This window comes from Streptomyces scabichelini, assembly GCF_011045015.1.
GTDB lineage: Bacteria > Actinomycetota > Actinomycetes > Streptomycetales > Streptomycetaceae > Streptomyces > Streptomyces scabichelini.
In genome coordinates, this window is record NZ_JAAKZY010000029.1 from 1 (window position 1) to 56740 (window position 56740).

Annotated in this window: 54 protein-coding genes and 7 pseudogenes (1 of these 61 cut by a window edge); 33 read left to right on the plus strand and 28 right to left on the minus strand. The window is 68.7% G+C overall.

Features of this window, described 5'->3' with window-relative positions:
- From G5C60_RS11935 to G5C60_RS11975, 9 genes and pseudogenes are all read left to right on the plus strand, one after another.
- A pseudogene (locus G5C60_RS11935) lies at positions 1–237 on the plus strand (IS630 family transposase); the annotation flags it as partial.
- A gap of 52 nt (positions 238–289) precedes the next feature.
- Positions 290–1479: pseudogene (locus G5C60_RS11940) on the plus strand (IS701 family transposase).
- Between the two features lie 157 nt (positions 1480–1636).
- Positions 1637–2092, plus strand: coding sequence for a MarR family transcriptional regulator (locus tag G5C60_RS11945; RefSeq protein WP_165257964.1), 456 nt, complete (start codon positions 1637–1639; stop codon positions 2090–2092).
- Positions 2093–2193: 101 nt separating this feature from the next.
- Positions 2194–2649, plus strand: a complete 456-nt coding sequence (locus G5C60_RS11950; protein ID WP_165257966.1) for a MarR family transcriptional regulator — start codon at positions 2194–2196, stop codon at positions 2647–2649.
- 31 nt (positions 2650–2680) lie between these two features.
- Positions 2681–2863 (plus strand): annotated as a pseudogene (locus G5C60_RS54065) (AsnC family protein); the annotation flags it as partial.
- Between the two features lie 309 nt (positions 2864–3172).
- Positions 3173–3877, plus strand: coding sequence for a response regulator transcription factor (locus G5C60_RS11960; RefSeq protein WP_165257970.1), 705 nt, complete (start codon positions 3173–3175; stop codon positions 3875–3877).
- A 23-nt stretch (positions 3878–3900) separates the two neighbouring features.
- Entirely contained in the window at positions 3901–5040 is a 1140-nt protein-coding gene (locus G5C60_RS11965) for a sensor histidine kinase (protein WP_241266715.1), read from the plus strand.
- Positions 5041–5372: 332 nt separating this feature from the next.
- Complete coding sequence (locus tag G5C60_RS11970; RefSeq protein ID WP_165257972.1) at positions 5373–5561, plus strand: hypothetical protein; 189 nt, start codon at positions 5373–5375, stop codon at positions 5559–5561.
- A gap of 149 nt (positions 5562–5710) precedes the next feature.
- Complete coding sequence (locus tag G5C60_RS11975) at positions 5711–6775, plus strand: alcohol dehydrogenase catalytic domain-containing protein (RefSeq protein WP_165257974.1); 1065 nt, start codon at positions 5711–5713, stop codon at positions 6773–6775.
- Positions 6776–6866: 91 nt separating this feature from the next.
- Here G5C60_RS11975 and G5C60_RS54070 read toward each other — a convergent pair.
- The 3 genes and pseudogenes from G5C60_RS54070 to G5C60_RS11990 all read right to left on the minus strand — a co-directional run.
- Positions 6867–7007, minus strand: a pseudogene (locus tag G5C60_RS54070) (transposase); the annotation flags it as partial.
- A gap of 3 nt (positions 7008–7010) precedes the next feature.
- Entirely contained in the window at positions 7011–7382 is a 372-nt protein-coding gene (locus tag G5C60_RS11985) for an antibiotic biosynthesis monooxygenase family protein (RefSeq protein ID WP_165257978.1), read from the minus strand.
- Positions 7383–7577: 195 nt separating this feature from the next.
- Positions 7578–8372: an alpha/beta fold hydrolase gene (locus G5C60_RS11990; protein WP_165257980.1), complete on the minus strand. Its 795-nt coding sequence runs from the start codon at positions 8370–8372 to the stop codon at positions 7578–7580.
- Positions 8373–8519: 147 nt separating this feature from the next.
- On the opposite strand from G5C60_RS11990, the gene G5C60_RS11995 reads away from it, so the two are divergent.
- The 6 genes from G5C60_RS11995 to G5C60_RS12020 all read left to right on the plus strand — a co-directional run bounded on the left by G5C60_RS11995 (position 8520) and on the right by G5C60_RS12020 (position 15267).
- On the plus strand, positions 8520–9119 hold the full coding sequence (locus tag G5C60_RS11995) for a TetR/AcrR family transcriptional regulator (protein ID WP_165257982.1): 600 nt from the start codon (positions 8520–8522) through the stop codon (positions 9117–9119).
- A 686-nt stretch (positions 9120–9805) separates the two neighbouring features.
- Entirely contained in the window at positions 9806–10990 is a 1185-nt protein-coding gene (locus G5C60_RS12000; RefSeq protein WP_206439394.1) for an amidohydrolase family protein, read from the plus strand.
- Positions 10991–11444: 454 nt separating this feature from the next.
- Positions 11445–12383 (plus strand): ABC transporter ATP-binding protein, encoded by a 939-nt coding sequence (locus G5C60_RS12005; protein ID WP_338145789.1) that lies wholly within the window; start codon positions 11445–11447, stop codon positions 12381–12383.
- Positions 12380–13225 carry an ABC transporter permease gene (locus tag G5C60_RS12010; RefSeq protein ID WP_165257986.1) on the plus strand — a complete coding sequence of 282 codons (846 nt, stop codon included), beginning with the start codon at positions 12380–12382 and terminating at the stop codon, positions 13223–13225. Before G5C60_RS12005 ends, G5C60_RS12010 begins: the two co-directional genes overlap by 4 nt.
- 108 nt (positions 13226–13333) lie before the next feature.
- On the plus strand, positions 13334–14605 hold the full coding sequence (locus G5C60_RS53640) for a histidine kinase (RefSeq protein WP_165257988.1): 1272 nt from the start codon (positions 13334–13336) through the stop codon (positions 14603–14605).
- Positions 14602–15267 carry a response regulator gene (locus G5C60_RS12020; protein ID WP_165257990.1) on the plus strand — a complete coding sequence of 222 codons (666 nt, stop codon included), beginning with the start codon at positions 14602–14604 and terminating at the stop codon, positions 15265–15267. Before G5C60_RS53640 ends, G5C60_RS12020 begins: the two co-directional genes overlap by 4 nt.
- 21 nt (positions 15268–15288) lie before the next feature.
- Here G5C60_RS12020 and G5C60_RS12025 read toward each other — a convergent pair whose 3' ends face one another.
- The 5 genes from G5C60_RS12025 to G5C60_RS12045 all read right to left on the minus strand — a co-directional run bounded on the left by G5C60_RS12025 (position 15289) and on the right by G5C60_RS12045 (position 20629).
- A complete protein-coding gene (locus G5C60_RS12025; protein WP_165257992.1) occupies positions 15289–16425 on the minus strand; it encodes an XdhC family protein in 1137 nt (378 codons plus the stop codon).
- A gap of 152 nt (positions 16426–16577) precedes the next feature.
- Complete coding sequence (locus tag G5C60_RS12030) at positions 16578–18764, minus strand: xanthine dehydrogenase family protein molybdopterin-binding subunit (RefSeq protein WP_165257994.1); 2187 nt, start codon at positions 18762–18764, stop codon at positions 16578–16580.
- Positions 18761–19741, minus strand: coding sequence for an FAD binding domain-containing protein (locus tag G5C60_RS12035; RefSeq protein ID WP_165257996.1), 981 nt, complete (start codon positions 19739–19741; stop codon positions 18761–18763). Before G5C60_RS12035 ends, G5C60_RS12030 begins: the two co-directional genes overlap by 4 nt.
- A 12-nt stretch (positions 19742–19753) precedes the next feature.
- Positions 19754–20395, minus strand: coding sequence for a (2Fe-2S)-binding protein (locus G5C60_RS12040; RefSeq protein ID WP_165257998.1), 642 nt, complete (start codon positions 20393–20395; stop codon positions 19754–19756).
- Between the two features lie 87 nt (positions 20396–20482).
- Complete coding sequence (locus G5C60_RS12045; protein ID WP_165258000.1) at positions 20483–20629, minus strand: hypothetical protein; 147 nt, start codon at positions 20627–20629, stop codon at positions 20483–20485.
- Positions 20630–20725: 96 nt separating this feature from the next.
- Between G5C60_RS12045 and G5C60_RS12050 the strand changes: the two genes are divergently transcribed.
- Complete coding sequence (locus tag G5C60_RS12050; RefSeq protein ID WP_165258002.1) at positions 20726–20878, plus strand: hypothetical protein; 153 nt, start codon at positions 20726–20728, stop codon at positions 20876–20878.
- A gap of 45 nt (positions 20879–20923) precedes the next feature.
- On the opposite strand, the gene G5C60_RS12055 is transcribed toward G5C60_RS12050, so the two are convergent.
- Positions 20924–21409, minus strand: coding sequence for a MarR family winged helix-turn-helix transcriptional regulator (locus G5C60_RS12055; RefSeq protein WP_165258004.1), 486 nt, complete (start codon positions 21407–21409; stop codon positions 20924–20926).
- 82 nt (positions 21410–21491) lie between these two features.
- Between G5C60_RS12055 and G5C60_RS12060 the strand changes: the two genes are divergently transcribed.
- Together G5C60_RS12060 and G5C60_RS12065 are read left to right on the plus strand one after the other, a co-directional pair.
- Complete coding sequence (locus tag G5C60_RS12060; protein ID WP_241266716.1) at positions 21492–22544, plus strand: ABC transporter permease; 1053 nt, start codon at positions 21492–21494, stop codon at positions 22542–22544.
- A 146-nt stretch (positions 22545–22690) separates the two neighbouring features.
- Positions 22691–23152, plus strand: coding sequence for a MarR family transcriptional regulator (locus G5C60_RS12065; protein ID WP_165258006.1), 462 nt, complete (start codon positions 22691–22693; stop codon positions 23150–23152).
- Positions 23153–23710: 558 nt separating this feature from the next.
- On the opposite strand, the gene G5C60_RS12070 is transcribed toward G5C60_RS12065, so the two are convergent.
- The 9 genes and pseudogenes from G5C60_RS12070 to G5C60_RS12110 form a co-directional block, all read right to left on the minus strand.
- Positions 23711–27295, minus strand: coding sequence for an alpha-L-rhamnosidase (locus tag G5C60_RS12070; protein ID WP_206439396.1), 3585 nt, complete (start codon positions 27293–27295; stop codon positions 23711–23713).
- Between the two features lie 262 nt (positions 27296–27557).
- Positions 27558–27817: pseudogene (locus tag G5C60_RS51880) on the minus strand (transposase); the annotation flags it as partial.
- Between the two features lie 11 nt (positions 27818–27828).
- Positions 27829–28716, minus strand: a complete 888-nt coding sequence (locus G5C60_RS12080; protein WP_165258008.1) for an NAD(P)H-binding protein — start codon at positions 28714–28716, stop codon at positions 27829–27831.
- Positions 28717–28786: 70 nt separating this feature from the next.
- Positions 28787–29887: a zinc-dependent alcohol dehydrogenase gene (locus tag G5C60_RS12085; RefSeq protein ID WP_165258010.1), complete on the minus strand. Its 1101-nt coding sequence runs from the start codon at positions 29885–29887 to the stop codon at positions 28787–28789.
- Positions 29884–30876, minus strand: a complete 993-nt coding sequence (locus G5C60_RS12090) for a hypothetical protein (RefSeq protein WP_165258012.1) — start codon at positions 30874–30876, stop codon at positions 29884–29886. Before G5C60_RS12090 ends, G5C60_RS12085 begins: the two co-directional genes overlap by 4 nt.
- 224 nt (positions 30877–31100) lie before the next feature.
- Positions 31101–31844: a methyltransferase domain-containing protein gene (locus G5C60_RS53645; protein WP_338145790.1), complete on the minus strand. Its 744-nt coding sequence runs from the start codon at positions 31842–31844 to the stop codon at positions 31101–31103.
- 108 nt (positions 31845–31952) lie between these two features.
- The gene (locus G5C60_RS12100) at positions 31953–32798 is read right to left on the minus strand and encodes a fumarylacetoacetate hydrolase family protein (RefSeq protein WP_165258016.1); all 846 of its coding nucleotides are present in this window, start codon (positions 32796–32798) and stop codon (positions 31953–31955) included.
- Positions 32795–33439, minus strand: a complete 645-nt coding sequence (locus G5C60_RS12105) for a VOC family protein (RefSeq protein WP_165258018.1) — start codon at positions 33437–33439, stop codon at positions 32795–32797. The genes G5C60_RS12100 and G5C60_RS12105 overlap by 4 nt, the downstream gene beginning before the upstream one ends.
- A gap of 20 nt (positions 33440–33459) precedes the next feature.
- Positions 33460–33897 (minus strand): nuclear transport factor 2 family protein, encoded by a 438-nt coding sequence (locus G5C60_RS12110; RefSeq protein WP_165258020.1) that lies wholly within the window; start codon positions 33895–33897, stop codon positions 33460–33462.
- Positions 33898–34069: 172 nt separating this feature from the next.
- On the opposite strand from G5C60_RS12110, the gene G5C60_RS12115 reads away from it, so the two are divergent.
- A complete protein-coding gene (locus G5C60_RS12115; RefSeq protein ID WP_206439397.1) occupies positions 34070–35770 on the plus strand; it encodes an FAD-dependent monooxygenase in 1701 nt (566 codons plus the stop codon).
- 35 nt (positions 35771–35805) lie between these two features.
- On the opposite strand, the gene G5C60_RS12120 is transcribed toward G5C60_RS12115, so the two are convergent.
- From G5C60_RS12120 to G5C60_RS53110, 3 genes are all read right to left on the minus strand, one after another.
- A complete protein-coding gene (locus G5C60_RS12120; RefSeq protein ID WP_165258022.1) occupies positions 35806–36384 on the minus strand; it encodes a TetR/AcrR family transcriptional regulator in 579 nt (192 codons plus the stop codon).
- Positions 36353–36760: an MDR/zinc-dependent alcohol dehydrogenase-like family protein gene (locus tag G5C60_RS51890; protein ID WP_241266717.1), complete on the minus strand. Its 408-nt coding sequence runs from the start codon at positions 36758–36760 to the stop codon at positions 36353–36355. Before G5C60_RS51890 ends, G5C60_RS12120 begins: the two co-directional genes overlap by 32 nt.
- A gap of 153 nt (positions 36761–36913) precedes the next feature.
- On the minus strand, positions 36914–37114 hold the full coding sequence (locus G5C60_RS53110) for an alcohol dehydrogenase catalytic domain-containing protein (protein WP_338145791.1): 201 nt from the start codon (positions 37112–37114) through the stop codon (positions 36914–36916).
- Positions 37115–37645: 531 nt separating this feature from the next.
- On the opposite strand from G5C60_RS53110, the gene G5C60_RS12130 reads away from it, so the two are divergent.
- The 5 genes from G5C60_RS12130 (at position 37646) to G5C60_RS51900 (ending at position 40813) form a co-directional block, all read left to right on the plus strand.
- Positions 37646–38245: a flavodoxin family protein gene (locus G5C60_RS12130; protein WP_165258024.1), complete on the plus strand. Its 600-nt coding sequence runs from the start codon at positions 37646–37648 to the stop codon at positions 38243–38245.
- Between the two features lie 59 nt (positions 38246–38304).
- Entirely contained in the window at positions 38305–38697 is a 393-nt protein-coding gene (locus tag G5C60_RS12135) for a nuclear transport factor 2 family protein (RefSeq protein WP_165258026.1), read from the plus strand.
- A gap of 22 nt (positions 38698–38719) precedes the next feature.
- Positions 38720–39418, plus strand: coding sequence for a type 1 glutamine amidotransferase domain-containing protein (locus G5C60_RS12140; RefSeq protein WP_165258028.1), 699 nt, complete (start codon positions 38720–38722; stop codon positions 39416–39418).
- A gap of 195 nt (positions 39419–39613) precedes the next feature.
- Positions 39614–40483 carry a helix-turn-helix domain-containing protein gene (locus tag G5C60_RS12145; RefSeq protein ID WP_165258030.1) on the plus strand — a complete coding sequence of 290 codons (870 nt, stop codon included), beginning with the start codon at positions 39614–39616 and terminating at the stop codon, positions 40481–40483.
- A 210-nt stretch (positions 40484–40693) separates the two neighbouring features.
- Positions 40694–40813, plus strand: coding sequence for a zinc-binding dehydrogenase (locus G5C60_RS51900; RefSeq protein WP_165258032.1), 120 nt, complete (start codon positions 40694–40696; stop codon positions 40811–40813).
- A 115-nt stretch (positions 40814–40928) separates the two neighbouring features.
- Here the strand turns inward: G5C60_RS51900 and G5C60_RS51065 are convergent, their stop codons facing one another.
- The 3 genes from G5C60_RS51065 to G5C60_RS12165 all read right to left on the minus strand — a co-directional run bounded on the left by G5C60_RS51065 (position 40929) and on the right by G5C60_RS12165 (position 46423).
- On the minus strand, positions 40929–41651 hold the full coding sequence (locus G5C60_RS51065) for a DUF6234 family protein (RefSeq protein WP_206439398.1): 723 nt from the start codon (positions 41649–41651) through the stop codon (positions 40929–40931).
- Positions 41652–41723: 72 nt separating this feature from the next.
- Positions 41724–42245, minus strand: coding sequence for a hypothetical protein (locus tag G5C60_RS12160; protein ID WP_165258034.1), 522 nt, complete (start codon positions 42243–42245; stop codon positions 41724–41726).
- Between the two features lie 71 nt (positions 42246–42316).
- A complete protein-coding gene (locus tag G5C60_RS12165) occupies positions 42317–46423 on the minus strand; it encodes an SGNH/GDSL hydrolase family protein (protein WP_241266718.1) in 4107 nt (1368 codons plus the stop codon).
- Positions 46424–46869: 446 nt separating this feature from the next.
- On the opposite strand from G5C60_RS12165, the gene G5C60_RS12170 reads away from it, so the two are divergent.
- Both G5C60_RS12170 and G5C60_RS12175 read left to right on the plus strand, forming a co-directional pair.
- Positions 46870–47469 carry a hypothetical protein gene (locus G5C60_RS12170; RefSeq protein ID WP_241266719.1) on the plus strand — a complete coding sequence of 200 codons (600 nt, stop codon included), beginning with the start codon at positions 46870–46872 and terminating at the stop codon, positions 47467–47469.
- A gap of 152 nt (positions 47470–47621) precedes the next feature.
- On the plus strand, positions 47622–48023 hold the full coding sequence (locus tag G5C60_RS12175) for a hypothetical protein (RefSeq protein WP_165258036.1): 402 nt from the start codon (positions 47622–47624) through the stop codon (positions 48021–48023).
- Positions 48024–48185: 162 nt separating this feature from the next.
- Here G5C60_RS12175 and G5C60_RS51905 read toward each other — a convergent pair.
- Positions 48186–48341, minus strand: a pseudogene (locus G5C60_RS51905) (RNA-guided endonuclease TnpB family protein); the annotation flags it as partial.
- 114 nt (positions 48342–48455) lie between these two features.
- On the opposite strand from G5C60_RS51905, the gene G5C60_RS12185 reads away from it, so the two are divergent.
- On the plus strand, positions 48456–48635 hold the full coding sequence (locus G5C60_RS12185; RefSeq protein ID WP_165258038.1) for a hypothetical protein: 180 nt from the start codon (positions 48456–48458) through the stop codon (positions 48633–48635).
- A gap of 62 nt (positions 48636–48697) precedes the next feature.
- On the opposite strand, the pseudogene G5C60_RS12190 reads toward G5C60_RS12185, so the two are convergent.
- Positions 48698–49105 (minus strand): annotated as a pseudogene (locus G5C60_RS12190) (MmyB family transcriptional regulator); the annotation flags it as partial.
- Positions 49106–49475: 370 nt separating this feature from the next.
- Between G5C60_RS12190 and G5C60_RS12195 the strand changes: the two are divergent.
- The 5 genes from G5C60_RS12195 (at position 49476) to G5C60_RS12210 (ending at position 53932) form a co-directional block, all read left to right on the plus strand.
- Positions 49476–50492: a zinc-dependent alcohol dehydrogenase family protein gene (locus G5C60_RS12195; protein WP_165258040.1), complete on the plus strand. Its 1017-nt coding sequence runs from the start codon at positions 49476–49478 to the stop codon at positions 50490–50492.
- Positions 50493–50677: 185 nt separating this feature from the next.
- Positions 50678–50830 (plus strand): hypothetical protein, encoded by a 153-nt coding sequence (locus tag G5C60_RS51070; protein ID WP_206439399.1) that lies wholly within the window; start codon positions 50678–50680, stop codon positions 50828–50830.
- A 28-nt stretch (positions 50831–50858) separates the two neighbouring features.
- Positions 50859–51230, plus strand: a complete 372-nt coding sequence (locus tag G5C60_RS12200; RefSeq protein WP_165258042.1) for a DUF2255 family protein — start codon at positions 50859–50861, stop codon at positions 51228–51230.
- Positions 51231–51297: 67 nt separating this feature from the next.
- A complete protein-coding gene (locus G5C60_RS12205; protein ID WP_165258044.1) occupies positions 51298–52884 on the plus strand; it encodes a Na+/H+ antiporter in 1587 nt (528 codons plus the stop codon).
- 79 nt (positions 52885–52963) lie between these two features.
- Complete coding sequence (locus G5C60_RS12210; protein WP_165258046.1) at positions 52964–53932, plus strand: amidohydrolase family protein; 969 nt, start codon at positions 52964–52966, stop codon at positions 53930–53932.
- Between the two features lie 5 nt (positions 53933–53937).
- Here the strand turns inward: G5C60_RS12210 and G5C60_RS12215 are convergent, their stop codons facing one another.
- On the minus strand, positions 53938–54816 hold the full coding sequence (locus tag G5C60_RS12215; protein WP_420907364.1) for a helix-turn-helix domain-containing protein: 879 nt from the start codon (positions 54814–54816) through the stop codon (positions 53938–53940).
- Between the two features lie 126 nt (positions 54817–54942).
- On the opposite strand from G5C60_RS12215, the gene G5C60_RS12220 reads away from it, so the two are divergent.
- Positions 54943–55929 carry an aldo/keto reductase gene (locus G5C60_RS12220; protein WP_165258050.1) on the plus strand — a complete coding sequence of 329 codons (987 nt, stop codon included), beginning with the start codon at positions 54943–54945 and terminating at the stop codon, positions 55927–55929.
- A gap of 444 nt (positions 55930–56373) precedes the next feature.
- Here the strand turns inward: G5C60_RS12220 and G5C60_RS12225 are convergent, their stop codons facing one another.
- Positions 56374–56740, minus strand: the 3' end of a protein-coding gene (locus tag G5C60_RS12225; protein ID WP_338145792.1) for a FadR/GntR family transcriptional regulator. The gene runs 401 nt beyond the window's last position; only the last 367 of its 768 coding nucleotides appear in the window; the start codon falls outside the window, past its right edge; it ends in the stop codon at positions 56374–56376.

Genomic DNA, 56740 nt, shown 5'->3' on the forward strand with positions numbered 1-56740 from the left:
TTCACCCCGACCGGTTCTTCCTGGATTAACCAGGTCGAGCGGTGGTTCGGCTACCTCGCCCACCAGATGATCCGCCGCGGCGCACACAAGAACATCCAGGCCCTCGAAGCCGACATCCGCGCCTGGGTCAAGGACTGGAACGAAGACCCCAAGCCCTTCATCTGGACCAAGACAGCCGAAGAAATCCTCGACTCCCTCGCCCGCTTCTGCCGACGAATCTCTGGCGCAGGACACTAGTAGGGCTCCGTTAGGTGTGCGTATCAGTCCTGTTTGGGGGCACGTGGGGGATGTGGACGCACATGAAGTGGAGCGGGCTCGGGCGAAGTTGGCGTTATTCGTAGCTGATGTGTTCGCGTCGGTGCCTCGCAAGGATCAGCGGGCCAAGGGTGACTGCTATCTGCGGGGGCTGATGCTGGACGGGCGGCGGAAGTCGATCCAGCCGATGGCGGAACGGCTGCCGGACGGCAACGATCGGCCCGGCGGCATGGGCGGTTGATGACGTGTCGTTCCCCAAGGACGGGAAGATGTCGGTGGCGGTCGCGCGCCAGTACTGCGGCGCTTTGGGCAAGCGGGCCAACTGCCAGGTCGCGGTGAGTGTGCACGCGGTCTCCGACACAGCCTCGTGTCCGCTGCAGTGGCGGTTGTTCGTGCCCAAGGAGTGGGCGCACGATGCCGGACGGCGGCAGAGCCGGGGTACCGCAGGAGGTCGGGCACCGGGAGAAGTGGCGCCTGGCCCTGGACGCCTTCGATGAGCTGGCCGGGTGGGGTCTGGTACCGCCGGTGGTGGTAGCAGACGCCGGCTACGGGCAGAACGCCGACTTCCGCGACGGCCTGAGCGAGCGGGGCATCAGCTATGTCGTGGCCATCCGCTCGGACGTGAGCGTCCACCCGCACGACGCGCAGCCGACCGCGCCGCCCTGGTCGGGCAACGGCCGCAAGCCGCAGCCCCGCTACCGGGGCAAACCGTCCTCCGTGTCCGTGTTAGCCGCTGGCCACGGACGACAGGCATTCGCCGAGGTGACCTGGCGGGAAGGCTCCCGCGGGCCGATGCGCTCACGCTTTTTGGCACTGCGGGTGCGGCCGGCCGAGGTCAGGGCCCGCCGCCTGGCCCGGGCCGCCGCCACCGCCGAACACGGCCACTGGGACGGCGTCCTGCCCGAAGTGACGCTGCTGGTCGAATGGCCCGAGGGCGCCGAAGCACCCACCGATTACTGGCTGTCCAGCCTGCCCGACGGCACCCCGCCGGCCGAACTGGTCCGCCTGGCCAAGATCCGCTGGCGCATCGAACACTACTATCGCGAACTCAAGCACGGCCTCGGCCTGGACCACTTCGAAGGACGCTCCTGGACCGGCTGGCACCACCACGTCACCCTGGTCACCGCCGCCCACGCGTTCCTCACCGAACAGCGCCTGGCCCCAAAAGCCGATACAGCGGACTCACCCTCTACCAGATCCTCGACACCATCCAGGACCTGCTGAACTGCTGGACCGGCACCTGCACCACCTGCCACCGCCCACTACCCAGAACATCCACCAACCTCCAGACCTCGAAAGCGAAAGCCAGAGCAACCTAACGGAGCCCTACTAGGCAAGCATCAAGCGCTTGACGACCATGAAGTGCCGTATCCTTCTCGGCGTGATACGGAATGATGAAGAGCCCGTCGGGCTCGACGCACTTGACCGGGTGGCCTGGGCGCTGCGCCGCACGGAACTGGCGGTGCAGACACTCAAAGAGCAGCGGCTGCGCCCCCTGGGCATGGCGGCGGCGCACTACACGCTCCTGATCTCGGTGCATGTCGAGCCGGGGCTGACCGGCGCCGAGCTGGCCCGCCGCCTCAACGTGACCCCACAGGCCATCGCCTCGTTGGTGGCGCGCCTTGAGAACCGCGGGCAGTTGGAGAGGCGCGACCATCCGCGCCACCGGCACGTGCAGGAGCTGCACCTCACTGACGCCGGGAGGGAGGCACTGCACACGGCCGACAAAGTGATCGCCGACATCGAGACGCAGATCACCGATGGTCTCGGCCCGGACGAGGCCGCGCAGCTGCGGAGTCTGCTCAACCGGGTGGCCGATACGGTTCGCGAGATCTGAGCCCGCGGTCCCGTCGACTGAGTTGTTCATTCACTTGGCTATTCACTCACTTGAACACAATCAAGTACTTGACCAGCACCTATGTGTCGTATTCTCGCCGCGTGACACAGGATGACGAACGGCCGATCGCTGCCGACGCGCTGGACCGGGTGACCTGGGCGCTGCGGCGGGCGGAGTGGGCTGTGCAGGCCCGGAAGGATCAGCGGCTACGACCTCAGGGCATCGCGGCCGCGCAGTACGCCCTGCTGATCTCCGTCCATACCCATCCCGGCCTGACCGGCGCGGAACTGGCCCGCCACCTGAACGTCACCCCGCAGGCAGTGGCCTCCCAGGTGGCCCGCCTGGAGGGCCGGGGCCAACTGGAACGCCGGCCGCACCCACGCCACCGCCACGTGCAGGAGCTTCACCTCACGGACGCCGGCCGCGACTCCCTGCGCGATGCGGATGCCGTGATCGTGGAGATCGAAGAGCGGATCGCCGAGAAGTTGGGGGCCGAGAAAGCCGCACAGCTGAGGGCACTGCTCGACGAGGTGGCCGACGTGGTCCGGGAGGCGTAAGACGGTAGGCTCGCCGGCCCTCGATTCCCTCGACCTCCAGATGCTGCGAGCGCTGCAGCTCGACGGGCGCGCCCCGTTCAGCCGTATCGCCGCCGTCCTCGGAGTCTCCGACCGAGCCTTCAGCCTGGCTCGGGCCCGCCCCAGGAAGTGGGCGCCAGTCCGGAGAGAACGGCTTCATGGAAGCTTCATATGCCGAGTGGTAGGTGCCTCATGAGGCGGCTGTTGCCTGGCAGACATGCAGGCCTTTCTCGTACCGCCGTCGGCTTCGGCCGCCGTTGATCACCATGCTCTGCGGCACCTGACGACGGCCGCTCACACCGCGCTGTCCGGTTCCGTCGTGCTCGAGTCGACGACCCGGCGGCCCGGCGCCGGATGGGCGAGGCCGACCGGGAGGTCGTCGCAGGCCACGACATCCGCCGTACGCTGACCGCATCTCGAGGCCCGCTACCTCCACGCCGCCGGTCATCCCGCGACCCTGACGGGCCCTTCCTGTTACCCCCCTTGGCGATGGAAAGCGAGCACGATGAGTACGCAGCGCGTTCTGGTCGTCGATGACGAACCCAAGATCCGCATGACCGTGCGCGGTTATCTGGAGGCGGACGGGTTCCATGTCATCGAAGCCGCGGACGGACCGTCTGCCCTGCAGGCGGTCACCCGCGACCGGCCGGACCTCGTGGTACTCGATGTGATGCTCCCCGGGCTGGACGGATTCCAGGTCCTGCGCCGCATCCGGGAGGCGAGCCGGATCCCGGTGATCATGCTCACCGCCCGGGACGAGGAGGTCGACCGGCTGATCGGCTTCACCACCGGCAGCGACGACTACGTCACCAAGCCGTTCAGCCCCCGCGAACTGGCACTGCGCGTGCGCGCGATCCTGCGGCGCACCGACCACCGCCCCGAGGCGGCCCACGAGGACGATGTGCTGCGCTTCGACGGACTGAGTGTCGATCCCGGGACACGGACCGTCCTCCTGGACGCCGACCGGACGGTGGAACTGTCCGCCCTCGACTTCGACCTGCTGCTTGCGATGGCCCGGGCACCGGGACGCGTCTTCACCCGGCGCGGCCTGCTGACTCAGGTATGGGGCGAGGACTTCTTCGGCGACGAGCGCGTCGTGGACGTACACATCCGCACCCTGCGGCGCGCGCTGGGCGACGACGCAAACGCACCCCGGTTCGTGGGCACCGTCCGCACCATCGGCTACCGGTTCACCGGACGCCCCGCCTGACGGCCAGGAAGGACACCCCGCCCATGCCGCCCTCCCGCTTCCCGGCCCACCACAGGCATCGTGCGCGGCTGCGCCGAATCCAGCAGCGGCTGTCGCTGCGCAACCGGCTGGTGCTCTCACACGTCATGGTGCTCCTCCTGGCACTGCTGGCCATGGCGGCGATCAGCGCGCTGATCGAGGTATGGCTCGGGCTCGACGACGTCGAAGGCGACGTGGTCCTGCAGGTCGGCCTCTGGTTCGGAGTGGCCGCGGCCTTCCCGGCGTCCGTGGCCCTGTCCCGGTTTCTGCTGCGTCCGCTCGACCGGGTGCGCGCCGCCACGGCCCGGCTCGCCGAGGGACACTACGACGACATCCTCGAACTCCCCAGCGAGCCGGGCCTGGCAGCGCTGGTCGAAGACGTCAACACGCTGGCGGCAGCCCTCGCCGACACCGAACGCCGCCGCGCCCGGCTGATCTCCGAGGTCGCCCACGAGATGCGCACCCCCATCACCCTCCTGCGCGCCCAGATCGAGGGCATGGCCGACGGCATCTTCCTCCCCGACGAGGCGATGTTCGCCTCCCTCGCCGACGACCTTCACCGGCTGCAGCGCCTGGCAGGCGACCTCTCCAGCCTGTCCCGGTCGGAGGAGGGCGCCATCGATCTCCACCACAAGCCCACCGACATGGCCACACTGGCACGGACCACAGCCGAGCGACTGAGCCCCCAATACGACGACCAGAGGGTGACCCTCGTCGTGGACGCAGGCACCCCCGTCGTCGCCCTGTGCGACCCGGACCGGATCACCCAGGTCCTGGTGAACCTGCTCGGCAACGCACTGGCCGCATCCGATCCACACGGGCACGTGACAGTGTCCGCGCACACCGAACCGTCGCCCGGCGATTGTGTGCACCACGTGCTCGTCCGCGTCATGGACGACGGCATCGGCATCGCCGCACACGACCTCGAGCGCATCTTCCACCGCTTCGAACGCCTCGAGCATCCCCACCGGCCCGCTGCCGCCGGCGGCAGCGGCATCGGCCTGACCATCGCCCGGGGCATCGCCCGAGCCCACGGCGGAGACATCACCGCGGAATCCGCCGGCCTGGGCAAGGGAGCAACATTCACCCTGCGCCTACCGCAAGAACCCGCCCCAGGAGGCGGCATGCCTCCGGCCTCCCGCTGACTCCATAGGCCCATAGGCCCATAGGCCCCGGAGAATCTGAGAAGTCTGGCTTCGGGCGCCGCTGCAGGAACGGGCGCCGGCGTGGCGAACCCGGCTTCATGGAAGCTTCATACGCCGAGTGGTACGTGCCTCATGAGGCGGCTGTTGCCTGGCGGTCATGCAGGCACTCCTCGTCCCGCCATCGACCGCCGTTGATCACCATGCTTCGCGGCACCTGACAACCCCGCCTCACACCGCGCTGTCCGGTTCCGTCGTGCTCGGCATGTTCCTCCGTCCGGAGCCGAGCGGACACGTGGATCCGGTTGGGCACACGCTCAGCGAGTACGCGCTGCATGAAAGAACCGCCGGCCTGTCCACGGGCCTGCGCGGACGCCGCGACGGCGGGGCCGGCGGCGTTGAGCGTCGGGTGCGCCGGACTCCTGCTCAGCCGTAGACCTGCTCGCGAACCCGACGCCGTCGTCCGACCCGGACACGGCGGGCGGATCTTCGAGCTGACGCTCACCCGCCCCAAGACCAAGTGACCGGTCGTCGGACCGTTCAGTTCCTGATCCACCTCTGGTAAGCCGCCGGGTCGACGTCCGCTCGCACACGGTCTCACCGGGGCGGGCGAGGCGCAGGCGGCTCCATGGATCCCCGGATGAACCGCGTAACGATCTGAAGGAACGTGAGAGTGGAACAGAACATGATGGCGGTCCGCCTGTTCGAACATGGCGGGCCCGAGGTGCTCAAGTACATAGAGGCGCCGATTCCCGAGGTCGGCCCCGACGACATCTTGATGCGGGTGCACGCCACGGCCGTCAACAGCTGGGATCTCCGGTATCGCGCGGGCAACTTGCCGCAGCCTCTCCCGGGACGGCCGCCATGGCCTCTGCCGTTCCAGCTCGGCCGGGACGCGGCCGGTGAAATCGTCGCCACCGGCGAGAACGTCACCCGGTGGCGCCCCGGCGACAGGGCGGTGCAGCTTCCGCACCCGCCGTGCCGCAACTGCGCCCTGTGCGTACGCGGGCTCGAAAACCTGTGTATCGACACCGCCTACCCCGGACACCAGGTCTTCGGCGGATACGCCGAGTACGTCGTGCGTCGCCAGGACGCGATCCTGCCCATCCCCGACGGCGTCGGCTTCGAGACGGCCGCAGCCACGATGTGGACCTACACCACCCCGCTCAACTGTGCGCGGCAAGCACCTGTCGGACCCGGCGACACGGTGGTCATCACCGGCGCCAGCGGCGGGATGGCGATCGCCTGCGCACAACTGGCGAAGCTGAGCGGAGCCACCGTCATCGGCACCACCACCAAGGCGGACCGCCACGAAGCGCTCAGGAAGCTCGGCTACGACCACATCCTGCACTCCACCGATCCCCGGCTGCCGGCACAGGTCAGGGAGCTGACCCGCGGTCTGGGCGCGGACGCCGTCTGGGACTGTGTCGGCGGCAACGACTTCTTCCAGCTCTCCCTTTCCTGCATACGGCTCGGCGGCGCGGTCATCGTCCTGGGCACACCGGTCGGCCAGGGCTCCCGGCTCGAGCTGGACGCACTCGCGCTCATCGGCGGGCAGGTGAGGATCGCCAGTGTGCGCGGCGCGACCCTGCGGGACCAGCAGCTGTGCGTGGAGCTGCTGGCGGCCGGAAGGATCAACCCGATCATCGACCGGGCCTACCCCCTGGCAGAGGCGGCCGAAGCCCACTCGTACCTGGAAAGCCAACGGCAGATCGGCAAAGTGCTCCTCCTGCCCTGACGCCATGTTCCGGGTGAGGTCTTTGATCCACGTCGCGGCTGACGGGCTGACCGCCCACCGGAGCCTTCTTCCTCCGGTGGGCGGCCTGGTCTTTCAGCAGTGCCTCGACGACACCGGCGTCACGCCACCGTCGGAAGCGGTTGTGGACGGTCGACCAGACGCCGAACTCCTCAGGCGTCTCCCGCCGCTGTCCACCGGTCTTGAACCGCCAGATCACACCCTCGAGCTGCTGCCATTACTCCCCTTCGCAGATGCCCTCGACAGCGGCCTTCTGGTACAGGTGCGGGTAGGCGACGGTGCCGGCGGGGTAGCTCTCCAGGTGCGAGGCGAACTCCGGCGTGCCGAGCGCTGCACGGAGGTGCTCGGTGGATTTCCAGACCGCGACGTTGGTGAAGAGCCGACTGCCGCCGATGCCCCGGTACAGCTGCACCGAAAGAAGGCTCCCCGACTTCTTCATGTACTCCGCGTCGTCCGCCCAGGCGGCCAGCACCTCGTCCTCCTTGCCTTCCGGGGCGACAAACGTGTTGATGATGGTGACCGGACCGGCCTTTTCCTTCTGCTGGTCGCGGAATTGGGTGGACTCGTCGAGGTGGCCGAACTTGAGCATGATTCCTCCATGAACTTGAGAAGGTGAGGGGAAGTGGGTCTACGAACCCACAGAGATTCAAGTGATCCGGGGCCGGGAGGCGGCCAATTTCCACCACCAGCGCCCACTGGGGCGCGCAGTGAGTCGTGATCAACGCGCGGTCCGGGTGAGGGGCTGCGCCGCCGTTCGCTGCGTGGCCCCGCCCGTGGTGCGCCCTCAGGCGTGGTGCTTGCCGAGGAAGTCGGTGATGAGCTGCAGCCACTCCTCGGTCCGCTCCAGCATCGGCAGGTGGCCGGTGGCGATTTCCGCGAGCTGGGCGCCGGGGATGGTCTCGGCGAGCTGACGGTGCAGGGCGGTGGAGGTGAGCCGGTCGTCGGTGGTCGAAACGACCAGGGTGGGGACCTTGATGCCGGCGAGGTCGTCCCGGACGTCGACCTGGCCGACAAGGTCGGTCTGCTCGGAGCTCCCGTCGGCCGCGGTGGCGGCGACGTAGCCGAGGGTCTGCCGCAGTTGCTCGGACGGCATCGACTCCAGCGCCTGGGTGCCGAGGGCCATCAGGAGCTGGAATTCGGCGAGCAGGTCGCGGTCGCCGGACGCGGCGATCTTGCTCCAGACCGAGGAGGCGAGAGCGAGGCGGTTGTCGCGGTGTGGGAAAGAAGCGGTGAGGACGAGTGCGGTGACGCGCTCGGGGTGGCGGGCGGCAGCTCGGATGGCGACCGGGCCGCCGAGGGAGAAGCCGGACACGGCGAAGCGGTCGAGGCCCTCTGCGTCGGCGGCGGCGACGAGCTGGTCGGCGAGGTCGTCGACGGCCAGCGGGGTGGTGGAGCGGGAGGTGTCGCCGCTGCCGGGGTAGTCGATGCCGACGACGGTGTGCCGGGCGGCGAGAGCCTCCAGGACGGGGCCGTAGGTGCCGGCCAGGCTGCTGCCGGCGCCGTGGGCCAGGAGCAGGCCGGGGCCGGAACCGAGGCGCGTACGGGCGAACGTCGGTTCGATCAGGTTCCGAGATGACATGACCATCTACCTTTCACAGGCGCCAACACGCAAGAATCATCCAGTGCGTGTGATTACCCTCCAAGGTCTATCACACACCACGTATGATTTGGCTCCAAGTGTGACGTCAATCACACTTGCTGTATGATGTGCCGGTAGGGTGGCGGCATGAAGCAGCCCCTCCATCGCCGCCGGCCGACCCCGGGCAACCCGCGCGTGCAGCGCACCCGCAACCGTGTGCTGGCCGTCGCGCGAGAACTGCTGCCTCAGGTCGGACCCTCCGGGCTGACGTACGCCCTGCTGGCCGAGCGGGCGGACGTCACCCGCCAGACCCTCTACCGGCACTGGCCCACCCGAGCCGCACTGCTCTTCGACCTCGTCCTCGAAGGCCCCGACCTCGGCACCTACCCCGAACCGGGGAGCGACGTGCGTGACGTGGCCACCGCCTGGCTGAAGAGCCTGCGCGCCGGCGTCAGCGTGCCGGCCGTGGGCACCGCGGCTCTGGCCGTCGCCGCCCAGGCCGACCACGACCCCGACAGTGCCCGGGCACTCGTCCGCATCGGCGAAGACCGCTACGCCGGCTTCAACAGGCTGCTGGAGCCTTCGGGCACCCAGATCAGCGAAGACGAGTTCACTTTGCTGTACGGGCCCGTCCTCGCCCGCCTCTTCCTCGACCGCGGCCAGGTCACCGACGCCTTCATCGACGCCGTCGTGACCCAGTGGCTCACCATGCTGCAGCGCGCCGACGCACCGCAGGACTCCCAGTAGTAGTCACCGGGAGCTCTTGGCAGAGGCCAACCGGAACAACCGCGTTCAGGCAGCGAAACCGGACTTGTGCAGGCCAGCATCCGCACTGTGGGATCGCCGCTTCACGTGCACCCGGTCACGGCGGACTCACCCAAGAGCTGACCACCTACTCCGACGGAGACCGCTTCGGGAAGTGGGCGTCAGTGCGGCGATTGGCTTCATGGAAGCTTCATTGGCTGAGTGGTACGTGCTTTATGAGGCGGCTGTTGTCTGGCGGTCATGCACGTACTCCTCGTCCCGCCGGTGGACAGCGCTGATCACCCTGCTGTGCGGCACCTGAAACGGCGGTTGACACCGCACTGTCCGGGTCCGTTGTGATCGCCGCGTTCCTTCCTCAGGGGTCGGCGGCGTTGCTCGCGGGTCCGCTCCGCAGCGGACTGCCGGCCGGCGCGGCTCCGTCGGCGCCTTGGGGTTCCCACGTATGAGCGCCGGATCGACCTGCTGGCGGCAACTGGCCCGGCGTGGGCGCGACTTGGCCGCTGGCGCTCCCCGATCGGCCTGGACCGCGCGCACGCCGACGCGTGGAGGCAGCGGTGTCCATTACGGCGGGGACCATCGCCGCCCTGCCCGGCCTGGTGACGGTGGCGTGACGCACGCGCATACGACCTGACTCGCACACAGAATCAGAATGAAGAGGGAAACTGGAAATGAACCTGCGACGGAACATCTCGCGTCGAAGGATGATCGAAGGGGCATCGGCCGCGGCGCTTGTCACGGCGGCGGCGGCCACGGTGCCTGCGGCCATGGCCAGTCCGGAGGCAGCATCGTCCGGTCCGGGGCTGCCGAAGGGCAACTGGCGTATCGACACCCATGCGCACTACTCGCCCGACGTGTACAACGACTACCTGAAGCGCTATGGCCTGCTCGGCGCCATCACCGGGGCGTACGGTCCGTGGTCGGTCGAGCGGCACCTGGCCTTCATGGACCAGTACCGGATCCAGGCCAGCGTGCTGTCGTTCGGCGACCTCCAGGTCACCGTCGGCCCGGTCGACGACCGGCGCGCCACCGCCCGCGCGGTCAATGACTACGCCTACGACCTCGTGCAGAGCCGTGGTGACCGGTTCGGGATCTTCGCGGTCACCCCGATGCCCGACCTCGACGGCTCGGTGGCCGAGGTGGACCGCGCGCTCGGCGAACTGGATCTCGACGGCATCTGCCTGCTCACCAACTACAAGGGCACCTACCTGGGAGACCCTTCCCTCAAGCCGCTGTACGAGATCCTCAACGACCGCGGCGCCTACGTCTACGTCCACCCGACGGGTCCGGAGAACAACCCGGCTCCCAAGCTCTGCTTCGGCCCCGACATCCCGGCCGGCAACAACGTCTTCGAGTACACCTTCGACGCGACCCGGGCGATGACGAGCCTGATCTACAACGGCGTCCTGCGGGACTACCCGAACATCCGCTGGCACTTCACCCACAGCGGCGGGGCACTGCCGTTCCTGGCCTACCGGCTCGCCACCCGGCACTCGGCCTTCCCGCCGTTCAACGAGGTGCTCCCGGAAGGCCCCCTCACCTACCTCAAGCGGATGTACTTCGACGACGCACAGGCGTTCACCGCCGCGCAGTTGCAGCCGCTGTCCTCCCTGGTACCCGACAGCCACATCATGTTCGGCAGCGACTGGCCGGCCACCCGCCACCTCTACGCGGCCGACAACGCCGAGACGATGCCCTTCCTCAAGGGCAGCCTGCCGAACCTCAACGCAGGCGACCCCGAACCGACCGTCGAGGAGATCTACAACCGGCGCCAGCGGATCGCTCTGGAGCGGACCAACGCCCTGCAGCAGTTCCCGAAGCTGAAGGCCCGTATCCGCCGCGCCGGCTCGCGCTGAGCCACCACCGCACGCCAAGCCCGCCGCCCGCTGCCCCGCCGACGGGGCGCGGGCGGCGCTCTGGGTAAGGTCAGCGCCGGCCGACAGAGGGGCCACCGACGGAAATCGACGTCGGCAGCCGGGCGAACGCGGCCCGCAGAATGGCGCAGCCGGTTCGCACAGGTCCGCTTCGCACGTGGCGGGTCGTCGCTCCTGCCGCAGCGAGACCACCGTGGCAATCCAAGCCCGGCTCCTGCGGGCGGAGGCGGGCTCGACGGATCCGCAGGTCACGATCATCTCGAGTCGACGGTCAGCCTCGTTCGACCACAGCGAGCGGCGACGAGCGTCACCCCGAGGTCGCTGTCGCCGGCTGCGGTGTACCACGGTCGCGGTACAGGCAGTGACCGCCGTAGGGCGACGCAAAAGTCGGCCCCTTGCAAGAACCTTGAGGCCTAAAACAACCCGGAGGTGGATTGTGATCGAGGTGAACGGCCTCAGTAAGAGGTACGGCGACAAGCTCGCGGTCGACGCGCTGAGCTTCACCGTGCGTCCTGGCGTGGTGACGGGATTCCTCGGGCCCAACGGGGCGGGCAAGTCGACGACGATGCGGATGGTCATGGGTCTTGACCGCCCGTCGTCCGGAACCGTCCGCGTCAACGGCCGCCCCTACGAGCAGCACAAGGCCCCGCTGCAGGAGATCGGGGCGCTGCTGGAGGCGAAGTCGATCCACCCCGGGCGCTCGGCATATCAGCACCTGCTCGTGTTGGCCGCGAGCAACGGCATCGGCAAGCGGCGGGTGCTGGAGGTGATCGACATGGTCGGCCTGACGGAGGTGGCGCGCAAGCGGGCGGGCGGCTTCTCGCTGGGCATGGGGCAGCGGCTGGGCATCGCCTCGGCACTGCTCGGCGACCCTCACATCGTCATGCTGGACGAGCCGGTCAACGGCCTCGACCCCGAAGGCGTGCTGTGGATCCGCAACCTCCTGAAGGACCTGGCGGACCAGGGGCGGACCGTCTTCGTCTCCTCCCACCTGATGAGCGAGATGGCGTTGATCGCCGAGGACCTCATCGTGATCGGGCGCGGCCGGCTGCTGTCCGCGGGCCCGCTCGCCGACTTCATCGCCCAGTCCGCCGGCCGGAGCGTACGGGTGCAGTCGCCGCAGGCCGCGTCCCTGCGCGACCTGCTGCTGGGTGACGGCGTCTCCGTCAGCAGCAGCCGGCCCGGCGTGCTGGACGTCCAGGGGCTGGAGGCCGCCGAGATCGGCGAACGCGCCGCGGCCGCCGGGCTGGTGCTGCACGAGTTGTTCGTTCAAGAGGCGTCATTGGAGGAGGCGTTCATGGAGCTGACCCGCGACTCCGTCGAATACCACGCCACCACCACCGAGTTCGCCACCGCCGGAAGGACGAGCCGATGAGCACCACCGCCCTCGACACCCAGGACACGCAGAAGACGACCGGGCCCGCCGGTCGGCAGGCGGGCGGTCAGCGGGTGACCTTTCCGCGGGTCGTCCACATGGAATGGATCAAGCTGCGGTCGCTGCGCTCGACGCTCTACACGCTGGCGATCACCGTGGCCCTGGTCATCGGCTTCGGGCTGCTGTTCAGCAGTGTGGTCGGCTCGGGAGACGGCCCGGGCGAGGACGATTTCGGTGACCCGACCTCGATCAGCCTGGGCGGAGTGACACTCGCCGCGCTGGCCGTCGCGGTGCTCGGGGTACTGATGAGTGCCGGCGAGTACGCCACCGGGTCCATCCGCGCCACGCTGGCCGCGGTCCCGTCACGGCTGCCGGTGTTGTGGGGCAAGGTGGTCGTCTTCGCCGTGGTGAGCTTCGTGCTCATGTTCGTCGCGGCTCTGGGGGCCTTCCTGGCCGGTCAGTCGGTCCTGTCCTCCCGCGGTCTGGACACCACCGCGCTGTCCGATTCAGGGGTGTTCCGCGCGCTTGTCGGGGCGGCGGTCTACCTGACCGGTGCAGGCCTGATCGGCCTGGCGGTCGGCGTCCTGCTGCGCAACACCGCCGGAGCGATCACCCTCGTGGTGGGCGCGCTGTTCGTGGTGCCCGGCCTGATCCAGCTGCTGCCGAGCAGCTGGAACGACGCCATCGGCCCGTACCTGCCGTCGAACGCGGCGAATGCGGTCATGACCGTGCAGACGGCCGGCGACTCGCTGTCACCCGGGTCCGGGCTCGCGGTGTTCGCCGGTTACATCGTCGTGCTCCTGGCCGGGGCGGCCGTCCTGCTCAAGCGGCGCGACGCGTGACACCGGTTGCCGCGGGCACACCGACAACCCGCTCGTACGCCTTCATGCGTGCGGACGGGCGGCCATATCCGCCCGAACGAAGGCTCCGTACGAAGGAACGGTGAAACCGTGATCGGACCGGCGTCGCTGCGACAGGTGACCGGCGCTCACCCGCGCCTGCTGGATGCCGCCCTCGCCACCCTCGTGGGCGGTATCGGCCTGCTGCCCCTGCTGTTCGGACGGTGGCCCGACGGCGTACAACCGTCGGGCGCCGACGCCGTCGCCGCGGCGGCCGCGTTCCTGCTTCTGCTGGCCCGCCGCCAGGCACCGCTGCCCGTCCTGGCACTGACCGTGCTCGGGGAGGCGGCCTTCACCGTCCTCGCGTCGTATCCGTCGCGCGTGCTGAAGGTCGCCGCGTTGATCGCGATCTATACCGTGGCTCGAACGGTCCGCCGGCGGATCGCGGTGATCGCCACCGCGGGCACGGCCCTCGCCCTGTATGCCGTCGTCACCTATGCGACGGATTCGGCCTCCAGCCCGGAGGGTGGCGCCGTGTTCGCCTGGACCGGGATGTTCGCCGCCGTCGGGGGCACCGTACGCACCTGGCACGACTACGTCGCCGCGATGGAGGAGCGAGCGCTGCGGGCGGAGGCGAGCAAGGAAGAGGAGGCCCGCCGCCGGGTCGCCGAGGAGCGACTGCGCATCGCCCGTGAACTCCACGACATGATCGCCCATCACATCGCCCTGATCACCATTCAGGCGGGCGTCGCCGGGCACTTCCTGCGTGACCGGCCCGATCAGGCCGACGTGGCGCTCGGCCACATCCGCGACGGCGGCCGCACCGTCCTGGACGAACTGGGCTCGCTGCTGCACGTACTACGACAATCCGGCGACGAATCGGACGAAACCCAGCCGGCCGAACCCGTCCCCGGCCTGTCCCGCCTCGGACAGCTTCTCGAATCGCTGACCGCCGCCGGGCTGAGCGTCCGCCACCGGCAGGCCGGCCACCCTCGCCCGCTGCCGACCGCCATCGGCCTGGCCGCCTACCGCGTCATCCAGGAGGGGCTGACCAACGCCCACAAACACGGCGCCACCGCCGAGGCGGACCTGCTCGTCGACTACGGGCCCGACGAGCTGCGCATCCGCATCACCAACCTGCTGCACATCGGCCCATCCCCGGCACTGGCCGCGATGGGCACCGGACACGGGCTGACGGGCATGCGCGAGCGCGCCCATGCGGTCGGCGGCAGCTTCCATGCCGGAGCAGACGCTGACGGTCGTTTTCACCTCGATGTGCGTCTGCCGCTGCCCGAAGCCGGACCACCGACCGATACGCACACCTCGGACTGGTCCGGCACGGCGGCCCTGCGCACGACCGCCGCTCAGGGGAGGCAGGGATGACCATCCGCGTTCTGCTCGCCGACGACCAGGCCCTCGTCCGCACCAGCTTCCGCATGATCATCGAGTCGGAGCCGGACCTGGAAGTCGTCGGAGAGGCGGCGACGGGCGAGGAGGCGGTCCGACTGGCCCGCAGCACCCGTGCCGACATCGTGCTGATGGACATCCGGATGCCCGACATGGACGGCCTCGCCGCCACCCGCGCCATCTCGGCGGACGAAGACCTCGCGGGCGTACGGGTGCTGATTCTGACAACCTTCGAAGCCGACGAGCACGTCTTCCAGGCGCTGCGTGCCGGGGCCAGCGGCTTCCTCGGGAAAGGCGTGGAGCTCTCCTACCTCCTCGACGCCGTCCGGCTGGTCGCCCGCGGAGACACGCTGCTGTCACCCAAGGCGACCAAGGCACTCATCGCCCATTACCTTGCCACGCCCGACAGGACGAGCACTCCGGCCCCGGAGCTGACGAGCCTGACCGAACGCGAGCGCCAAGTGCTCGTCCTCGTGGCCGCAGGTCTGTCCAACGACGCCATCGCCGAACAACTCCACGTCTCGCCCTGGACCGCCAAGACTCACGTGAACCGCATCATGACCAAGCTCGGCGTTCGCGACCGCGCCCAACTCGTCGTGATCGCCTACCAGACCGGCCACGCCCACCCCGGCGCATGACCGACCACGTCCAGGTGGGAGTCATGGCGCCGTCGCCAGGCCGGGCAGAGGCTGCGCGGGACGGTGGATGGGGCCGGTGCCGTGCGACAGGGGCAGGCCCGTGCCGCGGTTGGCGTGGGCGATGATCTCCGACGTGATGGAGATGGCGGTCTCCTCGGGAGTACGGGCACCGAGGTCCAGGCCGATCGGTGAGTGCAGACAGGCCAATTGGTCCTGGGAGACACCGACTTCCCGGAGCAGGTCGATGCGGTGCTCGTGGGTGCGTCGCGAGCCCATGGCGCCGACGTAGCCGACGGGAAGGGTCAGTGCCAGGCGCAGCAGAGGGATGTCGAACTTGGCGTCGTGGGTCAGGACGCAGACGGCGGTGCGGGCGTCGGTCTCGGTGGCCGCGAGGTAGCGGTGGGGCCAGTCGGTGACGACCTCGTCGGCGTGCGGGAAACGCGCCGCGGTGGTGAAGACGGGGCGGGCGTCGCAGACGGTGACCCGGTAGCCCAGGAAGCGGCCTGCCTGGCTGAGGGCGGCGGCGAATTCGACGGCGCCGAAGATCAGCATGCGGGGGCGGAGTGCGTGGGCGTGGACGAGGACGGTCAGCTGCCGGGGGCAGGTGTCGGCGTCCCCACCGACCTCGATGCGGGCTGTGCGGCCCACCCGCAGGAGTGCGCGGGCGTGCGCCACGACCTGCCGGTCCTCACTCCCGGAACCGAGGGTGCCGTCGTGGGGCCCCTCGCCAGGGACGTGAAGCGTGCGGCCGAGGAGTTCCTCGGGGCCGTCGACGACGTGGGCCACGGCCGTGTGGTACCCCGCGAGCATGGATTCGAGGGCGGTGACGAGATGGGGCTCGGCGAGCTCCACGCGCTGTACCAGGACCTCGATCTCGCCACCGCAGGTCAGGCCGACGGCGAAGGAGTCGTCGTCGGAGTAGCCAAAGGCGGCGCGGGCGGGCGGTCCGCCCTCTGCAAGGACGCGTTGGCACAGCTCGTAGACGGCCGCTTCGACACAGCCGCCGGAGATGCTGCCGACCGCGATGCCGTCCGTGTCGACGGCGAGGGCCGTGCCGACGGGCAGGGGTGCACTGCCGCTGACATGGACGACGGTGGCGAGCGCGAAGGGGCGGGCCTCGCGGCACCAGCGGTGCAGTGTGTCCGCGATGTTCAGCATGACGGGCTTTCCGTGAGGTGGGTGACTTGGCGGGCCGCCGCCGCGCCCTGGGAGAGGATGTCGCGGCGACGGCCCTGGTGCCCGGCGGTGTGGCGTCATGATCCGCCGGACGGACCGGGTGGCCGGGTGGGGCACTCCGGCCACCCGGGGGTTCAGAGGAGGGCCTCGGGCTTGATCGGCAGTTCGCGGATCCGGCGGCCGGTGGCGTTGAAGACCGCGTTGGCGATGGCGGGCGCCACTCCCACGATGACGATCTCACCGAGTCCCTTGACACCGATCGGGTCGGCTTCGTAGTCCTCACCCTCGATGTAGACCGCCTTCAGGTCGGGCATGTCGGCGTGGGTCGGCACGAGGTAGTCGGCGAGGTTGGCGTTGACGATCCGGCCGTCGCGGTGGTCGGTGACCGTGTGCTCCAGGATGGCCTGGCCGATACCGCCGGTCATGGCCCCGATGGCCTGGCTGTCGGCGAGTCTCGGGTTGATGATCCGGCCGGCGTCGTACACGCCGACCATGCGCCGCAGGCGTACGAGGCCGAGGCGGGCGTCGACGGCGACTTCGGCGAAGGTCGCGGCGTAGGCGTAGAAGGAGAACTTCTCCGTTTCCGGCGCCCCGGCGTAGGAGCCCATCGCTTCGAGGTGGGTCCGGTCGTTGCGGGCCAGGAGCCGCTGGTACGTCTCCCCGCGTGCGGGGTCGTCCTTCACGTACAGCCGACCGCCTCGTACGACGATGTCGGCGGCGTCGGCTCCGTGCAGCGGTGATCCTTCGTCGCTGACCGCGAGCGTGATCGCTTGCTTGCGCAGTTTGTCGCCGCCGTCCTGGACGGCGGATCCGACACTGGCCATGGTCTGCGAGCCGGCGTGGACGGGGGCCGGGGGCATGAGGGAGTCGCCCAGCCGGAAGGTCACCTGACGCATGGTCAGGCCGAGGGCGTCGGCGGCGACCTGACTCATGGACGTGGCCGTGCCGGGACCCATGTCGCTTGTGGAGGACTGCACCAGGGCGGTGCCGTCGGCATCCAGCCTGACCGAGGCCTGGGCCTCGCTGCGCTGGGTGTCGTAGACACCGGCGGCCATCCCCATACCGATGAGCCAGTCGCCGTCACGCGTCGAGCGGGGCTTAGGGCTGCGGCGGTGCCAGCCGAACTCGCGGGCCCCCACGCGGTAGCAGTCGCGCAGGCGGCGGGTGGAGAACGGCAGATCGGTGGACTCGTCGTCGGCGGGTTCGTTGCGCAGCCGCACCTCGATCGGGTCCAGGCCCAGTTCGTGGGCGAGCTCGTCCATCGCCGTCTCGACGCAGTATGCGCCGCTGGAGTAGCCGGGACCACGCATGAACCACGGCGTGCTCACGTCCAGCGGGACGTGACGATACGCCTGACGGACGTTGGGCGTGCTGTAGAGCATCTGGCCGGGACCGAGAACGTGTTCGTTGTGCCTTTCGTAGCTGGAGCTCTCGGTGCGAACGTCGTGCACCGACGCGGTCAGCCGGCCTTGCCGGTTGCCGCCGAGGCGCAGTTCGTACTCGTATGCGGGCCGGTATCCCACGCCGAAGTACAGCTGTCTGCGGGTGAGCACGAGTTTCACGGGGCGTTTCACTTCGCGGGCGGCCAGGGCCGCGATGACGACGTGCACCCAAGCGCGGGCGGCGCTGCCGAAGGCGCCGCCGACGAAAGGCGAGATGACGCGGACGTTGCTCGGCGGGATGCCGAACTCACCGGACAGAGTGAACACGGCGCCCTGCACGTACTGGGTCTTGTCCCAGACGGTCAGCCGGTCACCGTCCCAGCGGGCGACGGTGCCGGCCGGTTCTATCGGGTTGTGGTGGTTGCGGGCCATCCGGTACGTCAGGTCCAGCCGGACGGGGGCGGATTCCAGGGCCCCGTCGGCGTCGCCGCGCGCATAGGTCTCCGGTTCGTCGGCGGGTTCGGCGACGCTGATGTCGGTCGAGACAGGCTCGGCGTCGTAGGAGACCTCCACCAGGCTCGCGGCGTGCTGTGCCACCTCCAGCGTGGTCGCCACCACGACCGCGACGGGCTGTCCGAAGAACCGGACCCGGTCGTCCTGGAAGGCGCGCAGCGGCTCCCCCGGAGGGAATCCCCCTTGGACGGGCGGCAGCTTGGGCGCGTTGAGGTGACTGATCACCTTCAGCACGCCGGGCTGGGCTTCGGCGGTGCGGGCGTCGACGCCGGTGACACGGCCGCGGCCGACGCTGCTGTCGACGATGACCGCGTGCACGACCCCGTCGGGGCTGTTGTCGGCGGCGTACTTCGCTTTCCCGGTCACTCTCAGCCGTGCGTCGATCCGGGGCGCCGCCGCACCGACTGCTGCCTGCGGCTGGCTCATTTGCTGCCTCCTACGGTGCTCAGCTGGCGTGCGACGGTGCGTTTGAGCAGCTCGGCCTTGAACCGGTTGTGCGTGAGGGGGCGGGCCCCGTCGGCGGCTCGCTCCGCGGCGGCCGCCCACAACGACTCCGAGGGACGCTCACCCACGAGGTGCAGCTCGACGGCGGGGAGCTTCCACGGCACCGTGCCCACTCCCCCGGCGGCCACCTTCGCCTCCTGGATCACGCCACCGCGCACATGCAGCGCGACGGCGGCCGACGTGAGCGCGAACTCGTACGACTGCCGGTCGCGCACCTTCAGATAGCCGGACTTCAGAGGGCGCGGAAGCGCCGGGATCTCGACCGCCGTGATCAACTCACCCTGTCTGACGGCCTGTTCGCGCTGCGGGGTGCTGCCTGGCCGCAGCAGGAAATCGGCGAAGGGGACTCGACGCTCCCCGTCCGGGCCCAGCAGGTGCACGGTCGCCTCCAGTGCCGCGAAGGCCACGGCGACGTCGGAGGGGTGGGTCGCCACGCAGTGGTCGGAGGTGCCGAGGATCGCGTGGCTGCGGTTGTAGCCGTGCAGCGCGGCGCAACCCGAGCCGGGGTCGCGCTTGTTGCAGTCGGCGGTCACGTCTCGGAAGTACGTGCACCGGGTGCGCTGCATGATGTTGCCGCCGATGGTGGCCATGTTCCGCAGCTGAGCCGATGCGCTCAGCTCCAGCGCCTCGGAGATGACGGGATACAGGGCGCGCACTTTGGGGTGAGCGGCGGCCTCGGCCATGCGGACCAGGGCGCCGACGCGCAGGCCCCCGCGCTCGGTGACGGTGACCTCGTCCAGCGGCAGGGTGCTGATGTCGACCAGCGAGCCGGGGCGTTCGACGGTCTCGCGCATCAGGTCGACGAGCGTGGTGCCGCCGGCGATGTAACGCCCGCCGCGCCGACCGGCGTCGAGGGCCTCACGCGTGTCCGTGGCCTTGGTGTAGGTGAAGGGGTGCATGGGGATCGGTCCTCACTTCCGGCCGGCGGCCTGCTCGACCGCGCGCTCGATCTTCACGTAACAGCCGCAGCGGCAGAGGTTGCCGCTCATCCACTCCCGGATCTCCTCCGCGGAGCCGGTGTGGCCCTCCTGGATGCACGCGGCACCGGACACGATCTGGCCGGGGGTGCAGAAGCCGCACTGGAAGGCGTCCTGGTCGATGAACGCCTGCTGCAGCGGGTGGAGCCGCTCGCCCTTTGCCAGGCCCTCGATCGTGGTGACCTCGGCGCCCTCCAGTCGCACGGCCAGCGTCAGACAGGAGTTGACCCGGCGTCCGTCGACCAGGACCGTACAGGCGCCGCAGGCACCGGCGTTGCAGCCCTTCTTCGAACCGGTCAGGTCGAGATGCTCGCGCAGCAGGTCAAGGAGCGAGGTGCGGTTGTCGACCGTGACGGTGCGCCGGATGCCGTTGACCGTCAAGGAGACGCTGCTGCCGGGCGGCCCCGCGGCGGCCACCGCTTCCTCGGCAGCGAGCGCGGGCGGCCCCGCGACCAGGCCGCCGACCACGGCGGCTCCTCCTACAGCGGTGGTCGTGGCGATGAAGGTACGGCGGGTGGGCGCGGATGGGGACTCGACGGGAGGAGTCTCTGCTTGGGCGGGACGTTCGGTGGACATGTCCACTCTCCCTCGATGGGGTGCGGGTGGTTGCCAGGGGCGTATCGATGGCCGAGCCGCTCTGCGAAGGTGTGCCGTGCCCGTTGCTCAGGCAGGCTGCTGTTCCCGGTGACGTAACGGCAGTAGAAGGTTGGGGGCCACCGGACGGCAGACGGATTCGGTGTCCAGCAGTGCGGCACAGGCGGCACCGCTGACCGAGGTGTCGCCGGTGATCAGGGCCCGGGATCGGGACACACGGCCAGCATTCACCTCCTGATCGACATCAAGCAAGCCTAGTTGCATCAAGCACCTTTACATGTTTCTGCTTTTCCATTCCCCTCGGTGCCCTCGATGACGCAGACCGTCACGGGTAGTGAGGTCGCCCGCGGGCACAGGGTGGTCGGCGAACTCCGGGTCCTCGCCTGCGACATGCATCAAGGTGCCGAACAGTTCCCCGGCGGCGCCCCCGTGGTGGAGCAGTCCGGTCGCGTCCCCAGGTCGTAGTAGCGGTGGTCGTAGGTGGCGCCGGGCGCGGTAAGACCGCCGAAATCACGCCGTCCCGGAGCCCGTGTCACGCCGATCCAACGACGGCAAGGCATCAGGGTTGAGCGCGGCAAGCACGCGGAGCAGCAGGGAATGAATGACTGCCCGCTCAGCGGGGGCGAGGACCGCGAGCGCTTCCCTGTCGAGTCGTTCCACCACCTCCCGGGCCCGCTCGGCGAGCTGAGCTCCGCTGTCGGTGATGGCCAGTTGGACTGTTCTGCGGTTCGAAGGGTGGTCGTGGCGAGCCAGAAGGCCTCGGTCCACCAGCGCGTTGACAGCGGCGCCCATGGACTGGGGAGTGAAGCCGGTCCGACGCGCGACCTCCGCCGCAGAGATCTCCGGCGTCCAGAGGACGTGCTGCAGCGCGTTGTGCTGCGCCGCCGTGAGGTCGAGCGAACGCAGCGCTTTCTCAAGACGCGTTCCCATCACATGCGCCATCTGCCACGCCAGGTAACCCATACGTGTGGACGGATCCGCGTGAGTGCGGCTCATAAGGATCTCCGATAGTAAGGCACCTGATAATTCCGTGATAGAACTATAAGGCACCTTCCAATCGGAATGGAGACCCTCTCCCATGTCCACACCACCCACCACTGCCGTCGAGCCGCGCCACGCGCACCATCACCACGCGATGGACACCGCTCCAGCGCCGCAGGGTGCCACCGGATTGAAGGGAGTTCTGCTGCCGGTCGTGATCGTGCTGGCCATCGGCTCGATCTTCGTCAGCGTGTTCCTGGCCGCCTTTCACGCCCCGCGGCCGCACGACCTTCCGATCGCCGTCGTCGGGACGACCCAACGGCTCGAACAGATCGCCGGAGGGCTGGAGCTGGGGCTGCCCGGCGGATTCGAGGTGAAGCGCTACCCCGCCGAGAATGCGGCCCGCCACGCGCTGCAGGACCGAAAGGTGTACGCCGCCTACGTCACCGGCCCCGGAAGGACCGCCGAGTTGCTCTATGCCGGAGCCAACGGCCCCTCCGTGACCTCGACGGTCACCGGCGCCTTCTCCGGTGTCGCCGAGGCGAACGGTGACCGGCTGACCGTGCGGGACGTCGTGCCGGCTTCGGCGGGCGACACCCGTGGTATGTCGGTGTTCTACGCCGGGTTCGGCGTCGTGCTGGCCGGGTTCCTGTTCGGCATGATGACCTACCAGATGGCTCCCCGACTGCAGTACCGGTGGAGGTTGGCCAGTCTGGCCGCCTTCAGCATCCTCGCCGGCGTCCTGGTGGCGGTGATAGCCGGGAGCCTGGGCTTCTCGGCACTGCCGGGACCCTTCCTGGGCATCGCGGGGGTCATCGCGCTGATGGCCGCGGCCGTCGGCAGCGCGACCATGGCGTTCATGCGCGTCTTCGGCCGGGCCGGTATGTCGCTGGCCGCCGTGGTCCTGTTCACCTTCGGCAACAGCACGAGTGGTGGCACGCTGCCCACCGCCTACCTGCCGGACTGGCTCCATCCGTTCTCGGAGATCCTCCCGGTGGGAGTCGGCGTACGAGCCGTCCAGGGCTTGTCCCACTTCAACAACGACGGTCTCACCGCCGGCGTCGTCGTCCTGGTGACGTGGATCCTGGTCGCCGCCGGGGTGCTCTTCTGGCGTGATGCCCGCGGGTCAGGCCGTGCAGGCGTCGGCTGACCCGGCTCCCTGGCGAGCGCCGTTCCCCCGGTCTGCCTGTGTGACGGAAGGCGGCATCGGCCCACGGTCCATGGCACAGAGGCGCAGCTCCCCCCGACCAGTAACTCGCCCGAAAGCGGCACACCGCGCTCTCGTAGACTGCCGCAGTGACCGACGCGGCGTTCCCCACCACCGGATATCTCGCCTGGCAGTTCTCCCAGATCATCGCTGGACGACTGGAGCGGGCGCTGCGTGCGGAGGACCTCACGTTGGCTCAGCACAACGCTCTGCAACAGGTCCTCTGGACGCCGGGCGTGTCCGCCGCGGAGATCGCGCGCCGCTCCGGCATCACGGCCCAGTCCATGGGGGCCGCGGTGAGCCGGCTCGTCGAGCGAGGACTCCTGCGACGTGAGCCGCATCCGACCAGCCGGCGCAGCATGCGCCTGTTCGCGACCCCCGAGGGAGACGCGGCGGCCGCTCGTGCCGCGTCGATCGCCCGGCGGATCGAACGGGAGACGACCTCGCCGCTCTCTCCAGATGACAAGGACACCATTCACCGTCTGCTCCACCGTTTGGTCGAGGAACTGAATCCCGACGCCCTTGCCATCGACAGTCGATCCTTGAACTAGCCCTGGCTGTCCGACGGTTGTCCCTTCCGGCTCCGGCGCGTGGATGTGAGCAAGAGACATGGAAACGCTGAGCGGCACACAGGTCACCAGGCACGGGTGAGCGCTGCGCAGCGAGGCCGTGGAACAGGCCATCCTCGAGGCGATGACGAAGCTCCTGGAAGACGGCTTTCGATGGCCGAAGTCTCCCGTCAGCTCCCCGAGCACTTGACCAGGATGGGCCGCCTGCCAGGGCATCACGTCGCCGCGCGCGACCGCGAAGCGGTCAAGCCGCTCCCAGTCCTGCGCGCGCCAGTGGAGTCATGCCTGTCCTTCAGCGGAGACCGGTGCGTGGCGGACGCGAAACCGCCGGCCGGGTACTTCTTTCAGGGCCGCTCCGAGGTTTCCTGAAGTCACACTCTCCTGCCGGCCGGGACGAGAGCCGGCAGAAGAGTGCTGTCAGCGGCAGCAGCCGCGGGTACGGCCGGTGATCGTGACCGGAATCGTGGGGCCGGGAAGCCGCTCATCGAGGGAGAGCTGCGATGGTGATTCAGCGATCGCTCATGTGCGAGGCGGACACATTCACAGGCCCTTTTCGACGCGATCGATGAGCGCTTGCACCGCCGCTCCCTGGGAGGCTGTCAGCGTTCCCTTGTCCACCTGCTGAGCGGTCCAGTCACCGATGTCGCCCAGACGTGCCCGGGCCCGGTCCACGTGTTCGCCGGTGCTCTGCGCACCACCCGCTGCCACGTAGGTGGTCCAAGCGGCATCGACGGAGGTCAGGACCTGGCGGGCCTGCTCGCTTGCCGTCGGCGCGCCCGTAGCCTCCAGGTCCGCCACCAGATCACGCAGCTCTCCTGCTGCCTCCTTGGACTCGCCGAGGCCGCCGAGGCCGGTGTCGACGCCGAAGCTGTAGGACCCCGACCCGACCTCGAACACGGCTGCCCCGCCCTCCATCCGGAGGAACCGAACCCCCTTGGCGGCGTCGGAAGGCCGGCCGCTCTCGGTGACCGCCCAACGGGTCTTCGACGGCACGTGGACCTCCGCGACGGTGTTGACCGGCACCGTCACCTTCAGGTCGAAAGCGCCGTTGTGGGTGTTCCACCGCGAGGACAGGAGGCCGTAGACGGTCTTGAGGCTTCCTGATCCCTCCGTCAGGTTTTCGCCGGGCACCGGAGCGATCCGGGAGCGCTTGTAGCCGGGGTCGATCGCGGAGAGGCCGCCGATGTTCTGGAACATCCAGTCGCCCACGGCGCCGTAGGCATAGTGGTTGAAGGAGTTCATGTCGACCGGGCCGAAGCTGCCGTCGGGCATGATCGAGTTCCAGCGCTCCCACACCGTGGTGGCACCGCTGACGACCTCGTAGCCCCAGGACGGGTAGTCCTTGTGGAGCAGCATCTTGTAGGCCAGGTCGTCTCGGCCGATCTTGCTCAGGGCGGGCAGCAGCAGCGGCGTACCGATGAAGCCGGTCCGCAGGTGGTAGTCGGTGAGCGCCAGTTTCGCCACGAACTTCTCACCGACCTTCTCGACCAGTGCCGGATCCGTGACCAGGTTCATGGCGAGGGCCATCGCGTAACCGGTCTGCGAGTTGCGCATGACGGTGCCGTCAGGTGCTACGTAGGCCTTGGTGAAGGCGGTGCGGATGTCGGCGGAGAGCTTGCTGTACTCGGAGGCCGCCGCGTCGTCGCCGAGGGCCTTGGCCACCTCGGCCATCATGCGGGCGTTCTCGGCGTAGTAGGCCGTGCCCAGGATGCCCTGCTCGGTGGGGTCGTCCAGGTGCAGCCAGTCGTTGGTGAAGAAGGTGGTGCGGCCGGGCTCGAGAAGGTCCGGTCCGGCGCTGTCGCGCACGAACTGGAAGAACTTCTGCATGGCGGGGTAGTTCTCCCGCAGGATGCGGGTGTCGTCGTAGGAGCGCCACACGGAGTACGGCACGGTGATCATCACGTCCGACCATCCGACGCCGCTCTCGCCGAACTGGCCCTGAGGGGTCGGTACGACCGCCGGCAGGTCACCGTTGGCGTACTGGGAGTTGCGCACGTCCGCCATCCAGTGGGACAGGAACGCGCGGGTGTCGACCAGGTAGTTGGCCGTCGGCGCGAACAGGCTGATGTCTCCCGTCCATCCCAGGCGTTCGTCGCGGGCGGGGGTGTCGGTGGGGATGGAGAGGAAGTTGCCCCGCTGGCTCCAGGAGATGTTGTCGACCAGTTGGTTGAGCATGCTGTCCGAGGTCGTCAGTGTGCCGGTGGTGGGGAGGTCGGAGCCCCACACGACGCCCTTGACGTCGGCGAGCGCGGGGGGTTCGGTCATCCCGGTGATCTCGATGTAGCGGAATCCGTGCTGGGTGAAGGTGGGCTCGTAGGTCACCGTTCCGTTCTCGGTGAAGGTGTAGCGGTCGGTGACCTTGGCACTGCGGAAGTTGTCGGTGTAGAGGGTGCCGTTCTTGTTGAGCACCTCCGCGTAGCGGATCCTGGCTGTCTGGTCGGCGGAGCCGGTCAGCGTCAGCCGCGGCACGCCGACCACGTTCTGACCGAGGTCGTAGACGTAGGTCCCGGCGGTGGGTTCGGTCATCTTCCGGGCCTTGAGCACCTGCGTCCGGCGCACGGGCTCGTCGCTCTGCGGGACCAGGAGGGCGGTGCGGGAGTCCAGGCTCGCGGCGGGTTCCCACTTCGCGTCGTCGAACCCGGGCCGGCTCCAGCCCGCCGGCTCCAGACGGGCATCGTAGGTCTCGCCGTCCTGCAGGTCGGCCTTGACGTAGGGGCCGTCGCCCGCCTTCCACGAACCGTCCGTGGCGATCCACTGGATGGAGCCGTCGGTGTAGGTGATGCGCATCTTCGCCACGAGAGCGGGGGCGTCCCCATACTGACGGCTCCAGCCGATCCCGACCTTGCCGGCCCACCAGCCGTCCGCCAAGGACGCGCCGATCACGTTGTCGCCGCTTGCCAGCAGCTTTGTCACGTCGTAGGTCTGGGACTGGATGCGCTTGTGGTAGTTCGTCCAGCCCGGGGCGAGTACCTGGTCGCCGACCGGCTTGCCGTTGAGTTCCAGCTCGTAGAGGCCCAGTGCGGACGCGTAGACGCGCGCGGAGGCGACCTTCTTGCCGTTCTTGGTGGCGAAGTCCTTGCGCAGCAGCGGCTGCGGTCGAGCCGCGGGTTGGTAGAGGGCGTCGGTGGTGCCGGACACCGTGAGGGCGGAGTCGACGATCTCACCGCCGGTGAACGGGTTCCGTCCTGACGCGAAGTCGGTGTCGAGCAGAGTGCTGCCGTCGGTGCGGGTCACGACGGCGTCGTAGACCGTTCCCCGTTCGCTGCAACAGGCGTGGGTGCGGAAACCGATGTAGCCCTTCGTGAACGTGGAGTCCGTGAAGGTGTTGACCAGCTTGCCGTCGAGGGTCGTCTTGATGGTGGTGCCCACCACGTCGTAGCGGACAGTGTGCCGGCCAGCGAGGAGACCGGGGTTGGTGAAGCCGTAGGGCGCGAGATCGATCTCTTGAATGACGGAGTAGTTGCCCTTGACCTGCTTGTGCAGTCGCAGCATCGGGGTCGGACCCGTGGCGCTGAACTGCCACATGTACCCGTTGCTCACGTCGGAGGCGCGCAGGAACATGCCGAGGGCGGCGCTGTCGAGCTCGAAGTCGACCGTAGCGGTGTAGTCGGTCCACTTGTCCAGCTCGCTCGGAGCCGCAGGGCGAGTGATCCACTGGGCCCCGTCCCAGTCGCCGGGATCCAGCAGACCTGTCTCGAAGTACGCGTCCGCGCTCCACCGGCTCGCAACTCCCTTGTCGTCCCAGGCGCGGACACGCCAGTAGTAACGCGTGGCCGCCTCCAGGTCAGGACCGCCGTACCGTACGCCGACCTGGCGGTCGGACTTCACCTTGCCGGACGACCACGTATCGGCGGACCCCGGCGTGCGTCCGACCTGGATCTCGTAGGCCTTCTGCGATGTCGCCCGCCGGGCAGACGTCAACTGCCAGCCGAGGACCGGGTCCTCACCGCCGATGCCCAGCGGGTTCACCCGGCCGTTGGCGGTCAGAGCCTTCACGGTGAACGGCGCGTCCAGCATCGACGCCGCGGAGGACACCGGCGCCGGCAGGGTCGCCACGCTTGCGACGACGGCCAACGTGACAAAGCCTCTGAGGAGTTGGAGCAAGAGCGAGCGTTTGCGGAGCATGGCATCTCCATGGATTGAATCGTTTCAAGAGGCATGAATTGCCGGGACATTACTCATGTGACGAGCGACACGTCAACAAGCGGAACGCAGATTCCTGGAGAGTTCTGCCGCATTGCGACGACGCCAGACCTGGCCCGCACCGGCACACCGCTCTCCGCACACCGCCCTCGCCGTACCCACCGGGCTGCTGCACGAGGCGCTCCGACATGCAGGCACTGGGGTGCTCGCGGCCGCCGCCACTCGCAACAGCCCGACGAACGGCGACTGTTGCCACGGCCTTGACGGACTGCGAGTCGATGAGGATGGCGACCGCTCCGGGGCCCGGCCCGTCTCGCGTCGAATCCGCTTGCGGAACTGGTCGCGGATCAGCCCGCCGATGCCGGCGGCGGCCCAGCGGACCGTGAAGCCATAACAGGTCCTCCAGGGCGGACAATCCGCAGGCAGGGCCCGCCGCTTGCGGCCGGTGTGGACGGCGTGGCGGATCGCGTCGACGATCCTGCGGCGGGGGTGATTCTCCGGGCGCCGCCGGTGACTCAGCCTCGCGCGGCGAACGCGGTGGCCGCTTCCTCGAAGGACGCGGGTTCCCGGCCGAGCAGCATGCGCAGAACGTTGCTGTTGCCGTGGAGGCCGTGCCGGTCATAGTCCTGCCACATGGCACGCATGTCGGGGCCCCGGGACGGATCGTCGGCCACTCCTGGCGGGAGCGACGCTTCCGCCCAGTCGACCGTCCTCGCCTCGAGTTCCACACCTCGTACACGCCCCGCGATACGCAGGGCCTCGGCCGGCGTGGTGGTGGGTCCCGCCAGTTCGTAGGTCGCCGAGTCATGGCCCGGCTCGCAGAGAACCTTGACGCCGACTTCCGCCAGCTCACGCAAGTCGATGAACGAGAACTTGTTGTGGACGTCGAAGGGCACGTTCACCGGCCCGGCGGGAGCCCTTCCCCACGTCGACAGCACGATCTGGGCGAACATCGAGGGCTGGAGGATCGTCCAGCCCAGGCCCGAGGCCCGCACGGCGGCCTCGGCGTCCGCCTTGCGCAGGTGGTGACGCAGCCCGGGGGTGTGCGGGTGGAGGACGGACAGGTACACGAACCGGCGCGCGCCCTCGTGCTCGGCGGTCTCGAGCGCCCTGATCGCGAAGACGTCTTCTTCCGGGTGGAACGCCGGAGGGATCATGAACACGAAGTCAGCGTTCTTCAACGCCTGGCGGACGGAGCCGGGCTCCGTGAGATCGGCCTCGACGATCTCGTCGGCGCCCAGGGCGGCCACCCGTTCACGGCCCGCCGGCCCGTGCACCACTGCGCGGACCCTGAACGGAGCCCGCCGCGCCGCCTCCAGCAGGTACATACCACAGAGCCCGGCCGCCCCGATCACCGCGAGCAAGGGCGGCTCTTCGCTGCGTGCGGCTTCCGTTTCGGACACTTTCCGGTTTCCTCTCGCTGCTGGATCCTCGATGGCTCCGCAGAGCACGATGACGGACTCGTGCCTCGGATCAAGGATTGATCACGGGCATCCACATGGGTTCGTCGCGGCGTTGGATGGCGTCGACTGCCCCCACCGCCTCGCTGAGCGGGAACCGATGGGTGATGAGCTCATCAGCGGCGAGGGCACCGGTCTCCAGCAGGCGCAGGACCTCCAGCGCGTCGTTGCGGGTACAGGCGCGGGTACCGATGAACCGCCACATGTTCATCATCAGTGCCATCGGGGACAGCGGCAGCGGCGTGTGGTTGCCTCCCATGTGCACCAGTGCGCCGCCGGTCGCGAGCCCGGCCATGGCCTGGCCGGTGACCGGCCCGTCGGGGACGTAGTCGAGGACCGCGTGCGCTCCGCCGGGTGCCAGTTCGCGCAGTCGGCCGGCGAGTGCGCGGGTGGCAGTCCAGTCGTCGGGGAGTTCGTCAAGGGCGACGATGCTTGCCGGGATGCCACCGGACAGCCCGGCGACGGCCTTGAGCCGGTCACTGTGGCGGCCGACGAGAATGAGGTCGGCGACGCCGAAGTGCTTCGCGAGCTTGACCGTCGCGGTGCCCATGGCACCGGTCGCGGCGGTGACGACAACGGTGGATCCCATCGGCAACTCGGCCCACTTGAGCGCGCGTACGGCGTTGGCGAGGGTGTGCACCTTGGCCGCGACGTCGAAGCTGACGGATTGCGGCAGCGGGTCGACCAGCCAGTACGGGAGGCGTACGTATTCCGCGAGGACGCCGTTGTGGTACTCGTCGTAGAGCGGCATCGCGGTGTCGTTGAAGGCGGCGTAGCCCATGATGGACTGCTGCGCGCACATCATGTCGCGGTCGGTACGGCAGTAGATGCAGGTACGGCAGTTCAGGAAGGTGTGCGCCCGGACCCGGTCGCCGATGCGAACGCCGGTGGCCTCGCTGCCGACAGCGGCGATGCTGCCGGCGGCCTCGAAGCCGAGGGTGGTGGGCAGATGCTTGAACGCGCCCATAGCGAGCAGGCGCATGATGCCCGGGGCCAGGCCGGCGGCGGCGACCCGCACCACGACGTCCATCGGGCCGGGCTCGGGGACGGGGATGTCCTCCAGGACGAGGGTGCTGGCGTCGCGATGGGCGCGCAGGGCGAGCATCGTGGTCATGAGTGGACCTCCACGTTGAGGGCCGCGAGCCGTTCGGGTGAGTAGGGGTCGGCGGTACGGGAGGTCTTGGCGACCTGCGGAACCTCGCTGCGCGAGAGCAGGCTGACGTAGTCGCCCGCCTCGGTCGCGACGCTGGCATGGGAGATGCCGAGCGGGATGCGCACGAAATCGCCGGGCTTGAGGTCGACGATGCCGTGCTGGGTGATCAGCGTGCGGTGGCCGTTGGCCTGGTACTGGATCTCGTCGGCATCGAGGGCGCGGCGGTAGCGGCGTTCACCGCCGGGCACGGTGCTGACGAGGCCGATGCGGATGCGGTCGGTGCCGTACAGCCAGGTGGTGTCCTGGGCGTGGTCGGGGCGCAGAACCTGTATCCGGCGGTCGTCGCGGTGAACGTGTTCCAGCAGCTGCTGTTCGTCGACCCCGAAGAGGGTGATGTCGCGACCGGGTGTGCCCAGGTTCCAGCTGACGGCTTCGTTGGCCGCGGCGGACTGCCAGCCGGGAAACGGCGGGAACACCGCCTGGGATTCACGCTGAGCCGGTACCAGCTCGGCGACCGGCGCGGGGATGTAGAACAGCAGGTGGCTTGCGGCGCGGCTGTAGTTGTCGTGGGCCACACCCCGGGGGATGCGGGAGAACTCGCCGGGCCGGTGCTCGACCACACCGAGTTCGGTCATCAGGGTGCGCTCACCGGCGATCTGGTAGGAGAGCTCGTCCACGTCGCAGTTGCGGTGGTAGAACGGCTGCCGTCCGTCCAGCTTCTGCCACTCGACGCGGATCTCGTCGTTCTCGTAGACACCGCGCGGCGGGGCGTACGCCTCTTCCTGGTACTCCTGCGGGTAATGCACCACGGTCAGTGGCGGGTGCTCGTCCCCCAGCTTGATGGGCACCTTGGACGGATGCGGCGGCGACAGCAGCAGGTGCTCGTCGCGGACGACGCTCTGCAGCGGTTGGTTCGATGCCATGACCATGAGGTCCTCGTCGACACTCACGGCAACCTCCTCGTTCGGGGTGGCGTCGCGTAATGCGGCTCAGGTTGTCAGCCGATCCCACTGCCCGGAGTTCGGCAGGATCGGGGTGTCACCTGTCGCGGCACACCCGGCAGACAGGTGAGCGGACAGACAGGTGATGGGGGCTGCGTTCGAAGGAAGGCGCCGATACGGGGGCTTCGGTGCCATGCGCGGCCGGTGCGGCATGATGACTGCTGCTGGCGCTGTTATTTCTTTCGGCCCCAGAACATCTCGATGCCGCGCCATTCCATCAGCTGTGGGCTGTCGACCGTGTCCCCGAATGCTTCGCGGACCTCTTCCCCGGACCAGTAGGGAATGTCTTCCACGGTGATGTGCTCAAACAGCTTGTCGAACCATTGCCGGAGATGGACGTCGGAGTTGATGCGGGCAAGGAACGACGGCCCTTTCAGGACCGACTCGGCCAGCACGATGCGGCGGCCCGGCTTCATCACGCGCAGCAGGTCCCTGGCCGTCTCCTCCCAGTCGTCGCAGTGCTGGGTCGCCTGGAGCACTGCGACGCAGTCGTACGACTCGTCGGCCAGCGAGTCGGCGTAATCCCAGCGCCAGCAGCCGGTCTGGCCGTTACGGCCGGGGAGCCGCCCCATGACCGCCTTCCGCCCGTCGTGGATGATCTCCACCTCATCGACGGCGCCGTCCGGTCCCACGATCTCCCGCATGTCGTCCACCCACCCCGCGGGAGCAATTCCCTCGCCGATGAGCATGACCCTGTCTCCGGCGCGGAGCTCGAGGAGACCGTAGACGATTTCGGAGATCGGCCGGGCCAACTCCCTCCAGATGTACGGCAGTCCGCCCGCGATTTGCATGGCGAGCTCCCATTTGGCTCGCTGGGTGCTGTCGTAGACGTCCTTTCCGAGAATCGCCTCGTCCCACGGCTGGATGTGGTCCCACGGGTTTCCGCCACCGAAACTGCTCTTGGTTTCGCTGCTCACCTGATTGCCTCCACGACCGGGCCGTCGCACGTGCGACGGCCGCCGGAAATGACTTTGCTGACTTCGAGGACGCCACGGTTCCGGCATCCTCAGGATGACCTCTGCGCGTCAGGCGCAGGTGTTCACGAGGGTGCCGATTCCCTCGATCTCGATGCGGACCTCGTCACCGGACCGTAGGAACAGGCCTTGTTTGTGTCCGACCCCGGCCGGGGTTCCTGTGGCGATCACGTCACCGGGTTCGAGGGTCGTCTGCCGCGACAGGTAGGAGACCAGCGCGGGAACCGGGTGAATGAGCTGGGACGTACGCGCGTCCTGGCGAAGCTCGCCGCCGACCCAGGTGCGCAGGTGCAGGTCGTCGGGATCGGCGAACTCGTCGAGCGTGGCCAGAGCGGGGCCCATGGGGGTGAAAGTGTCGAAGCTCTTGGCCGCGGTGACGTTGGCGGCCCGGCCGGGAACGCGTCCCTTCTGGACATCGCGCGCGCTGACGTCGTTGCAGATCGTGAAGCCGGCGACGAACGAGTACGCGTCCGCCTCCGGCACGTCGGTGGCGCGCCTGCCGATGACGACCGCGAGTTCGCCTTCGTAGTCGACCTCGTCCGGAGCCACCTTCGGAAAGCGGATCTGCGCCCCCGTGCCGATCACCGAGGACGGAGCCTTCAGAAAGACGACCGGATCCTCCGCCGTGCCGGCGTACCCCACCTCGGTGCGGTGACCGGCGTAGGCGTAACCCACCGCCCAGATCTTGGAAGGTCTGGGGACGGGGGCCATGAGCTGGGCCTGAGTCCGGTCCATGGGTACACGGTCGCGGACCGCGGCGGTGGCGATGGACGCGATGTCGAGGCCGGTCTGCAGGGCGGCACCGAGGTCCGTCGCGTAGAGGTCGAGGAGGGCGACGGTTTCGCCGTCGCTCTCGAGTCTGCCGATTCCCTTGGCCGTGCTGACGATTCTGGTCACAGGGCCACCGCCGGATTGTCGAGGCGCAGCAAGTCGTCCTTTGGGTCACCGGCGCGGTAGCGGGCGACGAAGCGCTCGGGGTTGAGCTCCAGGCCGGAGGGGTTCGCCGCGAAGACGGGCCCGGACATGAAAGCCACCTCCTCCTCGGTGGTGGCGAAATTGGCGCAGGAGAACTCGACGATGTTCCCGTCCGGGTCGCGGTAGTAGAAGCTGGTGGCCTGGCCGTGGTTGGCGGCACGGTGCGGGCGCGCGCCCATGGACGCCATGTGCTCGAACTGGGCGACCAGTTCACCCAGCGAGCCGACACCGAACTGGAAGTGATGCAGGCCCGGCCCGGATGGTTCGGTCGTGATCAGGCTGTCGATGCCGAACAGCGCGAGGACCTGGCTGCTGTGCGGGGCGTCATGCACACGGAAGAAGCCCAGCCGGACATCGACCGCTCGCTCGGGCATCCCCGCGGGACGCGGCAGGGCATCGGGGTCCGGGGTCCGCTCGTAGAAGGGACCGTGTCCCAGTACGTGCGTGTAGAAGGCGGCCATGTCGTCGTAGCGGCCGGTCTTGAGCACGAGCTCGGCTATCTGCAGCGCGACGGCTTGCGTCTCGCTGGCCGCGGGGGCGGCCGTGCTCTGAGGGGTCGTCATCGTGAGGGCCTCCTTGCCCGTCAGACGGTGGGGTGCAACGGCCTCGATGTTCGGTGGGTGATCCGCCACTCCCCGCCGGAGTGGCGGAACCGGTGGACGGTACTGAGGACGCGGTCCAGGACGTAGGTGCCGTCGGGCTGCCGGACGTGCAGCAGAACAATGGTCTGCAACTCGACCCGCATGTCGTCGCTTCCGTCGTCCTCGTCGTCCTGACCGGTGACGACCTCGTTGGCGAGCACATGGACGGTCTGCCGTCCGGTGTTGGCCTCCCGCGCCTTGAGGAAGCCGAGTATCTCGTCCCGCCCGCGGAAGACCCTGCCGTGTGCCTCGAACTCGGCGTCGTCGGCGAACGCACTGATCCCCGCGGCGGCCCGGCCCCTGTCGATGTCGCGGTGGTAGCTGACGACCAGGGCCCGGCAATGGCCCACAGCATCGCTTGGATCGACCGGAGACACCACGACGCTCCTCTACCTCTTGAACCTGGGTCAAGCGTAGCACCGCACCCGTCTTGTCGATAGATGCCTGTTCTTCGAGCCCTTCCACAGGGAAGCCTAGGCATGCGATTCTGACTCAGGTTCAAGAGCTTGGATCGTGACTGACCCAAGCCGTGCTCAGGAAGGCAGGTCCCCCGTGTCTGACCGCAACGAAAGAGCCGGATCTCGGCGTGTCCTGGTCGTCGGGGCGGGGCCCGTGGGTCTCTCGCTCGCGATCGAGCTGGGGTGGCGCGGTGTGCCGGTGACGGTGATCGATCAAGGCGACGGCCGCGTGCCCTTCCCGGCGGGCGAGGCGATCTTCTCCCGCACCATGGAACACCTTCGGCGCTGGGGCTGTGCGGAAGCGGCGCGCGCGGAGGCGGCACCGCCCACGGACTATCCGCACCGTACGGTGTTCGCCACGTCAGTGACGGGACACGTACTCGCCGAATTCGACTACGAGGTCACGAACCGGTCTCCCGGCGCGTATGGCCCGCTGACACCGGAGGGCCCCGCGTTCCTCTCCAAGTTCTCGTTTCTGCCGTTGCTCGAACGGACGGCGCGAGGCCTGCCCTCGGTCGAGATCAGGTTCGCCACGCGCCTGGAGACGTTCGACCAGGACGCCGACGGTGTCCTCGCCGTGGTACGTGACCTGGAGATCGGCGCCTCCGAGACACTGGCCGGCGCGTACCTAGTGGCCTGTGACGGTGGCCGCAGCGGCGTCCGGCGGGCACTGGGCGTCGAGTTCGAGGGCATGTTCGCGCAGGGCCAGAACTTCGCGGTGCATTTCCGTGCGCCGCAACTACTGGACCTGCTCAGGGAGCGGTTGGGCGGCCCGGCGGTGCAGATCCACACGCTGTCGTCGGCGCGCAGGCCGTACGTCACGGTGGTCAACGGCGTGGACGAGTGGCGGCTCTCGGTCTACCTGGAGGAGGAGCCGGAGCCCGGGGACGCGGTCGCCTGGGTGCATGAAGCCGTCGGTGCGTCGATCGATGTGGAGATACTCGCCGCACAGCCCTGGAGCGGGCACTGCGTCGTGGCCCGCAGCTACCGTGCGGGACGGGTGTTCCTCGCAGGTGATGCGGCGCATCTGTTGTGGCCCAAGGGAGGCTTCGGTGCCAACACCGGGATCGGCGATGCCGTGGACCTCGGCTGGAAGCTCGCCGCGGTCCTCCAAGGCTGGGGAGGCCCCGCGCTGCTCGACAGCTACGAACTGGAGCGGCGGCCGATCGCCGTCCGCAACGTCACGGAGGCATCGAGCAACTGGAGGTCCGACTCCCAGCTCACGCCCGACGCCGCGCTCGGCCGCGCGGACGCGGAGGGCCACCGAGCCCGCCGTCAGACGGGCGAGATGATCCGCCGGTCGAGGGGCAAGGAGTTCCGCTGCACGGGCGTCCAGCTCGGATACCGCTACAGCGGCTCCCCGATATGCGTACCGGACGGCACCCCGGAGCCGCCCGACGAGCCGGACGACTACGTCCCGTCGACCTGGCCCGGTTGCCGCGCGCCGCACGTCTGGCTGCCCGACGGCAGCTCGGTGCTCGACCACTTCGGCCGCGGCTTCGTGCTCGTGGTCTCGGGGTCGGCAGACCCGTCTTCGCTGGTGGAAGCCGCGCACGAGTGCGGCGTGCCGTTGGCGGTGCTGCGCCTTACCGAACCGGCCGCTGCGAGGCTGTACGAGCGGCCTCTGGTGCTGGTCCGCCCCGACGGGCACGTCGGGTGGCGGGGCGAGCAGGCGCCTGCCGATCCCGTCGCGGTGCTCGACCGGCTGCGCGGGGCAGAGCCCGGGAATCCTGCCGCGGGTTCGGTCAAAGTGACGCAGGCGGTCTCGGCGAGAGTCGGTACTCGCCAACCCTGACCCCCCGCGATCATCTGACCCACCGCGCTCAGCGGTCATGCCCTCTTGATCGGTGAACGCCCGGCCAGGACGGACTCCATCAGGAGGCGGATCATCTCGTGCGCCGGTCTGTTCCGGTCGTTGGGCACGTTCGCGCCTTCGAACACGGCGACCACGGTATCGCGGAGGAGCGCGGCATCGATGTCGGGGTCGCCGTCGAGGCCGCGCTCGGCCATGACCTCGTCGACCAGTCCGACGATCCAGCCCAGAAAGGTGTTGTGGGCGGCCCGAACCGCCTCGGAATGCGGAAGCCGGTCGTGCATGGCCTGGTGCAGCGGCCGGGAATAACGCATGTCGGACAGCCCCCGCACCAGCCGGCTCAGCGGGTCGGCACCCGCCAGCTCCGCGTTGAGGGTGCGGATCTCGCGGCTGAGCATCCGGTCCATCACCGCGGCGAAGATGTCGTCCTTCGAGTTGAAGTACCAGTAGACGTTGCCCCTGGCCACACCAGCGGCGGCGCTGATGTCCGCCATCGTGGTCTTGTCGTAGCCCTTGGCGAGAAAAAGCTCGGTGGCCGCGGCCAGCAGATCACCTGCCCGCTCTTCACGGGGGATCTGTTGGCGGTTCCGCGGCATCCCGGGCTCCTCTGATGTGTTCAGCTCGTCTCAACTGAGTGTAGACAGCGGGCGCCAGTGTCCTGACGGCAGTGGATATGGCTGTCCCTGCCAGTGGCAGGAACAGCCATGTCGGTTTGCCTGCTGGGTTGTCCGCCGCCGCGTGGACTCCCTCCGGCGCCGCCGCGCGTACGCGGTCTGCCAGCCCCGGCCCGTACGCGACCGGAATCGCTCCCAGGTCGCGCAGCAGGTCGTGCTCGGCCGGGCTTGCCGTTCCGAGGACAGTGGCACCGCGGCCCGCCGCCAGCTGCACGGCCATCAGGCCGACCCCTCCCGCGGCGCCGTGGATCAGCACCGACTCGTCGTCGCGCAGGCCGATCGCTTCGAGAACGTGCACGGCGGTGCGGTGACACCGGCGACCAGCAGGCCGCCGGTCTCTGCTCCCAGGACAGACTGGCGGGCTTCGGCACCACTGACGAGGCCGGGACGACGAGTTCGGCGGCGTACGCGCCGGGCGCACGATAGGCGATCACCTTGTCGCCGACCTCGATCAGACCTGCGGGCCGGTCGCGTCGGCACCCACCGCCGTCACCACACCGGCCGCTTCGGCACCGAGCCGCATCGGCAGCTTCGCCGGATCGGTCCCGAAGGCACCGCTGTACATCTTGTGATCGACAGGGTTGACGCCGACGGCTCGGACCGCGATGCGCACCCGGCCCGGCCCGGGCTCCGGGACGGCGACGTCGATCACCGATGGTGCCGACGGCGGCCATTCCTCTACGCGCCTCCCTTTCCTGGGAGAATCACCAACAAGGCAGTAGAAATTTCGGGACACCTTCATCTGCCGGCCTCTACGCCAAGAGGCTCGCTGCGCATGGATTCGTCACCGTGGTATACGACTCCTCCTATCAGGGAGACCGAACGTCGTTTCAGGGCAGTGGCTACCGTCAGCGCAGCTCCCATGGGCCGAGGCCAGCATCCCAATTCCAAGGCCGTTTCCTGCTGACCAGCATGTGCAAGATGTTCGCGTTCTCGGCGTTCGAACCAGATTCCAGAACTGCTGACCCAACCACCGGGACCACGACCAGCTAGTCGGGCACTGCTCCGGCGCCGTTCGACGCTGCCCAAGCAACGCCCGACGGTGGGGAGCCGCCCCTGAAGGGGAGAATCACTCACCCGGATAACAGTAGGCAGGGGAAATTTTCTTACCCCTCACAGCGCGCTCTTGCGATGCAAAGCTTGGTCGCGCGCTGAACAAAGACATTCGAGGAGACCGATCACCATGCCCCATTCCGGCCGCCTCACAATCGCCATTGCCTTCCACTCGGGCTACGGCCACACCGCCGTCGTCGCCGAAGCCGTGGCGCGTGGCGCGGCGGGAGCCGGCGCCGAGGTGGTCTCGGTCTCCGTCGACACCATCACCGACGAACAGTGGGCGCAGCTGGACGCCGCTGACGCGATCATCTTCGGTGCCGCAACGTACATGGGTACCGCCTCCGCGGCTTTCCACGCGTTCGCCGAGGCCAGCAGCAAGCGCTGGTTCTCCCATGTCTGGGCGGACAAGCTCGCCGCGGGCTTCACCAACTCCGGTGCCAAGAGCGGCGACAAGTCGTCCACCCTGGGCTATTTCGCCACCTTGGCCGCCCAGCACGGCATGCACTGGATCAGCCTGGGTCTGCTGCCGGGCTGGGATTCCACCCGGGGCAGCGAGGACGACATCAACCGGCTGGGCTTCTTCATGGGTGCCGGCGCCCAGAGCCCGACCGATGCCGGTCCGGAAGCAGTCCACAAGTCGGACATCGCCACGGCAGAGCACCTGGGTGCGCGAGTCGCGCGCCAGGCCGCGATCTTCCGAGCCGGACGGGCCGACCTCCCCTCCTGATCACAAGGTCTTCTTTTCCGTATCCGACTCCCCCCGTTGTCCCCCGCAAGGAGCGCACCATGTCCGATGCCCCGAACCTCACCCTCATCCGCCGGGTCTACGAATCCCGAATGGCGCCCGAGGTCACCAAGGAGGTCATGGCCCCGGACCTCGTCTGGGACATCACCCCGGGCTTTCCGAACAGCGGCGTGTACCACGGCTGGGACAGCGTGGCGAAGGACTTCTTCGGCACGCCGATGCCGAACATCGTGTCCTTCGGCGCGGTGCCCGAGGAGTTCTACGCGGACGACGAAGGTCACGTCTTCGTGTTCGGGCACTACCACGCCGAGACCAAGACCGGGGGCAAGGCCGGCGTCCGGTTCATCCACCTGTGGACCGTCCGTGACGGCAAGGCCGTAAGCATGCGGCAGGCCGCCGACAGCCACATCCTCCAGGAAGCCCTCAAGGGCTGAGACCACCCAAGGAAACACACCCATGGCGAAGATCCTCTTCGTGATCACCGCGTCCGACCACTGGACGCTGGCGGACGGAACCCGGCAGCCGGCCGGCTTTTGGGCCGAGGAAGCAATCGGCCCGTACCAGGTCTTCAAGGAGGCCGGAATCGAGATCGCGGCGGCGACACCCGGCGGTGTACCGCCCACGGCGGATGCGCTCAGCCTCACCGCGGAGTTCAACGGCGGCGAGGAAGGCGCCGAGCGCATGCGGACCGCGCTGCGCGAGGCCACCGAGCTGGCGCATCCGATGCGTATCGAGGACGTACGCATCGACGAGTACGAGGCTGTCTTCTACCCGGGCGGCTGGGGCCCGATGGAGGACCTGCCCGACGACGCCGAGTCCGGCAGGCTGCTCACCGAGTGGCTCGCCTCGGGCAAGTTGGTGGCCCTGGTGTGCCACGGCCCAGCTGCACTGCTGGCCACCATCGGTCCCGACGGGACATCCCCGTTCACCGGCTACCGCCTGACCGGCCTCTCCAACGCCGAGGAGAAGCTGAACGGTCTCGCGGGCCGCGCGAAGTGGCTGCTGCAGGACCGCCTCGCGGGCGAACTCGGCGCGGACTACCGCGAGACCGAGCCGTTCGCCCCGCACGTCGAGGTCGACCGCACCCTGTACACCGGCCAGAACCCGGGCTCGGCGGTCCCGCTGGCACAGGAAGTGCTCAAGGCACTGAGCTGACGCCGGCCCTGTGCCGGCCCTGTGCCGGCCCTGCGCGCTCTCTCGGCGGCCTGGTACGCACTCCGGGCCGCCGAGGTCTCTTCCGCCTGCTGCCCCACACGTCCGAACCGAGATCGTTTTCGTACATCAGCCAGGCCAACGTAGGCAGGATCTTTCCCCCTCACAACGCCGGGCTTTTGTGCGAGGCTGCAAATCATGAACCGCAACCCTCATCTGAACGAACTGGGTGAGTTCCTCAAGGCCCGCCGTGCCGAGCTCAGTCCTTCCGAGGTCGGACTCCGCGGAGGGCAACGGCGGCGTGTGAGCGGTCTGCGCCGTGAGGAAGTGGCTCTTCTCGCCGCGATCAGCACCGAGTACTACACGCGGATCGAGCAGGGCCGTCTTCAGGCATCGGCTCCCCTCCTGATCGAGATCGCCGAGGTGCTCCGTCTGAACGAGGACCAGCGAACCTATCTCTTCGAACTCGCGGCGAAGGAGAGGGTGCGCCCGTCCAGGTCAGGCGATCGCCAACAGGTGGATACGCGGCTTCAGCGCATGCTGGACGATCTCAGCGCCTCCCCGGCCTTCGTCATCGGCCGGCGCACCGACATCCTGGGCTGGAACCAGCTCGCCGCCGCCCTGTGGACCGATTTCGGGCGCTACCCGGAGCAGGAGCGCGTGTTCGTCCGGCTGCTGTTCACCGAACCCTGGATGCGCGAGCTGTATGCCGACTGGGAGGGGGTCACCCGGCTGGCCATCGCCCAGCTGCGCATGGAGAGCGCGCGCTACCCCGGCGACCGGCGCCTCACCGCTCTGGTCGAGGAACTCTCCACCCGTGACGCACAGTTCCGGGAGTGGTGGACCGCGCATGACGTCGCGATGCGGGGCAAGGGCGTCAAGAAGCTTCGTCACCCGGTGGTGGGTGAGCTGACCCTCGACTGGAACACGCTCACGTGTGGCACGGACCCCGACCAGCACATCATCGTGTGGAACGCCGAACCCGGTTCCCCGTCCCACGATGGGCTGCGCCTCCTGGCCTCCTGGGCTGCGGAGCAGAAGCGGACGGCGTCCGACACCGTCGCGTAAACCAACTGGGTGCCGACGTTGCACTCCGCCGCGGTGCCGCGCACCCGAACCGGGTGGCGCCGAGATCCCTGATGACGTCGACGGACTCGTCGACGCCGCGTCGCTCGGCGGTCTCACCGCTCGTGCGGTCCGCGACGGCGGCCGAGTGGTGACGCTGGCGCGTTCCGCTACCCCGGGGAGCGCACCAAGCTCGACCGGCTCCCGCAGCAGGTGGAGGAGGGCCGCATCGCGCTGCGGGTCGCGAAGGCGTTTCCAGCGGAACAGGCCGCCGAAGCGCACCGGCTCCTCGCCGCAGGCGGGATCCGTGGCCGACTGGTCCTTACGTTCTGAGCACGGCACGTTCTGAGCACGGCGACGAGGGAGGCACAGCCGGTACCACCGGCGGATCGCAGCCGGCGAATGCGGCCCTCGCCTGGCGACGCGTGGCACCACGGCTCCGGCGTCATCAGACCTCCAGGGACGGGCTCCCGGTGGCAGGCGCAGCCGTCGCCGCGGCCGATGGCGTGAAGGTCCGGGCGAGGGCATCGGCGCCGCGTGCCAGCAGGCCCACATCGACACCGACCGCGGTGAACGTGGTCCCGAGATCGATGCACCGTCGCGCGAACGCGGGGTCGGTTGTCAGCACGCCGGCGGGTTTGCTCGCCGCGCGCACGCGGCCGATCGCGTGCTCGACCGCCTCGGTGACGGTCGGTGGCCCAGCCCCGGAGGAGGTGACGGTCACTTGGTTTTGGGGCTGTCCGGCTTTTCGGGACACGGATGCGTCGGCCCGGGTGCCACGGTGTTCGTCGATCTGCGCGCCGGCCACGGCGGTGATGAGTACGGCGATGCCGAGGAGCACCTGCAGGCAGGAGCTGACGATGGCGCGGAGCCGGTACAGCAGCGCGGCGGTCAGCAGCATGACGCCGCCGGCGATGCCCACGTACAGCCAGTTGGGGGTGAGCGAGACGTCGGAGTTGTCCGCTCCGGGATCGAACGGCTTCCAGCCGCTGTAGTCGATGCCGATCAGGAAGGCCACGACGGCCCCGATGCCGTCGAGGACGATCAGCCCGACGGCCAAGGCGATGTCCCCGGCGAGGGGCAGCCACCGGCGTCCGGTTCGCGGGGGCGGCACGTTGTCACCGCGGAACTGCGGCAGGCCAGAGAGCCTTGGGGAGGCGGGGTCGGGCATGGGCACAAGTTTCCCTCAAAGGCAGGACCGGGTCCTGAGTACAGGTACTCAGGACCCGGCGTGGTGCGGATGTCAGCCGTGGATCAGGGGCGAACCGAGGAGTTCCTGGGTGATGGCGCCCTTACCGTCGCCCTCGATGTCGTAGACGACCGTCGCGTCGGTGGACCACCACAGCTCACCGTCGTAGACCGCGGCCGGTGCGACGCAGGTGTTCGCGGGTTCCAGCAGGAACCACGAGTAGTTGTCGTTGACGAGCTTGGTCCAGTCGCACGTCTTCGACGTGACGACGTGGTCCTCGGTGGTCTTGGTCAGGCGCTCCTCGATCCGCGTCGTGATCTTGAAGCTGGTGAACCGCTTGGAGTTGTCGACGACCTGGTCGTCCATGATCTGCCAGCTCATGACCGACTTGCCGGTCATACGGCCGGACAAGGTTGCGGTGTTCTGGACGTAGTACGCGCTGTGCGGCTTGTCGCCGGGGAAGACCACGTCGAACTGGGAGTCGGCGGTGCCGGCCGAGGCCGGCGTCGCGGCCAGGGCGACGAGTGCGAGGGCGGCGGCGCCGCCCGCGACGGTGGTGGGCAGAAGCTTCCTCATGAAGGGGTCCCTTCCGGGTCGAGGCCGAGTGGGGCCCCGCCTGAGCGGGGCCCCCAAGACGGCAGCAGGGGTTACAGACCCATGCCGGTGAAGGTGCGCTCCAAGGAGTCGGCGTACAGGCGGGCGCCGCCGATCTTCGGGTGGAACGACTGGGCCGACAGGCCGTAGTCGCTGATGATCGGGTAGTCCAGGGCCGGCTGGTCCGAGTCGACGAGCGTCTTGACGATGCCGTGGACGGACTCGGGGTTGCCGCAGACGGCCTTGCCCGCGAAGTTCTGCTTCGGGTTGGAGAACCAGGCCTTGATGCCCTTGGCCTTGGCATCGTCCGCGGCCCTCTGCATCGCGGTCGCGAGTGTGTCGGCCACGCTGCTGAGCCAGTCCGTGGACGACGCGGACAGGCCGATCTGGCCAACGGCCGGGACCGTGATGCTCAGGCACGCGCCCCTGTCCTCGATCAGCGGCGGGTACCCCATCAGCGCGATCTTGGCGTTGGGGGCCCTCTGGCTGATCTCCGTGACGACCTTGGTGATGTCCGGCCGGACGATCTCGTTGATGATGCCGACCGCGGCCTTCTCCAGCGGCTGCCCGATGAACTTGCGGTCACGGCCGCCGACGGACTGGTCGACGTCGCCCTCTTCGAAGGTCTTGTCCTTGCAGTTGCCGCCGTTGAACGCGACCAGGCACTTCTGGATGACGTCGGCGAAGCGTGCGTCGTTGCCGCCGATGGAGATGGTGACCAGGCTGGTGTTCTGGTCCAGGTAGCCCTTGTCGATCTGCGGCTTCTCACCGCCGTTGGACTGCACGATGCCGTTGTGCACCACGTTGTAGGTGCGGGCGCCGGAGCAGGCGATCAGGTGGTAGTCCGTGGCGGTGCCGTAGCTGTCGGCGGCGGCGCCGATGGACTGGGAGCGGCCCGGGATCGTCGCCTGGCGCGACCACGCCTGGGTGGAGCGGTGGCAGGCGTTGCGGGTCTTCTTGTTCTGCTGGTCGAGGTAGTTGGTCTCCGGGTAGTAGTCCCGGTTGCCCTCGGAGGCGCCCTCACCGGAGGAGTACGAGTCACCCATGGCGACGACGAAGTCCTTCGGCTTGGCCGACAGCGGCTGGAAGGCCACCGAGTCCCAGGCGATGTCCTCGTCCCCGGTGCCGTCCTCGGCGTCGGTGTCGAGGGTCACCGACGGCGTGCCGGTGAAGTTGAACACACCCAGGTCGACCCACTTGTTCGCACGGATCCGCTGCGGGTGCACCCGCACCGGCGAGGTGGAGTCGGTGCCGCCGATCCGGTAGGCGGCCTGCCGGGTGTGTGCGCCGTGGTCCGGCATGTGCACGAACACGCGCATCCACCCGCGCTGGGTGCCGCTCAGCGTCCACTTGCCGGAGACGTTCAGCCGCTTGCCGTCCGCGGTCGCGAGCCAGCGCGTGTGGCCCATCCAGAAGTGGTTGTTGTTGCCCGCGCCGATCTGGTGCAGGTCGACCTTGGACGGGTACTTGCCGCCCTCGCCCGCGAAGGTGAACTGGAACGTGCCCTTCGAAGCCACGGTGCAGGTGCGCCCCGAGGATCCCGCCGGAACGGTGCCGCCTGGCAGGTCGTCCACGATCAGGGAGCCGGACGGCAGGCCGGTGTTGCAGCGCGGCGGGTAGGAGTTCTCGTCGGGCTGCTCGGGATAGGTGTCGTCGAACCGGTGGACCGGGTTGCCGCACCGGGCCTCGGTGGTGCAGTTCTTCCAGCTCACCGGCTGGTTCCACCAGCACTTGAGGTACAGCGGGTTGTCGTCGTAGGGGTCACCGGGCAGCGCGCACGGGCCCTTGCCGTCGTCGTTGGAGGCGCCTTCACCGATCTTCGACGGCACGCAGTCGTTCTGCGCACCGCAGAAGGTGAAGAGGGGCGGCTTGGCGGAGGTCCGGGCGTCGTTGGAGTTCCACCAGGCGGCGCGGTAGCCCGGCTGCATGTCACCCGGCTTGAACATGGCCGCGATCGGTCGGGCGGCCCAGCCGATCACCTTCTCCTCGTACGGCCAGTCCTGCGGGTGCGCGGCGTGGCTGTAGTCGTCCTTGCCCGCGGAGTTCTCCAGGAACGGGGTCCTGTTCTCCTTCCACAGCGGGTTGGCCGGGTTGTTGGTCCAGCCCACGCCCCACTTGCCGTTCTTCGGCGACGACTTGGGGTAGTACCCCGCGTTGTACGCCCACAGTGCGTAGAACCAGTTCTCGATGTACTTCGGGTGGCCGTCGTTGATGGTCAGGCCGTCCTTGCGGGTGTCGTTCCACTTCTCGATGAGGATGTTGACACCCGCGGCGATGTTCGCCGCGTAGTCCAGCGCGACGGCTTCCTGCTGCGTCGTGGTCTTGGGCTGCTCGCCGTCCTTCTCCTTGCCGTGCATCCGCATGCCGTCGGTGACCTGCGTGATGCCGTAGCCGCAGTCGGCCTCGGTGAAGTCGATCGCCCACGGGTCCTGCTGATCGCCGTCCGAGGCGTACTTGACGCCGTAGAAGTTGCCGATCAGCGAGTTGGCCGTGACACCGGGCACCGCCAGCCGGGTGGCCTGCCACATGTTCGACTCCTGCGCCGTGATGCCCAGCATCACCTGCGCGGGCACGTGCCAGTCCTCACCGGAGCCGCCGACCAGCGGCGTCAGCGGGAAGAGCGTCTGCGGCGCGTAGGCCGCCATGCCGGTGTTCTTCCAGTTCGCCGGCCGCGTCGCGCTCTTGTTGAGCTTGCCGACGACGGCCTGGTCGACGGCCCACTCGACCTGGCGCGGGGTGGGCTGGAAGGCCTGCTTCTTGGGGTCGTTGCGCGGGACCGAGCAGTAACGGTCGGCTTCGACCGTGTCGTTGGCCGCCGCTCGTGTGCCGACCGCGGCCTTCGCGCCCTGCGCGAGCAGGACCGGGCTCGTCTGCGTGCCCTGGGTGACCTCGCGCTGCCCGCCGACGGGCTCGGACCCGGGCGGAGCATCCAGGACGACGGTCTTGCGGGTGTCGAGGGTCTCCACCGTGGTACGCACGGTGCGGGCCTCCAGGGCCTCCTCCGGACGGATCCGGGAGTCCTTGCCGTCCGCCCAGCGGGTGGTGACGACGGACTGGCCCCGGCTGGAGACCCGGGCGTCCTTGTCGAGGCCACCGGGGTTGCTCAGCACGCCGTCCGCCTCGGGCGAGGTGGAGTCGGCCTTGCCGGTCACGTACACCGTGCCCGACGGGGTGGCGGTGAGGTCGAACTCGTCGAGCCTGCCCTGCGCGAGTCCGGCGGGCTTGGCGTGGCCGTCGGCCTTCCTGACCTGTTCGGCGCTGACGCGGGAGACGGTGGCGGTGTTCTGCGCCGCCGCGGCGCTACGCGCATTCGACGCCTGGGGAGCCGGGTCGATGAACGTGACACCGCCGTCGGCGTCGGCCTTGAGCTGGAACGGCCAGGCCTTCGTGGTGGCGATGTCGCGGGTCCTGCCGCCCTTGACGCTCACGATGTGGTTTCCGGTGGCGGCGACGATGCCCTGGTCGGTGGGCACGGCCGAGGTCACCTGCCCGGTGACCGTCTGCTGGGTGCCGGCCTTCCCCGTCCTGGCGTCGACTGTGATCAGCCGGGTCTGGGTCTTCTCCGACCGGTCGTCGGTCAGCGCGGTGAACACCGCATCCTCGCTCTGGCCGCAGCCCGGGGAGAAGTAGCCCAGCGTGGCCTGGAACGGCAGCTTGGTGACCTGACCGTCGGTCAGGTCGACGAGGGCGGTGAACGCTCCGCGCGTCATCAGCTCGGGCTTGTTGGTGAAGGTGCGGGGCGCGTAGGCGACGGCCGCGTACTTCCCGGACTCGGTCAGACAGGCGTTGCCGATCCAGGTGTCGGTGTCGAAGCCGGGCTCGGACAGAGTCGCCGCCGTCTTCCAGGCGTACCCCTGCCTCTCGTCCGCGATGAGGACGTGGAATCCGGATCCGTCACCGGAGGTGGTGAAGGCCTGGTCGGAGGACTGCTTGTAGTTCTCGCCGAGGACATCCGGGCGCCGGTCCGTCGGGACGGCGTCGGGTTGGTCGCCGGGCTTGGTCCCCGGGTCACGGGCGGCCGCTGCCGACCAGCCCTTGGCTTCCGGCTGCGGGTCGGCCGCAGGTAATGCCTGCGTCGTGGCGATACCGGAGGACAGAGCCAGGGTGAGGGCTGCCGTCACCGGTATCCGCGCACGCCTCAGCATGGCGTTGCGTCTCAAGTGGAGTCTCTTTCTGCGGAGTTGTGCTTTCCACCTGCAATGGAATGCACGGCGCCGTCAGCGAAGGAGAGAGCAGCGGTCACGCGGGCCGAGAGGTTGCGTGGTCACCGGCCGCACCGGGGTCTGGGGTGCGGTCGCGCCGGGCACATGCGTGCGACGGGCGGCAAGGTGACACGCTAGGCGTCGCGGGACATAGCGCAGCATTCCCCCGTGAAAAGCGCGCATTGAGAACCGATGTTCGGTTCGGCGGTCACTTGAAACGTATCAGTCGGTCACGGCACGTGTCATCTACAACCTTCACAGTGAACACACATGTGGCACAGGGCACACATGTTCGTGCTGACTAAAAGTCCAACGCTGGGTATGGTTGCGGCGACCACTCAACCACCACTGTGCAACTGCACATGTTCTGGTGGGATTTCAAGTATTCCAGGGGGGAACCACCCATGTCCCGTGCGCTCTTACACAGCCGCACCGCACTCAGGGCCGCTGTCGCCGTCACCGCTCTCGCCGTCACGGCGGGCATGGCCACCACGGCGAGTGCCGCCCAGGGGGACCAGCCGGGCCCGAGCAAGTCGCTGAAGACCGTGAGTGTCCAGGGCGCTGAGGGTCTGTCGGTCGACACCGCGGCGAGCAAGGACACCAAGGCCGTCATCGAGAACAACAAGACACTGGCTGCCGCTGCCGCGAACGTGTGCGGCTCGGGCTACACGATCTCCACGGGCGCCTGGCGGCTGCCGACCCAGACTTCCGTGTACGGCACGCTCTATACGTGGACCAACGGCACCACCACCGGTTCCCGCATCTACGACAAGCCGATCTGCGCGGTCTTCTTCAACGACAGCGGCTACACCCGCTACATGGGCGTGCGGTTGAGCTCCAACTACACCGCCGATCCCGACAAGGAAGACTTCGGCGCCTACTCCACGTACGCGGGGCCCGTGTACCAGAAGCGGGGCTACTGCGGCACGGCGTACGCCTACATGGAGAACAGCAACGGCAAGGTCATGGTCGACGCTCTGCGCACGGTGGGAACCTGCAACTGATGTCCCCCGTGTTCCACCGAGCCTCCGCACCGTCCGCGGTGCGGGGGCTCCCCCTCCTTGCGGCTGTCGGGATCCTCCTGACCGGCTGTGCCGGCGGGGATGAGGAAACCGAAAGCCGACCGACCGGGTCGACACAGGCCGCCGCGCCGAGTGTGTCCGCGACAGCGGAGGACCACCGTGCGCCTGAATCGCCGTCCGCCGCCGGCACGCCGCCTGAACAGTCCTCCACACCTTCCGCGCAGGAGCAGCAGGCAGTCCAGGAGGGCAACAACTGGGTTCTGTCCGACCAGGGGGTGGAGGTGCGGGTCACGCCTCAGGATGAACTCGGCGCGTATGTGGCGATCTCTGTCACCAACGACAAGGACACCTCTTCGGATATCTCGGCCACAGTGCGCGTGCGGGGAGACAACGGATTCGACGAGCGGTACACCTTCGCTTTCCCCGATGTCCCGTCAGGAACGGAACACGGCAACAGCCAGATGCTCACGGACATCGGCGGGACACCTGCACCGGAAAATCTCGACATAGACATCGTCGCGGTCACCCGGAGCTGACGCCCTCACAGAAATGCGTCACTCGCCGCTCTGGTGGTGGTCACGGTCACCGCGTTGACCACCTACTGACCTTCAAAGGCCGAAGGGCCTCGCGGGTGGCGCAGTTCGGCCGGGAGGTCGGCCAGATACTCCTGCACCCGGGCGATGACCTGCTGTCCTGGCTCAGGCCGCCGCCTGGAGCAGCGCTCCAGGAGGTCTTCCGCCATCAGCACCGGCCGGGTCGAGACGAGCCCGGACGAGCATGACGCGTGCGCAGTTCTTGTCCCGTGGGGACACGGTTCCGCACGCGGTGCAGGTGTAGGCGCGCTCACCCAGCGGCTGGGGCCCCACCGCCCTTGAGGCAGTGGGGGAGCGTGCTTGGCTCTCATCCGGCCTTCGTTCGTCTGCAGATGACGGAGGCCGTGATTCCCGACCCGGGAACCACCACCGGGCATGTTCGAGGCCGGTCATGGACTCGCGCCGCATGACGGCCCCTCAGCTCGCTACACCGCCGACGCCTACAGCCCCCGCCGAGGCCCCGTCCACAACTGGAGCTGGGAGCCCAAGAGCGTACTCGCGCCGGTGGACCTGTCCGACGTCCCGGCCGACACGTCGCTCCCCGCGGGAGCGTAACCGGCCCTCGGCCCGTGGGACATATGCGTGCGCGTCCCCTAGGTCACGGCCCCGGCGACCTGTCAAGGATCCGCGGTACGCGCAGTACACGAGCACACGACGGCAGTCCACGACGCGAGGAAGCGCAGTCCGTCATGGGACGGGGTACCGGGCTCGGCGGTCGTGATCACCAGCTGCTGTGCGGCGTCGGCTGTTGAGGTCAGGCTGTCCCAGTCGAGAGTGACGTCGCCGGCGACCGGGTGGCGCAGCCTCTTCGCGCCGACCCGCAGGCTCGGCACCTGGCGGCCTGCCCACCACTGCCGGAAGTCGGCGTCGGCCACCGACAGCTCGCCGACGAGTGGGGTCAACCCTGGGTCGCCAGGGCACTGGGCGGCCTCCATGTGTAGTTGGGCGACGCAGCTCCGGGCGATCGTCCTCCAGTCGAGGTAAAGCTCCCGGCAGCCGGGGTCGGTGAAGAGCAGCCGGGCGTGGTTGCGTGCGCGGGCTCAACTCGGCCCTCCGCACCTGGAGGAATTTTCCCAGGCTCGTTCAGATGCGCGTCGCCGGTCATGACGGCCAGTCTCGCACCGCTCGGTCTTCGTGAGGGGGGTAAGGATTCCTCCCCTGGATAAGTCATTCCCAGGATGGAATTCTCCCCTTTGCGGGTTCGCACGACGGCGGCAAGGTCGATGACGCGACCGGCGACCAGGACCGGCCCACGGAGAGCATTCACCCGAACAAGCGGGCTTGCCAACCCCAATGGCCTGACACGTCCCGGACGACGAGCACCGCGGCCCGCGTGTCAGCACCCGTACCCGCCCCTGATGCCACAACGCACCTGACAAGACCTGGGAAAGCCTCATGCGAGCAACCATCATTCACGGCCCCGGGGACATCCGGGTGGAAAACGTCCCCGAGCCGAAGATCGTCGCACCCACGGACGCGGTCATCCGTACCGTCGCCACCTGCGTGTGCGGCTCCGACCTGTGGAGTTACCGGGGCATCAACCCGGTCACCGAGCCGCAGCCGATCGGCCACGAATACGTCGGCATCGTCGAGGAGACCGGCAGCGACGTCTCGACCGTCAGGCCCGGCCAGTTCGTCATCGGCTCCTTCATCGCCTCCGACAACACCTGCCCGATCTGCCGGGCCGGCTACCACACCTCCTGCCGGCACCGTGACTTCCCCAACGGCTGCCAGGCCGAGTACGTCCGCATCCCCCTGGCCGACGGCACCCTGGTCGCCACCCAGGAGCAGCCGGCCGAGGAGCTGATGCCGAACCTGTTGACCCTGTCCGATGTCATGGGCACCGGCTGGTACGCCGCCAGGGCGGCCGAGGTCAAGCCCGGTTCGACGGCGGTGGTCGTCGGCGACGGCGCGGTGGGCCTTTCCGGCGTCATCGCCGCGAAGGAACTGGGCGCCGAGCACATCATCGCCATGAGCCGGCACGAGTCCCGGCAGAAGCTGGCCCTGGAGTTCGGTGCAACCGACATCGTCACGGAGCGGGGCGAGGAAGGCGTCGCCCGCGTCAAGGAACTCACGAACGGCCTCGGCGCCGACTCGGTCCTCGAGTGCGTCGGCACCAAGGAGTCGATGCACCAGGCCCTGCAGTCCACCCGACCGGGCGGCAACGTCGGCTTCGTCGGCATGCCGCACGACGTGCAGATCGACGGCCAGCAGCTCTTCTTCTCGCACGTCGGTCTGCGTGGTGGTCCCGCCCCCGTGCGGGCCTACCTTCCCGACCTCATCGAGCGCGTCTTCAGCGGCCGTATCAACCCGGGCAAGGTCTTCGACCTCACCCTGTCCCTGGACGAGGTCGCCGAAGGTTACAAGGCCATGGACGAACGTCGCGCCATCAAGGCGTTGCTGCGCCCGTGACATGAAGCCCCGGCGGTGGTGGGCTCCGGTGAGCGGCGCCCACCACCGCCGGCACCCACCAGCGGCAACCGCGCCCACCATCGCGGCCGAGCAGAACGGACCGACCGTCATGACCAGCGAGGCGATCGCCGCCACTCACCCTCTGCTTCGCAGCCGTCGAGCCGCCGGCATTCGAGCTGCGGACCATGGTGGAGGCCGACGGGCGGGTCCTGGCGCCGGGCCGGTACGCCTCCCGGTTCCGTCCCTCGGGACAGGTACTCGAAAGCGAGCTGATCCTGCGCTTCACCGTCGCCGTGAGCCGCTCACCACCACTCCCCCTGACCCACAAGTGCCGATGACGGATCCAAGGAGGTTGGAGGCACACCGATGACGACATGGACGAGCGACGAGCTCAACCGCATCGCCAAGGCCGACGAGTTGGAAATGGCGCCGCGCCGCGGTGACGGCACCCTGCGGGGGCCGGTGCCGATCTGGGTCGTCCGCGACGGTGAGGACCTGTACGTCCGTTCCTTCCGGGGTAAGGACGGCGGCTGGTGGCGCGCGGCCCGCGCGAGCCACGAGGGGCACATCCGCTCCGGCGGCGTCGACAAGGACGTCACCTTCGTCGAGGTGGACGACTCCGAGATCAACGACCGTATCGACACCGCGTACCGCGCCAAGTACGGCCGCTTCGGCGGCGCGTACGTCAACCCCATGGTCGCCGCACGCTCGACGACACTGCGGCTGGTCCCCCGATGAACATGACGATCCCGATGGAAGCCGCTGCGCGCCCATCGGCTTCCGGTCCCTCCCAGGAGTAAGCGCCTTGCTCGGTCTCGAACTCGTCGTCGCCCTGGGCGCGGCCGTACTGCTGGGCAACGTCCTGGGGCAGCGCTTCCACGTCGCGCCACCCGTCGTGCTGCTCGTCGTGGGCGCGCTTCTCGGCCTGGTCCCGGCCGTCCGCCAGACCCAACTCCCTCCCGAAGTGGTGTTGTTGCTCTTCCTTCCTGTGCTGTTGTACTGGGAGAGCCTGACCACGTCCATGCGGGAGATCCGTACGAACCTGCGCGGCATCGTCCTGCTCAGCACGGTCCTGGTGATCCTCACCGCAGGGGCCGTGGCGGTCGCCGGGCACGCGCTCGGACTGCCCTGGGGACCGGCGTGGGCGCTGGGCGCGGCCGTGGCTCCCACCGATGCCACAGCGGTGGGCGCCCTGGCCGGCTCCCTGCCGCGCCGTCAGATCACCGTGCTTCGTGCGGAAAGCCTCGTCAACGACGGCACCGCGCTGGTCATCTACGGCCTCGCGGTCGGTATCACCGTCGGCGAGGAGCATCTGACCTTTCCGCATGTCGGAGCGCTGTTCCTTCTGGCGTACGGCGGCGGGGCGGCTGTCGGCGTGGCGGTCGCCTGGATCAACATGAACCTGCGACGCCGCCTGGACGATCCCCTGCTCGGCAATCTCGTCATGATCCTGGCCCCGTTCACGGCGTATCTGCTCGCCGAGCTGATCCACGCCTCCGGTGTCCTCGCGGTCGTCGTGAGCGGGTTGATCATGGCCCAGGTGGCACCGAGCCTCATCCGTGCCGAGCACCGCCGCCAGGCATTGGCCTTCTGGCCGCTGGCCACGTTCATCATCAACGGCGCGCTGTTCGTCCTGGTCGGCGTGGAACTCCAGTACGCGCTCCGGCACTTGAGCCGATCCGACCTCCAAGATGCCCTGATCGCGATCGGGGTGGTCAGTGTGGTGCTGGTCGCGGTCCGGTTCGCGTTCCTGTTCTCCTCCGCCTACCTGATCCGTGCGATCGACCGGCGTCCCGGGCAGCGGCTGCGAAGAATCAGTCACCGGGCCCGCGTTGTGAGTGGGTTCGCGGGCTTCCGTGGCGCGGTGTCGCTCGCCGTGGCGCTTTCCGTACCGGAGGCCCTCGACTCGGGTGACCCCTTCCCCGACCGCGCCTTCATCGTCTTCGTCACCTCAGGCGTCATCGTGGTGACCCTCGTGGTGCAGGGACTGCTGCTGCCGGGCGTGGTGCGCTGGGCCCGGCTGCCGCGCGACACGTCCGTCGACGAGGAGCACGTCCTCGCCGAGACCATGGCAACCGAGGAGGCCATCAAGGCACTGCCTCAGCTCGCGGCCGAACTGGGCACCACGCCGAAGGTCATGGAGTGGCTGCGCCAGGAGTACGAGGCCCACCTGGCAACCGTACGGGCCAGAGGCGCGGGCACCGACGACGATCCCGCACTGCTGCACAACCGCCACTACACCGACCTCCGCCTCGCCCTGATCGCGCACAAACGCGCAACCGTCGTCCGCCTGAGGAACGAGTCGCAGATCGACGACACCGTGCTGCGCCGGCTTCAGGCCGCCTTGGACGGCGAAGAGGTACGGCTGGCCGGACACGAGCAGGTGGAGTGAGCCGAGTCCGGCATCCGGCCTCGACACAAGACCCCCGACAAGAGACCCAATGAGCCCCCGACTGAAGGGGATCCCTGTCATGTCCTCCGGCCTCATCGACGTCCACGCCCACCTTCTGCCCGACTTCTACGCCCAGCAGGCGACAGCGGCGGGGCACTCCCACCCCGACGGCATGGGCGGCTGGCCCACGTGGTCCGTGCAATCCCACCTGGACCTGATGGACCGCAACGGCATCGAGACCGCGATGCTCTCCTTGTCGTCCCCCGGCGTGCACTTCGGCGACGACAAGGCGGCCCGCATCCTCGCCCGGCACGTCAACGAATACACCGCCGAGCTGACCCGCGACCACCCGGGCCGCTTCGGCACCTTCGGGTCGCTTCCCCTGCCGGACGTGGACGGCTCGTTGGAGGAGATCGCCTTCGCCTTCGACGAACTCGACGCCGACGGCGTGGCCTTGCTGACGCACACGCACGGTGTGTACCTGGGCGACCAGCGCCTCGACCCGGTCTTCGCGGAACTCGACCGCCGCCGGGCCGTGGTCTTCCTGCACCCCACCTCACCGGTGTGCTGGGAACAGTCCGCACTCGGCAGACCGCGCCCGATGGCCGAGTTCATCTTCGACACGGCCCGTACCGTCACGGACCTGGTGATGGCGGGCGTCCTGACGCGTCATCCGAACATGCGGGTGATCGTTCCGCACTGCGGTGGCGCGGTTCCCGTCCTCGCCGACCGCATCAACGAGTTCATGAGGTTGTTCCTGCCTTCGGGGAATTCATCCTCCGTCGATGCCGTGCGGCAACTACAGGGCCTGTACTACGACATGGCGGGCACAGCCTTCCCACGCCAGGTCCCCGCGCTGCTCACGCTCGTCGATCCGGACCGCGTGCTGTTCGGCAGCGACTACTGCTGGACGCCTCCCCCGCTGGCCGACGCCCACATCGCGGCGATCGACGCGGCCGAGTCACCGGTGGAGGGGACCACGTGGCGTTCCCTGACGACGGCCAACGCCGAGCGCCTGTTCCGCCTGTCCCCGGGGACAGCGCGGTGAACGCGTCAGGCGGTGCCGTTCAGCCCTTCCGGTGCCCTCTCGACCCCAGCAGCCAGGGAACGCAACGCCCGGTAGGTCCGGCTGCCGGGTTCGGCGGTCCACACGACGAGCTGCTGTTCGGGATCCTCCGCGCAAGTAAAGGTGGACCGCTGCAATGTCAGGTCGCCCACCGCGGGATGCCGGAGCAGCCTGGTGCCGCCGGCCCGGACGGCGACGTCGTACGAGGTCCACCACAGCCGGAACTGCGGATCCAGCGCCGAAAGCTCTTCGACAAGCGCCGTCAGCCGAGGATCGTGAGGGTTTCGCCTGCTGTCCATGCGCAGGTGGGACACGGCCAGTCGGGCCATGTGCTCCCAGTCTCGGTACAACACCCGGATGACGGGCTCGGTGAACAACAGACGCACGTAGTTGCGCTGTTCCTCGGGGATACGCCCGAAGTCCATCACCAGAGCGGCGGCCATGGCGTTCCACGCCAGAAGGTCTGTGTTGCGCCCGATGACGAACCCCGCCGTCAGGGTGAGGTCGTCCAGCAGGTACCGCATCTGCGGGTCGGCTTGCTGCCGAGCGCTCCGGTTGGCCGTGGGCAAGGCGGTCTTCTTCCCCGCGAGGGTCAGGATGTACTCGCGCTGATCGCCGTCGAGGCGGAGCACCTGCGAGAGGGTGTCGAGGACGGCCGCGGACGCCTGAACACGACCCTGTTCGAGACGGATGTAGTAGTCGGTGCTGATCGCGGCCAGCCGAGCGACTTCCTCACGGCGCAGACCGGGAACACGCCGCGGCTCACCCGTGTCGGGCAGTCCGACCCCGCCGGGGCTCAGCTGTGCACGCCGCGCCTTGAGGAAGGCTCCCAGTTGGTCCAGGCTCGGCTCCCCTTGCACACGCACAGCTTCGCACGTTGCCGCGATCCCGCGCATCAAACCAAGCGGCTGCCGACGTCAGTTGGTTCGACGGCACCCTCGATCCCCTATCGAGCAGCAAGAACGACACAACGACACCGGATGGAGAAAAGGATGCACACCCGAACACTCGGGCAAGACCTGCGGGTCTCCGCCATCGGTCTCGGCGCGATGGGAATGTCCCAGAGTTACGGCCCGAACCCCGGCGATCGAAGCGACATGATCGCCGTACTCCGTGGGGCCGTGGACCGCGGGGTCACGTTTTTCGACACCGCGGAGGTGTACGGCCCCTACGTCAATGAGGAACTCGTCGGAGAGTCCCTCGCTCCGGTACGTGACCAAGTGGTGATCGCCACGAAGTTCGGATTCCGCATCGAGAACGGTGCGTCTGTCGGACTCAACAGCAGGCCCGAGCAGATCCGTGCCGTCGCCATGGCCTCCCTCGAACGGCTCGGGGTGGAGACGATCGACCTGTTCTACCAGCACCGCGTTGATCCACAGGTACCGATCGAGGACGTCGCCGGCACGGTGGCCGAACTCGTGCAGGAGGGCAAGGTCCGCTGCTTCGGGCTCTCGGAGGCCGGTGCGGAGACCATCCGCCGCGCTCACTCGGTCCACCCGGTCTCGGCAGTGCAGAGCGAGTACTCGCTGTGGACCCGAGATCCCGAGTCACAGGTCCTGCCGACGTGCGCGGCGCTGGGAATCGGATTCGTGCCCTTCAGCCCGCTCGGCAAGGGGTTCCTGACCGGCGCGGTGAACGCTTCGACGTCGTTCGGGCCCGACGACGTCCGAACGACCATTCCACGGTTCACGGCCGAGAACCGAGCGGCGAACCAGGTTCTCGTCGAGCACATCGCAACGCTCGCGCAGGCCAAGGGCGCCACACCGGGGCAGGTCGCGCTCGCCTGGCTGCTCGCACAGCATCCGTCGGTCGTTCCGATTCCCGGAACGCGGCGCATCGCGCGCATCGAGGAGAACGTCGACGCCACCCAACTGCCGCTCTCCGCCGACGAACTGTCGGACCTCAACGAACTCGCCGGCCGGGTCGGGGTACAGGGAGACCGCTACAACGAGCACCACATGTCGCTGGTCGACCAGTAGCGGCTCCTGCAAGGCATCGAGCAGTTCACGGTCGCCGGACGCGGCGATCCCGCTCCAGATCGAGCAGGCAAGAGCGAGCCGGTTGTCGCGGTACGGGAAGGAGGCGGTCAGGACAAGTGCGGTGACGCGCTCGGGGTGACGGGCGGCGACACCTTCCAGGACGGGGCCGTAGGTGTTGGCCAGGCTGCATGCGTGGGTGGCCGCGGCGGCGGGGTCGGCGGCGTTGCCCGCGGGTCTGCTCCGCAGCCGACCACCGGTCGGCGCCGCCGCACCGGCGTGATCTGCCCGGCGACGGAGGCCGGCGTCGGGACCAGCGCGGCGAACGGAATCACCGTGCGCCGGCCTGCCTCCCACCGCACGCCGTTCCATCCCACCTCCGCGTCTGTCTGCCGTGGCAGGTCTCACGGCCGCGGAGTGCGGTCAGCATGGTGGTGGGGGTTCAGGTCAGGTCTCTTCTTTGTCCACGAGCGCGAGCAGCGGTCCCTGCTCGTTCTCGGGGACGTAGCCGGCGTAGTAGTCGTAGAGCGTGCGCCGCGAGATGCGTGCTGCCGCCAGGCCGTCACCTGCCCGGATCGCCTCGAGCACCTCCTGGTGGTGGTGGAGCGACTCCCGCATGAGCGCCGTGCTGTTGCCGGCCTGGGCGACCTTGTCCGAGATCAGCGAGAGGACGGCGCCCCGGACCACCTGGTTGCAGACCTGGATGAGGGAGTTGCGGCTGGCCACGGCCACCGCCTCGTGGAATGCGACGTCTGCCTTGCTGAACTCCTCGTACCCTGTCTCGATCGCGTCCGACATGACGGCAAGCGTCCGT

Coding starts and splice junctions, on each gene's coding strand:
- G5C60_RS11960 (WP_165257970.1), top strand. CDS start 3,173: ATGAGTACGCAGCGCGTTCTGGTCGTCGATGACGAACCCAAGATCCGC.
- G5C60_RS11965 (WP_241266715.1), top strand. CDS start 3,901: ATGCCGCCCTCCCGCTTCCCGGCCCACCACAGGCATCGTGCGCGGCTG.
- G5C60_RS11970 (WP_165257972.1), top strand. CDS start 5,373: ATGAAAGAACCGCCGGCCTGTCCACGGGCCTGCGCGGACGCCGCGACG.
- G5C60_RS11985 (WP_165257978.1), bottom strand. CDS start 7,382: ATGCTCAAGTTCGGCCACCTCGACGAGTCCACCCAATTCCGCGACCAG.
- G5C60_RS11990 (WP_165257980.1), bottom strand. CDS start 8,372: ATGTCATCTCGGAACCTGATCGAACCGACGTTCGCCCGTACGCGCCTC.
- G5C60_RS11995 (WP_165257982.1), top strand. CDS start 8,520: ATGAAGCAGCCCCTCCATCGCCGCCGGCCGACCCCGGGCAACCCGCGC.
- G5C60_RS12000 (WP_206439394.1), top strand. CDS start 9,806: ATGAACCTGCGACGGAACATCTCGCGTCGAAGGATGATCGAAGGGGCA.
- G5C60_RS12010 (WP_165257986.1), top strand. CDS start 12,380: ATGAGCACCACCGCCCTCGACACCCAGGACACGCAGAAGACGACCGGG.
- G5C60_RS12020 (WP_165257990.1), top strand. CDS start 14,602: ATGACCATCCGCGTTCTGCTCGCCGACGACCAGGCCCTCGTCCGCACC.
- G5C60_RS12025 (WP_165257992.1), bottom strand. CDS start 16,425: ATGCTGAACATCGCGGACACACTGCACCGCTGGTGCCGCGAGGCCCGC.
- G5C60_RS12030 (WP_165257994.1), bottom strand. CDS start 18,764: ATGAGCCAGCCGCAGGCAGCAGTCGGTGCGGCGGCGCCCCGGATCGAC.
- G5C60_RS12035 (WP_165257996.1), bottom strand. CDS start 19,741: ATGCACCCCTTCACCTACACCAAGGCCACGGACACGCGTGAGGCCCTC.
- G5C60_RS12040 (WP_165257998.1), bottom strand. CDS start 20,395: ATGTCCACCGAACGTCCCGCCCAAGCAGAGACTCCTCCCGTCGAGTCC.
- G5C60_RS12050 (WP_165258002.1), top strand. CDS start 20,726: ATGACGCAGACCGTCACGGGTAGTGAGGTCGCCCGCGGGCACAGGGTG.
- G5C60_RS12055 (WP_165258004.1), bottom strand. CDS start 21,409: ATGAGCCGCACTCACGCGGATCCGTCCACACGTATGGGTTACCTGGCG.
- G5C60_RS12060 (WP_241266716.1), top strand. CDS start 21,492: ATGTCCACACCACCCACCACTGCCGTCGAGCCGCGCCACGCGCACCAT.
- G5C60_RS12070 (WP_206439396.1), bottom strand. CDS start 27,295: ATGCTCCGCAAACGCTCGCTCTTGCTCCAACTCCTCAGAGGCTTTGTC.
- G5C60_RS12085 (WP_165258010.1), bottom strand. CDS start 29,887: ATGACCACGATGCTCGCCCTGCGCGCCCATCGCGACGCCAGCACCCTC.
- G5C60_RS12105 (WP_165258018.1), bottom strand. CDS start 33,439: ATGACGACCCCTCAGAGCACGGCCGCCCCCGCGGCCAGCGAGACGCAA.
- G5C60_RS12120 (WP_165258022.1), bottom strand. CDS start 36,384: ATGCCGCGGAACCGCCAACAGATCCCCCGTGAAGAGCGGGCAGGTGAT.
- G5C60_RS12130 (WP_165258024.1), top strand. CDS start 37,646: ATGCCCCATTCCGGCCGCCTCACAATCGCCATTGCCTTCCACTCGGGC.
- G5C60_RS12135 (WP_165258026.1), top strand. CDS start 38,305: ATGTCCGATGCCCCGAACCTCACCCTCATCCGCCGGGTCTACGAATCC.
- G5C60_RS12140 (WP_165258028.1), top strand. CDS start 38,720: ATGGCGAAGATCCTCTTCGTGATCACCGCGTCCGACCACTGGACGCTG.
- G5C60_RS12145 (WP_165258030.1), top strand. CDS start 39,614: ATGAACCGCAACCCTCATCTGAACGAACTGGGTGAGTTCCTCAAGGCC.
- G5C60_RS51065 (WP_206439398.1), bottom strand. CDS start 41,651: ATGCCCGACCCCGCCTCCCCAAGGCTCTCTGGCCTGCCGCAGTTCCGC.
- G5C60_RS12160 (WP_165258034.1), bottom strand. CDS start 42,245: ATGAGGAAGCTTCTGCCCACCACCGTCGCGGGCGGCGCCGCCGCCCTC.
- G5C60_RS12170 (WP_241266719.1), top strand. CDS start 46,870: ATGTCCCGTGCGCTCTTACACAGCCGCACCGCACTCAGGGCCGCTGTC.
- G5C60_RS12185 (WP_165258038.1), top strand. CDS start 48,456: ATGTTCGAGGCCGGTCATGGACTCGCGCCGCATGACGGCCCCTCAGCT.
- G5C60_RS12195 (WP_165258040.1), top strand. CDS start 49,476: ATGCGAGCAACCATCATTCACGGCCCCGGGGACATCCGGGTGGAAAAC.
- G5C60_RS51070 (WP_206439399.1), top strand. CDS start 50,678: ATGGTGGAGGCCGACGGGCGGGTCCTGGCGCCGGGCCGGTACGCCTCC.
- G5C60_RS12200 (WP_165258042.1), top strand. CDS start 50,859: ATGACGACATGGACGAGCGACGAGCTCAACCGCATCGCCAAGGCCGAC.
- G5C60_RS12210 (WP_165258046.1), top strand. CDS start 52,964: ATGTCCTCCGGCCTCATCGACGTCCACGCCCACCTTCTGCCCGACTTC.
- G5C60_RS12220 (WP_165258050.1), top strand. CDS start 54,943: ATGCACACCCGAACACTCGGGCAAGACCTGCGGGTCTCCGCCATCGGT.